The sequence below is a fragment of the Enterobacter sp. FW301-JW81 genome (genome assembly GCF_058788735.1).
The window spans coordinates 1-55,986 of record NZ_JBYTBA010000009.1 but is presented as its reverse complement, the minus strand read 5'-3'; the positions used below and the strand labels follow the sequence as shown (position 1 = coordinate 55,986).

54 protein-coding genes (1 of these 54 only partly in view) are annotated in these 55,986 nt (G+C 57.1%); 20 read left to right on the top strand and 34 right to left on the bottom strand.

The annotated features are described in order from the left end of the window. The 3 genes from aphA to AC3WOK_RS21925 all read left to right on the top strand — a co-directional run. A protein-coding gene (gene aphA / locus AC3WOK_RS21935; protein ID WP_047345593.1) for an acid phosphatase AphA crosses the window boundary here: on the top strand, positions 1–380 show its 3' portion. Its footprint begins 334 nt before the window's first position; only the last 380 of its 714 coding nucleotides appear in the window; its start codon lies beyond the left edge, outside the window; the stop codon is at positions 378–380. Positions 381–493: 113 nt separating this feature from the next. Continuing rightward, positions 494–910, top strand: coding sequence for a secondary thiamine-phosphate synthase enzyme YjbQ (locus AC3WOK_RS21930; RefSeq protein WP_059312939.1), 417 nt, complete (start codon positions 494–496; stop codon positions 908–910). Positions 911–912: 2 nt separating this feature from the next. Next, positions 913–1,266: an MmcQ/YjbR family DNA-binding protein gene (locus AC3WOK_RS21925; RefSeq protein WP_059312938.1), complete on the top strand. Its 354-nt coding sequence runs from the start codon at positions 913–915 to the stop codon at positions 1,264–1,266. A 2-nt stretch (positions 1,267–1,268) separates the two neighbouring features. On the opposite strand, the gene uvrA is transcribed toward AC3WOK_RS21925, so the two are convergent. Further along, on the bottom strand, positions 1,269–4,091 hold the full coding sequence (gene uvrA, locus AC3WOK_RS21920) for an excinuclease ABC subunit UvrA (protein ID WP_047345590.1): 2,823 nt from the start codon (positions 4,089–4,091) through the stop codon (positions 1,269–1,271). Positions 4,092–4,342: 251 nt separating this feature from the next. Between uvrA and ssb1 the strand changes: the two genes are divergently transcribed. Then, the gene (ssb1, locus tag AC3WOK_RS21915; protein WP_047345589.1) at positions 4,343–4,870 is read left to right on the top strand and encodes a single-stranded DNA-binding protein SSB1; all 528 of its coding nucleotides are present in this window, start codon (positions 4,343–4,345) and stop codon (positions 4,868–4,870) included. 62 nt (positions 4,871–4,932) lie between these two features. Here the strand turns inward: ssb1 and AC3WOK_RS21910 are convergent, their stop codons facing one another. Beyond that, positions 4,933–5,214, bottom strand: coding sequence for a YjcB family protein (locus tag AC3WOK_RS21910; RefSeq protein ID WP_059312936.1), 282 nt, complete (start codon positions 5,212–5,214; stop codon positions 4,933–4,935). Between AC3WOK_RS21910 and AC3WOK_RS21905 the strand changes: the two genes are divergently transcribed. From AC3WOK_RS21905 to AC3WOK_RS21895, 3 genes are all read left to right on the top strand, one after another. After that, the gene (locus AC3WOK_RS21905; RefSeq protein ID WP_492355110.1) at positions 5,192–5,533 is read left to right on the top strand and encodes a hypothetical protein; all 342 of its coding nucleotides are present in this window, start codon (positions 5,192–5,194) and stop codon (positions 5,531–5,533) included. The two genes, AC3WOK_RS21910 and AC3WOK_RS21905, sit on opposite strands and share 23 nt — an antisense overlap. Before the next feature lie 173 nt (positions 5,534–5,706). Then, the gene (locus AC3WOK_RS21900; RefSeq protein ID WP_492355109.1) at positions 5,707–7,110 is read left to right on the top strand and encodes a GGDEF domain-containing protein; all 1,404 of its coding nucleotides are present in this window, start codon (positions 5,707–5,709) and stop codon (positions 7,108–7,110) included. Positions 7,111–7,450: 340 nt separating this feature from the next. Then, positions 7,451–9,016: an EAL domain-containing protein gene (locus AC3WOK_RS21895; protein WP_047345585.1), complete on the top strand. Its 1,566-nt coding sequence runs from the start codon at positions 7,451–7,453 to the stop codon at positions 9,014–9,016. Between the two features lie 6 nt (positions 9,017–9,022). On the opposite strand, the gene soxS is transcribed toward AC3WOK_RS21895, so the two are convergent. Continuing rightward, positions 9,023–9,349, bottom strand: a complete 327-nt coding sequence (gene soxS / locus AC3WOK_RS21890; protein ID WP_447854958.1) for a superoxide response transcriptional regulator SoxS — start codon at positions 9,347–9,349, stop codon at positions 9,023–9,025. Between the two features lie 98 nt (positions 9,350–9,447). Here soxS and soxR point away from each other — a divergent pair, with 98 nt between their 5' ends. From soxR to AC3WOK_RS21870, 4 genes are all read left to right on the top strand, one after another. Next, positions 9,448–9,906, top strand: a complete 459-nt coding sequence (gene soxR, locus AC3WOK_RS21885) for a redox-sensitive transcriptional activator SoxR (RefSeq protein WP_023331806.1) — start codon at positions 9,448–9,450, stop codon at positions 9,904–9,906. Between the two features lie 368 nt (positions 9,907–10,274). After that, a complete protein-coding gene (locus AC3WOK_RS21880) occupies positions 10,275–10,946 on the top strand; it encodes a glutathione S-transferase family protein (RefSeq protein WP_059312932.1) in 672 nt (223 codons plus the stop codon). A gap of 294 nt (positions 10,947–11,240) precedes the next feature. Beyond that, a complete protein-coding gene (gene ghxP, locus AC3WOK_RS21875; protein ID WP_047345583.1) occupies positions 11,241–12,590 on the top strand; it encodes a guanine/hypoxanthine transporter GhxP in 1,350 nt (449 codons plus the stop codon). 150 nt (positions 12,591–12,740) lie between these two features. Continuing rightward, positions 12,741–14,387 (top strand): Na+/H+ antiporter, encoded by a 1,647-nt coding sequence (locus AC3WOK_RS21870; RefSeq protein WP_023334184.1) that lies wholly within the window; start codon positions 12,741–12,743, stop codon positions 14,385–14,387. 61 nt (positions 14,388–14,448) lie between these two features. Here the strand turns inward: AC3WOK_RS21870 and AC3WOK_RS21865 are convergent, their stop codons facing one another. Further along, positions 14,449–15,351 (bottom strand): LysR family transcriptional regulator, encoded by a 903-nt coding sequence (locus AC3WOK_RS21865; protein ID WP_059312930.1) that lies wholly within the window; start codon positions 15,349–15,351, stop codon positions 14,449–14,451. A 102-nt stretch (positions 15,352–15,453) separates the two neighbouring features. On the opposite strand from AC3WOK_RS21865, the gene AC3WOK_RS21860 reads away from it, so the two are divergent. Next, positions 15,454–15,864 carry a CidA/LrgA family protein gene (locus tag AC3WOK_RS21860; RefSeq protein WP_059312929.1) on the top strand — a complete coding sequence of 137 codons (411 nt, stop codon included), beginning with the start codon at positions 15,454–15,456 and terminating at the stop codon, positions 15,862–15,864. After that, on the top strand, positions 15,857–16,546 hold the full coding sequence (locus tag AC3WOK_RS21855) for an LrgB family protein (RefSeq protein WP_447854959.1): 690 nt from the start codon (positions 15,857–15,859) through the stop codon (positions 16,544–16,546). Before AC3WOK_RS21860 ends, AC3WOK_RS21855 begins: the two co-directional genes overlap by 8 nt. 32 nt (positions 16,547–16,578) lie before the next feature. On the opposite strand, the gene actP is transcribed toward AC3WOK_RS21855, so the two are convergent. The 3 genes from actP to acs all read right to left on the bottom strand — a co-directional run bounded on the left by actP (position 16,579) and on the right by acs (position 20,632). Next, on the bottom strand, positions 16,579–18,228 hold the full coding sequence (gene actP, locus AC3WOK_RS21850; protein ID WP_447854960.1) for a cation/acetate symporter ActP: 1,650 nt from the start codon (positions 18,226–18,228) through the stop codon (positions 16,579–16,581). Continuing rightward, positions 18,225–18,539, bottom strand: a complete 315-nt coding sequence (locus AC3WOK_RS21845; protein WP_047345579.1) for a DUF485 domain-containing protein — start codon at positions 18,537–18,539, stop codon at positions 18,225–18,227. Before AC3WOK_RS21845 ends, actP begins: the two co-directional genes overlap by 4 nt. 134 nt (positions 18,540–18,673) lie before the next feature. Beyond that, positions 18,674–20,632, bottom strand: a complete 1,959-nt coding sequence (acs, locus tag AC3WOK_RS21840) for an acetate--CoA ligase (protein WP_063429894.1) — start codon at positions 20,630–20,632, stop codon at positions 18,674–18,676. Positions 20,633–21,055: 423 nt separating this feature from the next. Between acs and gltP the strand changes: the two genes are divergently transcribed. After that, positions 21,056–22,369 carry a glutamate/aspartate:proton symporter GltP gene (gene gltP, locus AC3WOK_RS21835; protein WP_024906735.1) on the top strand — a complete coding sequence of 438 codons (1,314 nt, stop codon included), beginning with the start codon at positions 21,056–21,058 and terminating at the stop codon, positions 22,367–22,369. 81 nt (positions 22,370–22,450) lie between these two features. Here the strand turns inward: gltP and AC3WOK_RS21830 are convergent, their stop codons facing one another. The 3 genes from AC3WOK_RS21830 to fdhF form a co-directional block, all read right to left on the bottom strand. Further along, positions 22,451–23,125, bottom strand: a complete 675-nt coding sequence (locus AC3WOK_RS21830; protein WP_063429892.1) for a tetratricopeptide repeat protein — start codon at positions 23,123–23,125, stop codon at positions 22,451–22,453. A 121-nt stretch (positions 23,126–23,246) separates the two neighbouring features. After that, the gene (locus AC3WOK_RS21825; RefSeq protein WP_063429890.1) at positions 23,247–23,399 is read right to left on the bottom strand and encodes a Hok/Gef family protein; all 153 of its coding nucleotides are present in this window, start codon (positions 23,397–23,399) and stop codon (positions 23,247–23,249) included. Positions 23,400–23,721: 322 nt separating this feature from the next. Next, entirely contained in the window at positions 23,722–25,869 is a 2,148-nt protein-coding gene (gene fdhF / locus AC3WOK_RS21820) for a formate dehydrogenase subunit alpha (protein ID WP_492355108.1), read from the bottom strand. Between the two features lie 256 nt (positions 25,870–26,125). Between fdhF and AC3WOK_RS21815 the strand changes: the two genes are divergently transcribed. Beyond that, on the top strand, positions 26,126–26,857 hold the full coding sequence (locus AC3WOK_RS21815) for a response regulator (RefSeq protein WP_059312925.1): 732 nt from the start codon (positions 26,126–26,128) through the stop codon (positions 26,855–26,857). Here the strand turns inward: AC3WOK_RS21815 and AC3WOK_RS21810 are convergent. From AC3WOK_RS21810 to AC3WOK_RS21785, 6 genes are read right to left on the bottom strand one after another with little or no spacing between them, the layout of a single operon-like run. Further along, entirely contained in the window at positions 26,854–27,858 is a 1,005-nt protein-coding gene (locus AC3WOK_RS21810) for a carbohydrate kinase family protein (RefSeq protein WP_492355107.1), read from the bottom strand. The two genes, AC3WOK_RS21815 and AC3WOK_RS21810, sit on opposite strands and share 4 nt — an antisense overlap. Continuing rightward, a complete protein-coding gene (locus AC3WOK_RS21805) occupies positions 27,858–28,718 on the bottom strand; it encodes a ketose 1,6-bisphosphate aldolase (protein ID WP_492355106.1) in 861 nt (286 codons plus the stop codon). The genes AC3WOK_RS21810 and AC3WOK_RS21805 overlap by 1 nt, the downstream gene beginning before the upstream one ends. Positions 28,719–28,728: 10 nt before the next feature. Further along, a complete protein-coding gene (locus tag AC3WOK_RS21800; protein ID WP_447854965.1) occupies positions 28,729–29,415 on the bottom strand; it encodes a D-lyxose/D-mannose isomerase in 687 nt (228 codons plus the stop codon). Positions 29,416–29,464: 49 nt separating this feature from the next. Continuing rightward, entirely contained in the window at positions 29,465–30,406 is a 942-nt protein-coding gene (locus tag AC3WOK_RS21795; RefSeq protein WP_021242935.1) for an ABC transporter substrate-binding protein, read from the bottom strand. Positions 30,407–30,438: 32 nt separating this feature from the next. Continuing rightward, a complete protein-coding gene (locus AC3WOK_RS21790; protein ID WP_063429883.1) occupies positions 30,439–31,434 on the bottom strand; it encodes an ABC transporter permease subunit in 996 nt (331 codons plus the stop codon). Between the two features lie 2 nt (positions 31,435–31,436). Further along, the gene (locus AC3WOK_RS21785; RefSeq protein ID WP_447854966.1) at positions 31,437–32,951 is read right to left on the bottom strand and encodes a sugar ABC transporter ATP-binding protein; all 1,515 of its coding nucleotides are present in this window, start codon (positions 32,949–32,951) and stop codon (positions 31,437–31,439) included. Positions 32,952–33,132: 181 nt separating this feature from the next. On the opposite strand from AC3WOK_RS21785, the gene AC3WOK_RS21780 reads away from it, so the two are divergent. Next, complete coding sequence (locus AC3WOK_RS21780) at positions 33,133–35,412, top strand: ATP-binding protein (protein WP_492355105.1); 2,280 nt, start codon at positions 33,133–33,135, stop codon at positions 35,410–35,412. A 69-nt stretch (positions 35,413–35,481) separates the two neighbouring features. Next, complete coding sequence (yjdP, locus tag AC3WOK_RS21775; RefSeq protein WP_047345567.1) at positions 35,482–35,808, top strand: DDRRRQL repeat protein YjdP; 327 nt, start codon at positions 35,482–35,484, stop codon at positions 35,806–35,808. Between the two features lie 82 nt (positions 35,809–35,890). On the opposite strand, the gene phnP is transcribed toward yjdP, so the two are convergent. The 16 genes from phnP to AC3WOK_RS21695 form a co-directional block, all read right to left on the bottom strand. Next, positions 35,891–36,649: a phosphonate metabolism protein PhnP gene (gene phnP, locus AC3WOK_RS21770; RefSeq protein ID WP_492355104.1), complete on the bottom strand. Its 759-nt coding sequence runs from the start codon at positions 36,647–36,649 to the stop codon at positions 35,891–35,893. Between the two features lie 9 nt (positions 36,650–36,658). Then, the gene (gene phnO, locus AC3WOK_RS21765; protein ID WP_059312917.1) at positions 36,659–37,093 is read right to left on the bottom strand and encodes an aminoalkylphosphonate N-acetyltransferase; all 435 of its coding nucleotides are present in this window, start codon (positions 37,091–37,093) and stop codon (positions 36,659–36,661) included. Then, the gene (gene phnN, locus AC3WOK_RS21760; protein ID WP_123138641.1) at positions 37,086–37,637 is read right to left on the bottom strand and encodes a ribose 1,5-bisphosphokinase; all 552 of its coding nucleotides are present in this window, start codon (positions 37,635–37,637) and stop codon (positions 37,086–37,088) included. Before phnN ends, phnO begins: the two co-directional genes overlap by 8 nt. After that, positions 37,634–38,770, bottom strand: coding sequence for an alpha-D-ribose 1-methylphosphonate 5-triphosphate diphosphatase (phnM, locus tag AC3WOK_RS21755; protein WP_492355103.1), 1,137 nt, complete (start codon positions 38,768–38,770; stop codon positions 37,634–37,636). The genes phnN and phnM overlap by 4 nt, the downstream gene beginning before the upstream one ends. Next, positions 38,767–39,447 carry a phosphonate C-P lyase system protein PhnL gene (gene phnL, locus AC3WOK_RS21750; protein WP_492355102.1) on the bottom strand — a complete coding sequence of 227 codons (681 nt, stop codon included), beginning with the start codon at positions 39,445–39,447 and terminating at the stop codon, positions 38,767–38,769. The genes phnM and phnL overlap by 4 nt, the downstream gene beginning before the upstream one ends. A 106-nt stretch (positions 39,448–39,553) precedes the next feature. Continuing rightward, positions 39,554–40,309, bottom strand: coding sequence for a phosphonate C-P lyase system protein PhnK (gene phnK, locus AC3WOK_RS21745; protein WP_492355101.1), 756 nt, complete (start codon positions 40,307–40,309; stop codon positions 39,554–39,556). Then, on the bottom strand, positions 40,306–41,151 hold the full coding sequence (gene phnJ / locus AC3WOK_RS21740; RefSeq protein ID WP_492355100.1) for an alpha-D-ribose 1-methylphosphonate 5-phosphate C-P-lyase PhnJ: 846 nt from the start codon (positions 41,149–41,151) through the stop codon (positions 40,306–40,308). Before phnJ ends, phnK begins: the two co-directional genes overlap by 4 nt. Then, positions 41,144–42,208 (bottom strand): carbon-phosphorus lyase complex subunit, encoded by a 1,065-nt coding sequence (locus AC3WOK_RS21735; RefSeq protein WP_447854970.1) that lies wholly within the window; start codon positions 42,206–42,208, stop codon positions 41,144–41,146. The genes phnJ and AC3WOK_RS21735 overlap by 8 nt, the downstream gene beginning before the upstream one ends. Further along, positions 42,208–42,792 carry a phosphonate C-P lyase system protein PhnH gene (gene phnH, locus AC3WOK_RS21730; RefSeq protein ID WP_059312910.1) on the bottom strand — a complete coding sequence of 195 codons (585 nt, stop codon included), beginning with the start codon at positions 42,790–42,792 and terminating at the stop codon, positions 42,208–42,210. Before phnH ends, AC3WOK_RS21735 begins: the two co-directional genes overlap by 1 nt. Further along, positions 42,789–43,241, bottom strand: a complete 453-nt coding sequence (phnG, locus tag AC3WOK_RS21725; protein ID WP_492355099.1) for a phosphonate C-P lyase system protein PhnG — start codon at positions 43,239–43,241, stop codon at positions 42,789–42,791. The genes phnH and phnG overlap by 4 nt, the downstream gene beginning before the upstream one ends. Next, on the bottom strand, positions 43,242–43,967 hold the full coding sequence (gene phnF / locus AC3WOK_RS21720) for a phosphonate metabolism transcriptional regulator PhnF (protein ID WP_047345556.1): 726 nt from the start codon (positions 43,965–43,967) through the stop codon (positions 43,242–43,244). A gap of 20 nt (positions 43,968–43,987) precedes the next feature. Beyond that, on the bottom strand, positions 43,988–44,767 hold the full coding sequence (phnE, locus tag AC3WOK_RS21715; protein WP_021242916.1) for a phosphonate ABC transporter, permease protein PhnE: 780 nt from the start codon (positions 44,765–44,767) through the stop codon (positions 43,988–43,990). A gap of 115 nt (positions 44,768–44,882) precedes the next feature. Then, complete coding sequence (gene phnD, locus AC3WOK_RS21710; protein WP_063429867.1) at positions 44,883–45,899, bottom strand: phosphonate ABC transporter substrate-binding protein; 1,017 nt, start codon at positions 45,897–45,899, stop codon at positions 44,883–44,885. A gap of 24 nt (positions 45,900–45,923) precedes the next feature. Beyond that, complete coding sequence (phnC, locus tag AC3WOK_RS21705) at positions 45,924–46,712, bottom strand: phosphonate ABC transporter ATP-binding protein (protein WP_047345553.1); 789 nt, start codon at positions 46,710–46,712, stop codon at positions 45,924–45,926. 136 nt (positions 46,713–46,848) lie between these two features. Next, entirely contained in the window at positions 46,849–47,286 is a 438-nt protein-coding gene (gene yjdN, locus AC3WOK_RS21700) for a VOC family metalloprotein YjdN (protein ID WP_059312906.1), read from the bottom strand. Between the two features lie 80 nt (positions 47,287–47,366). Further along, positions 47,367–47,702 (bottom strand): zinc ribbon domain-containing protein YjdM, encoded by a 336-nt coding sequence (locus AC3WOK_RS21695; RefSeq protein ID WP_047345551.1) that lies wholly within the window; start codon positions 47,700–47,702, stop codon positions 47,367–47,369. Between the two features lie 596 nt (positions 47,703–48,298). On the opposite strand from AC3WOK_RS21695, the gene crfC reads away from it, so the two are divergent. After that, positions 48,299–50,653, top strand: a complete 2,355-nt coding sequence (crfC, locus tag AC3WOK_RS21690; protein WP_447854975.1) for a clamp-binding protein CrfC — start codon at positions 48,299–48,301, stop codon at positions 50,651–50,653. Next, positions 50,650–51,525: a diguanylate cyclase regulator RdcB family protein gene (locus AC3WOK_RS21685; RefSeq protein WP_447854976.1), complete on the top strand. Its 876-nt coding sequence runs from the start codon at positions 50,650–50,652 to the stop codon at positions 51,523–51,525. Before crfC ends, AC3WOK_RS21685 begins: the two co-directional genes overlap by 4 nt. A gap of 60 nt (positions 51,526–51,585) precedes the next feature. Here the strand turns inward: AC3WOK_RS21685 and kdgT are convergent, their stop codons facing one another. Continuing rightward, positions 51,586–52,578: a 2-keto-3-deoxygluconate transporter gene (gene kdgT / locus AC3WOK_RS21680; protein ID WP_447854977.1), complete on the bottom strand. Its 993-nt coding sequence runs from the start codon at positions 52,576–52,578 to the stop codon at positions 51,586–51,588. Positions 52,579–53,226: 648 nt separating this feature from the next. Between kdgT and proP the strand changes: the two genes are divergently transcribed. Beyond that, the gene (gene proP / locus AC3WOK_RS21675) at positions 53,227–54,729 is read left to right on the top strand and encodes a glycine betaine/L-proline transporter ProP (RefSeq protein ID WP_047345547.1); all 1,503 of its coding nucleotides are present in this window, start codon (positions 53,227–53,229) and stop codon (positions 54,727–54,729) included. Between the two features lie 32 nt (positions 54,730–54,761). Here the strand turns inward: proP and AC3WOK_RS21670 are convergent, their stop codons facing one another. Then, on the bottom strand, positions 54,762–55,715 hold the full coding sequence (locus AC3WOK_RS21670) for a nickel/cobalt transporter (protein WP_492355098.1): 954 nt from the start codon (positions 55,713–55,715) through the stop codon (positions 54,762–54,764). Positions 55,716–55,986: the final 271 nt, after the last annotated feature.

Below are 55,986 nucleotides of genomic sequence, written 5' to 3'. Positions count from 1 at the left end.
TCAGCATCCCGAAAGAGGTGGCCCGCGCGCTTATCGCCATGCACGTGAAGCGCGGCGACAGCATTTACTTCGTTACCGGACGCAGCGAGACCAAAACCGAAACCGTCTCTAAAACGCTGCAGGATGATTTTCTCATCCCGGCGACCAGCATGAATCCGGTGATTTTTGCGGGTGACAAAGAAGGTCAAAACACCAAAACCCAGTGGCTGGAAAAGAAAAATATCAAAGTGTTCTACGGCGATTCAGATAATGACATCACCGCCGCGCATGATGTGGGTGTGAGAGGGATCAGAGTGTTACGCGCCTCTAACTCGACGTATCGCCCGCTGCCGATGGCCGGAAAGTTTGGCGAAGAGGTCATTGTGAACTCTGAGTATTAAACCGCAGGCGGCGGGTTTGACTCTTTTTTAAGCAAATCTCGTCGCGGCGGGTTTTACCTTTCGCCTTCTTGCTGCACACTTAGAAAGATTCATCTTTCATTACGGAGCAGCACATGTGGTATCAACAGACCCTGACCTTAAGCGCTAAACCACGCGGATTTCACCTGGTGACGGATGAAGTCATCGGGCAGATCCGCGACCTGTCGCGGGTTAAAACGGGTTTGCTGCATCTGCTGCTTCAGCACACGTCTGCCTCTCTCACGCTTAATGAAAATTGCGATCCCACCGTCCGGTCTGACATGGAGCACCATTTTCTGAAGGCCGTCCCGGACAATGCACCTTACGAGCATGATTATGAGGGCGACGATGACATGCCTTCGCACATCAAATCTTCTCTGCTGGGCGTATCGCTGATGCTGCCGGTACGCAATGGGCAGCTAATGCTGGGAACATGGCAGGGGATCTGGCTGGGAGAGCATCGCATTCACGGTGGTTCGCGTAAAATTATTGCCACGCTACAAGGGGAATAAAGATGACAATTTCGGAGCTACTTCAGTACTGCATGAGTAAACCGGGCGCGGAGCAGAGCGTTCATAGCGACTGGAAGGCCACGCAGATTAAAGTGGGGGACGTGCTGTTTGCGATGGTGAAAGAGGTTGAGGGGCGTCCGGCGGCGTCGCTGAAAACCAGCCCGGAACTGGCCGATTTGTTACGCCAGCAGCACCATGACGTCCGGCCAAGCCAGCATCTCAATAAAGCCCACTGGAGCACCGTCTATCTTGACGGGTCGCTGCCAGGCTCGCAAATTTACTATCTGGTCGATGCATCTTATAAGCAGGCGGTTGAGTTGCTGCCGGAAGTGACCCGACAGCAACTCTCCGTGTGACGTTACAGCAACGGTTTGAGGAAGCGTGCAGTGTGCGAGGCTTCGCACTCTGCAACGGTCTCTGGCGTACCGGAGACGAGGATTTCACCGCCGCCGCTACCGCCTTCCGGGCCGAGATCGACAATCCAGTCCGCGGTTTTAATCACGTCCAGGTTGTGTTCGATGACCACGATGGTATTGCCCTGATCGCGGAGCTGATGCAGCACCTCAAGCAGCTGCTGAATATCGGCAAAGTGCAGACCGGTGGTCGGCTCATCCAGAATATACAGCGTCTGGCCGGTGCCGCGTTTGGAGAGCTCACGCGCCAGCTTCACGCGCTGCGCTTCACCGCCTGACAGCGTGGTGGCGGACTGGCCCAGGCGAATGTAGGTCAGACCGACGTCCATCAGCGTCTGCAGCTTGCGCGCCAGCGCAGGGACGGCGTCAAAGAACTCGCGCGCCTCTTCGATGGTCATGTCCAGCACTTCGTGAATGGTCTTGCCTTTGTACTTAATCTCCAGCGTTTCACGGTTATAGCGCTTGCCCTTGCACTGGTCGCACGGCACGTATATATCCGGCAGGAAGTGCATCTCAACCTTAATCACGCCATCGCCCTGGCAGGCCTCACAGCGTCCGCCACGCACGTTGAAGCTGAAACGTCCAGGCGTGTACCCGCGTGAACGTGATTCCGGTACGCCAGCAAAGAGTTCACGTACGGGCGTAAAGACGCCGGTATAGGTCGCCGGGTTAGAGCGCGGAGTACGGCCAATCGGGCTCTGGTCAATGTCGATAACCTTATCGAAATGCTCCAGCCCCTGAATGTCGCGGTACGGTGCCGGTTCGGCGAGCGTTGCGCCGTTGAGCGCCGTCTGCGCAATCGGGAACAGGGTATCGTTGATCAGCGTCGATTTACCTGAACCGGACACGCCGGTAATACAGGTAAACAGGCCAACCGGCAGCGTCAGGGTGACGTCTTTCAGGTTGTTGCCTCGCGCCCCGGTCAGCTTAAGCACTTTTTCCGGATCTGCCGCTACGCGCTGCTTCGGTACCTCAATTTTGCGCTTGCCGCTCATGTACTGGCCGGTGAGGGATTCAGGCACCGCCATAATGTCTTTCAGCGTACCTTCAGCAACGACCTGGCCGCCGTGCACGCCAGCGCCTGGGCCGATGTCGATGACGTGATCAGCCGCGCGGATCGCATCTTCATCGTGCTCGACCACAATCACCGTGTTACCGAGGTTACGCAGGTGAACCAGGGTGCCGAGCAGACGCTCGTTGTCGCGCTGGTGCAGGCCGATGGACGGCTCATCCAGCACGTACATGACGCCCACCAGGCCCGCGCCAATCTGGCTTGCCAGACGGATACGCTGGGCTTCACCGCCGGAGAGGGTCTCTGCCGAACGGGAAAGCGTCAGGTAGTTCAGGCCGACGTTAACCAGGAACTTCAGGCGGTCGCCAATCTCTTTCAGCACTTTTTCGGCAATTTTGGCGCGCTGACCGGACAGCTTCAGGTTATTGAAGAAGTCCATCGCGTGGCCGATGCTCATGTCTGAGATGGTCGGCAGCGCCGTGTTTTCCACAAACACGTGGCGCGCTTCGCGACGCAGACGCGTGCCCTCGCAGGTGGCGCAGGAGCGGTTGCTGATGAATTTCGCCAGCTCTTCGCGCACCGCGCTGGATTCGGTCTCTTTGTAGCGGCGCTCCATATTGTGCAGCACCCCTTCGAACGGGTGACGACGCACGGAGGTATCGCCGCGATCGTTCATGTACTTGAACTCGATGTTCTCTTTGCCGGAACCGAACAGAATCACTTTGTGCACGTTCGGGCTCAGGCTGGCCCACGGGGCTTCCACGTCGAACTTATAGTGCTCCGCCAGAGATTTCAGCATCTGGAAGTAGTAGAAGTTACGCTTATCCCAGCCGCGAATGGCACCGCCCGCCAGCGACAGCTCCGGGTTCTGGATCACGCGGTCCGGGTCGAAATATTGTTGAACGCCCAGGCCGTCACACGTCGGGCAGGCGCCCGCCGGGTTGTTGAACGAGAACAGGCGCGGTTCCAGCTCGCGCATGCTGTAGCCGCAAATCGGGCAGGCAAAGTTGGCGGAGAAGAGCAGCTCTTCCGCTTTCGGGTCGTCCATGTCGGAGACCACGGCCGTGCCGCCGGAGAGTTCCAGCGCCGTCTCGAAGGATTCCGCCAGACGCGTGGCGAGATCGTCACGCACCTTAAAGCGGTCAATCACCACTTCAATAGTGTGCTTCTTCTGCAGCTCCAGCTTTGGCGGATCGGACAGGTCACACACCTCGCCGTCGATACGGGCGCGGATATAGCCCTGGCTTGCCAGGTTTTCCAGCGTTTTGGTGTGCTCGCCCTTACGCTCTTTAATGATCGGTGCCAGCAGCATCAGGCGTTTGCCTTCCGGCTGCGACAGCACGTTATCCACCATCTGGCTCACGGTCTGTGCTGCCAGCGGGACGTCGTGGTCCGGGCAGCGCGGCTCGCCCACGCGGGCATACAGCAGACGCAGGTAGTCATGAATTTCGGTGATGGTACCGACCGTTGAACGCGGGTTGTGCGAGGTGGACTTCTGCTCAATAGAGATCGCAGGGGACAACCCTTCAATGTGGTCGACATCCGGTTTTTCCATCAGCGACAGGAACTGACGCGCGTACGCAGAGAGTGATTCAACGTAACGACGCTGTCCTTCGGCATACAAAGTGTCGAAAGCCAGTGAGGATTTGCCTGACCCCGAAAGCCCGGTCACGACAATGAGTTTGTCGCGAGGGATTATGAGGTTGATATTCTTGAGATTGTGGGTGCGGGCGCCCCGAACTTCGATCTTATCCATTCACCTTTCCCGGTTGGAACACGGATTGCCTGGTTTGTTTGAAGGACAAACGGCTGTCAGAAACGGCTAATTATGACACAATTTGACCTGTTTGAATATACAGTATTGGAATGCATTTTCCGATTGGCTGTGTAACAATGTCGAGTTCGCGGGAGATTTCTGAACCTGCTACGCAACTATGCAAATTGACGCGTGGAAATGGTACACTCGCGCGTTTACACTATTAAGAAACGTATTCAGGAGACACGAACATGGCCAGCAGAGGCGTAAACAAGGTGATTCTCGTCGGTAATCTGGGCCAGGACCCGGAAGTACGCTACATGCCGAGTGGTGGCGCAGTTGCCAACATTACGCTGGCTACTTCCGAATCCTGGCGTGATAAAGCGACCGGTGAGATGAAAGAGCAGACCGAATGGCACCGCGTTGTGCTGTTTGGCAAACTGGCGGAAGTGGCCGGTGAATATCTGCGTAAAGGTTCTCAGGTCTATATCGAAGGCCAGCTGCGTACCCGCAAATGGACCGATCAGTCCGGCGCTGAGAAGTACACCACTGAAGTCGTGGTTAACGTCGGCGGCACCATGCAGATGCTGGGTGGCCGTCAGGGCGGTGGCGCGGCACCAGCAGGTGGCGGCCAGCAGCAGGGCGGTTGGGGTCAGCCTCAGCAGCCACAGGGCGGCAACCAGTTCAGCGGCGGCGCGCAGTCTCGTCCGCAGCAGCAGTCGGCTCCGGCCCCATCTAACGAACCGCCAATGGATTTCGACGACGACATTCCGTTCTGATATCCAGCGCGTAAAAACAAAAAACCCAGACTATGGTCTGGGTTTTTTTATGCCAGAAGGGATCAGGTAATGACCATCGGCCAGTCCGGTGGCGTATGGCTCATCGCCTCAACCATCACTACTTTGATATTTTCCCAGACGGCGGTCATATCCAGCAGGGTAATGCCAAGCAGACCCGTGGCAAACCAGCAGGCCGCACCCAGCCCCAACAGCGTGCTGATAACAGCAAGGCCCGCGTAGTCAGATTTACGAAACTGGATGTTCAGCGTGCTGGCTAAAAACATCAGCACCGCACTCAACAAAGGCCAGCGCAGAAGAACCATGCTGGTAGTAATGGTTGCCATAAAACCCATCCTCTACAAAACAGACGAACTGAATGAAACAGAGCTTTTTCGTTACATAAGATTTGTGAACTATATCACGATTGCTGTTTTATTCGCCAGTGCCGGACTGTTGAAAAATGGGGTTTTTATCGCTATCTATAATCAGTGCGCGCCTGAGAGAAAATATATCTTTGCAGGCCAAGATCCCTTTTCCCGCACTCTTTATAATGAATTCATTGAGATAGCAAAACTGATGCAAAAGCGGGCGTCATGTACAACGTTTACAGCAATATTCCTATGGCTTATGCTTGAGTGGACAATTAATTTTACTCGCAGCTAACCTTTCAGGTTTTTGAATTTTATTGTTTTTTTATTTATTTGTACCTCTTTAATTACACACAACGTTGTTTTTAATTCGCCGCGCTGAGACTCAGCCTGCCGCGTTGGTTTGTCGATTTTTCGAATCTGAAGAAAGTTGCGTCCGGTTTATCGCCTGATAATCAGCGAAAAAAAATGAAAGAAAACCGACGTGAGATTGTTAATGACAGCATGCAGGCGCTACATGCGCTGGCAAAACTGATGCCCCAGCTCCATGCTCAATGTTCTCTGGCCGATATGCTGGAAACCATCAGCCGCACGCTGGGAGCTAGTCTTGCCTGGGTAAGCGTTAACGGGGATGACGGGCTGCAGCGCGTGGTCTGCGCCGGGGAGATGACCTGCCATTCCTTCGAGGTGGCCGATTTCCTTGCGGATTCTCTTCTCCAGCGGCACCATCGTTCGTGGCGAGTGGTCTACTGGAAAGAGAATATTGGTCGCGCGCTATTTCCTCCTCAGCATCCCGGCTATGCGCAACTGCAAAGCGGTGTGCTGTGCAAGCTTTCAACCCATAACTGGCGCTGCAGCGGCTATTTCTTTTTAGCATTTAATGAAAGACTCTATTCTCTGCCGATTCTGAAAAATATCGTCGTAGTGCTGGTCGAAAAATTAAAAGACTATTTTGCGGAAATCATTGCCCGTGAAAAAACCGCGCAGGAAATGCAGCGCGTCGTAACGCAATATAAAACCCTCTTTGAACGCGCCCCGGTTTTAATGAACTCTTTCGACAAATTTAACCGCTGCGTGCTGTGGAATGCCGAATGTGAAAAAGTGTTCGGCTGGACGATGGCGGAGATCGCTGAACATGCCGATCCGCTTTCGCTGTTTTATCCCGACCCCGAAGAGCGGCGGCGGGTAAGAGAGTCGGTCAACGTCTCACCCCTTAAGGATATGTATGAGTGGCATCCGCTACGTAAAGACGGCACCCCGTTGACGGTACTGTGGTCAAATATTCTGTTGCCGGACAACTCCATCCTTAATATTGGGCTGGATATTACCGAGCGGAAAAAAGCCGAGCAGCAGCTGGAGGTAAAAGCCACCACTGACGATCTTACCGGCTGCTTCAACCGTTCGGCGATTTTGCAGCAGCTGGAGCATGCGCTGGCGGCCAGTGCCGGGCAGGAGGTTAACAGCCATTTTTGTGTCCTGATGTTTGATCTGGATTTTTTCAAGCAGATCAACGATGAATGGGGACACCCGGTGGGGGATGCGGCGCTTATTCACTTCTGTAATTCTGTCCGCGAGCTCGCCCCCTCAGACTCAGCATTAGGGCGCGTGGGAGGCGAAGAGTTTTTGCTCCTGCTGGCGCAAACCGACGGCAGTGGCGCTGCGCGCCTGTCCGCCAGGCTGCGCACCGTTCTGGAAACCAACCCGCTGATAGTGGGTGAGAGAAAACTGTCGCTGTCGTTTAGTGCCGGGGTCGTGGAAGTCAGCGGGAAACAGCGGGATTCTTCAGCCTTACTGAGGCGCGCCGATAAAGCATTATATGAAGCCAAGCATACGGGGCGAGGAAAAACGGTAGTGGCGGCTGATTATTTATAAATCAACGAACAAAATACGCCCGAACAAATAGCGTGATATGTCATAGTAACGCTGTGCTTTTTTCGCGCTGTCACAAGTTTGGCTTAATCAACGATCGTCTGTTGTGTTATCTTCCCACCAGCCCTGGCGGGCTGGATAATTATTTTCCTTAATTGAAACGGAACGAATACTTACAGTTTCACTTACGGGAAAATATTATCGTCATAACGAAATTTAAGATTTTTAATACTAAAAGTCAGTTGCTAACTTCGCATGATTCATGCAACGTAATCACCTGTTTAACAAAGCATCCGGCCTTCATTACTACAGGCGTACAACATGCAGGGATATAGGGCGGGAAATGAATCGTAGCGCGCGGCGCAAGATGCTCAGGGTGGTAGGGATCATCATGGTAGTTATGCTGCCGGTGATGCTTGCGCTATGGTTTGCCCAGCTTAGAGCCGTATCTGAAACAAGCGCCCAGCTACGCACATTTGCTGAACTGGCTTTAGACAAGACCGAGCTGGTTATTCAGCAGGTTGATCTGGCCCGCGACGAGGCTGAAAAATATCAGGGTGAGCGTTGTACGCCGGGACACCGTCAATATATGTTGAACGTTGTTCGTGGCCGGCTGTTTGTTGCCGATTTAATTTATGCGGAAGGTCAGAATTTTCTTTGTTCGACCGTTTTTACACCGGATCAACCTTACGCCATTCCCGTCGCTAATTACACGCGCAAACCTGACGTCGCTATCTATTATTATCGCGATACCCCATTTTATACTGGCTATAAAATGACATATATGCAGCGTGGAAATTATGTGGTGGTCGTCAATCCGCTTTCATACAGCGAAGTCATGTCCGCGGATCATTCTCTCTCGTGGGGAGTGTACGACACGGTAACCAATGCGTTCTTTTCCGTCAGCCCGAAAGCCAATATTTCTTTATTAAATTCGATGATTCGGGATAAGGAATCGGTATTTCAAAAAGATAACCGCTTTTATACGGTCGTAAAATCGCCCAAAAGACCTATCGCGGCTATTGTGTCGACATCAAATAAACGCTTTTATGAAACGCTTTATCATCAGGCGACGTTAACGTTGCCGCTGGGTATGATCTGCAGCATTATTATTTTGCTGGTCTGGTCGCGTACCCATCGCGAGCTTAATTCGCCGGGGCGCCTGCTGCACCGGGCGCTGAACAAACGGCAGCTTTGCGTTCACTATCAGCCAATTATTGATATCAAAAATAATCAGTGTGTGGGTGCGGAGGCATTGTTACGCTGGCCCGGTTTTAACGGGCAGGTGATGAGCCCGGCCGAGTTTATTCCGCTGGCGGAAAAAGAGGGCATGAGCGAGCGGATTACGGACTATGTCGTTGAGGAGGTGTTCAGCGATCTGGGCCATTTCCTGGCCGAGCATCCGCATCTCTATATTTCGGTCAACCTGTCGGCCACGGATTTCCACTCCTCGCGGCTGATCGCCATGATTTCTGACAAGGCCCGCCACTACGCCGTACGCGCGCAGCAAATCAAAATTGAAGTGACGGAACGCGGTTTTATCGATGTGCCAAAAACCACGCCGGTGATTCAGGCTTTCCGCCAGGCGGGTTATGAAGTCGCGATCGATGACTTCGGTACCGGCTACTCGAACCTGCACAACCTCTATTCGCTGAACGTGGATATTCTGAAAATCGATAAATCGTTTATCGATACCTTAACGACCAACAGTACCAGCCACCTGATCGCCGAGCATATTATCGAGATGGCCCAAAGCCTGCGGCTTAAAACCATTGCGGAAGGGGTCGAGACGGCAGAGCAGGTAAGCTGGCTGTTGAAGCGCGGCGTCCAGTATTGTCAGGGATGGCACTTCGCGAAAGCGATGCCGCCCCAGGAATTTATGACCTGGCAGCAGCAACCTTTGCACTGAGAACGCTTAATTCAGCTGGTGGCGATAATCGCTCGGCGTGCGGTCAAACTCGCGGCGAAACACGCGGGAAAAGGTCTGTTGCGATACATAGCCAAGATCCATCGCGATATCAAAAATCGGCCGCTGCGTTGAGCGTAACGCCTGCGCCGCCAGCAACAGCCTGCGCTGACGAATGTACTCCCCCAGCGTCTGATGCATAACCGTGCGGAACATTCTCTGTAAATACCATTTCGAATAGCCCGACTTTTTCGCGACCACATCAATGTTTAACGGTTGGTCGATATGTTCATCAATCCATTCAATAAGTGACTGAATAATCTGCTGATGCGACATAAGGTTGCCCCTCTGTAGATACAACTATCTCGGTTAATTCGTCGTTTTCTCTGCGGGGGAGTATAATTCCTCAAGTTAACTTGAGGTAAAGGGGTTTTATGGAAAAGAGATTGCCGCGAATTAAAGCGCTATTAACTCCCGGTGAAGTGGCAAAGCGAAGCGGCGTTGCCGTGTCGGCTCTCCACTTCTATGAAAGCAAAGGGTTAATCAAGAGCATCCGTAACGGGGGAAACCAACGTCGCTACACCCGCGACGTGCTCCGCTACGTAGCGATTATCAAAATTGCGCAGCGAATCGGAATTCCCCTGGCCACCATTGGCGAAGCCTTTGGCGTGCTGCCGGAAGGGCATACGCTGAGCCCGAAAGAGTGGAAGGAGCTGTCATCCCAGTGGCGTGAAGAGCTGGACAGGCGTATCCATACGCTGGTTGCCCTGCGCGACGAGCTGGATGGCTGTATTGGCTGCGGCTGTTTGTCCCGTAGCGATTGTCCGCTGCGTAACCCGGGAGACCGGCTGGGCGAGCAGGGGACAGGGGCGCGGTTGCTGGAAGAGGATTGAGTCTTTGCGGCCTGTTTGCCGAGTGGCGGCTGCGCCTTACCCGGCCTACAAAACCCAGAACGTAGGCCGGGTAAGCGAAGCGTCACCCGGCAAAAAGCATAATAAAGAACTAAAGCGCCACATAAGGGCGCTTTAGTTTTTCCCGGTCTTTGTCTTTCACTCTATCCCGCTGGTTCACGGGAGGGTTTCCCCCGACGTCAGCACCCCTCATGTCGAGCGGGTTGGGGAGGTTCCGGATTGTGCTGACACTTTAATTCTAAGCAAGACCCGTTTTTTCGCCAGCCGCGCTCGCCCTTTTTTAGACGAAATTTTTTCGCGGTGTTGTTCGATTTTCTATAGTTAAAAAGTATGAATAACAGGAGAAAACCATGCTCACGGTACACCACCTCAACCAGTCTCGTTCGCACCGCGTAATTTGGGCGCTGGAAGAACTCGCCCTGCCTTATGAGATCGTTCACTACCAGCGCGAAAAGAACATGCTGGCGCCTGAGTCACTCAAAAAAGTGCATCCGCTGGGCAAATCACCGGTCATCGAAGATAACGGGCTGATCCTTGCGGAGTCAGGCGCTATTCTGGAGTACCTGCAGGAAACGTACGATGCCGAGTCACGGCTTAAGCCGTTAGATCCGGCACATAAGGTGCAGTACCGCTTCTGGCTGCATTATGCTGAAGGATCGCTAATGCCGCTGCTGTTGATGAAGCTGGTTTTCAATAGCCTCGGCAAGCCGCCCGTGCCGTTTGGTATCAGAACCCTGGGCAAAGCGCTGGGACAGGGGGTGCAGAAAGCGTATCTCAACCGTCAGCTGGAAACCCATGCGCGCTTTATTGAGTCACATCTTGCTGAAAACAGCTGGTTTGCCGGGGATTCGCTCAGCATGGCCGACATTCAGATGAGCTTCCCGATTTTTGCCCTGCTGGCACGCGGCGGTATCGCTAATCTGCCGCATATTCAGGCATGGAAGACAAAGGTTGAGAACAGCCCTGGCTGGCAAAAAACGCTGCAACAGGGCGGCCCGTTATCTATCCCGGGTGAGGATTGAAATGTAAACAAATTGCGCATAGACGATAACGTTTGCGCATCCTCTGTTTATTTCTTCAGCGTCATAAGCGAATTTTAGCGAAAAACGATAAAGTTCAGTTGAAAAGGGCGGGTATTAGGCTAGATAATCGTTTGCCTTAATTTGACCACCCGTTTGTAAGTGCGGAGCTAAACGTTTGCTTTTTTTGTGACGCCCTTTCGTCGCAAACGCAACACAAGGATTTGACGTTTAGCTGGCAGTGGCGTCTCCACCTCGCTTACGAACTTCCTAAAAAAAACTCAGGGGATGTTTTCTATGTCTACGCCATCTGCGCGTACCGGCGGTTCACTTGACGCCATGTTTAAAATTTCGGCTCGCGGCAGCACCGTGCGCCAGGAAATCGTTGCCGGTCTGACAACGTTTCTGGCGATGGTTTACTCCGTCATCGTTGTGCCGGGCATGCTGGGCAAAGCGGGCTTCCCGCCAGCGGCCGTCTTTGTAGCGACCTGCCTGGTGGCCGGCGTGGGCTCTATCGTGATGGGCCTGTGGGCGAACCTGCCGCTGGCGATTGGTTGCGCTATCTCCCTGACCGCCTTTACCGCGTTCAGCCTGGTGCTGGGCCAGCACATCAGCGTACCGGTTGCGCTGGGCGCCGTGTTCCTGATGGGTGTGCTGTTTACCGTTATTTCAGCGACCGGCATCCGTAGCTGGATTTTGCGCAACCTGCCGCAGGGCGTGGCGCACGGTACCGGTATCGGCATCGGCCTGTTCCTGCTGCTGATCGCCGCTAACGGCGTCGGCCTGGTCATCAAGAACCCGCTGGAAGGTCTGCCGGTGGCGCTGGGTCATTTCGCCAGCTTCCCGGTGATCATGTCGCTGATCGGCCTGGCGGTGATTATCGGTCTGGAAAAACTGAAAGTCCCGGGCGGCATTCTGCTGACCATTATCGGCGTTTCCATTGTCGGCCTGATTTTCGATCCGAACGTCCACTTCTCCGGTATTTTCGCTATGCCGTCGCTGAGCGATGACAAAGGCAACTCCCTGATTGGCAGCCTGGATATCGTTGGCGCGCTGAACCCGGTGATCCTGCCAAGCGTGCTGGCGCTGGTGATGACCGCCGTATTTGACGCGACGGGCACCATTCGTGCGGTCGCGGGTCAGGCAAACCTGCTGGATAAAGACGGCCAGATTATTGATGGCGGCAAAGCGCTGACCACCGACTCCCTGAGCAGCGTCTTCTCTGGCCTGGTGGGCGCGGCCCCTGCGGCAGTGTACATCGAGTCCGCAGCGGGAACGGCGGCAGGCGGTAAAACCGGCCTGACGGCGATCACCGTCGGCGTGCTGTTCATGCTTATTCTGTTCCTCTCTCCGCTCTCCTACCTGGTTCCGGCGTATGCGACCGCACCGGCGCTGATGTACGTTGGCCTGCTGATGCTGAGCAACGTGGCGAAAATCGACTTTGCGGATTTCGTGGACGCCATGTCTGGCCTGATTACCGCGGTCTTTATCGTGCTGACCTGTAACATCGTTACCGGCATTATGATCGGCTTCGCGTCGCTGGTGATTGGTCGTCTGGTCTCCGGCGAGTGGCGCAAGCTGAACGTCGGCACCGTGGTCATCGCCGTTGCGCTGGTGGCGTTCTACGCGGGCGGCTGGGCAATCTAAATTGTCCTTTGATGCGAAAACGGGTGGCTCAGGCCGCCCGTTTTTATTTTCCGGACTCATCCTGTTGCCTTTTACGTTACTCTGAGGAAGATAGAATGAAAGGCACGACGCCTTCCGTAGTACATAAGCAACACAGCAAACAGGGAACGCATGGAAATCTTCTTCACAATACTCATCATGACCCTTGTGGTCTCGCTATCCGGGGTGGTTACACGCGTACTGCCCTTTCAGGTCCCCCTGCCATTAATGCAAATTGCCATCGGCGCGCTGCTGGCGTGGCCGACGTTTGGCCTGCACGTTGAGTTCGACCCGGAACTGTTCCTCGTGCTGTTTATCCCGCCGCTGCTGTTTGCCGATGGCTGGAAAACGCCGACGCGCGAGTTCCTTGAACACGGACGAGAGATCTTCGGCCTGGCGCTGGCGCTGGTGGTGGTCACCGTGGTCGGGATTGGTTTTCTCATCTACTGGGCCGTACCGGGCATCCCGTTAATTCCGGCCTTCGCGCTTGCCGCCGTGCTGTCGCCGACCGATGCCGTGGCGCTTTCCGGCATTGTGGGTGAAGGCCGTATTCCGAAGAAAATTATGGGGATTTTACAGGGTGAGGCGCTGATGAATGACGCCTCCGGCCTGGTCGCCCTGAAATTTGCCGTGGCCGTTGCCATGGGCACGATGGTCTTTACCGTCGGCGGCGCGACCCTGGAGTTCTTTAAGGTGGCCATTGGCGGTATCCTGGCGGGCTTCGTGGTGAGCTGGCTGTACGGTCGCTCTTTGCGCTTCCTCAGCCGCTGGGGCGGTGATGAGCCCGCTACGCAGATCGTACTGCTGTTCCTTCTGCCGTTTGCCTCCTATCTTATTGCCGAACATATTGGCGTGTCGGGCATCCTGGCGGCGGTTGCGGCAGGGATGACCATCACCCGCTCCGGCGTAATGCGCCGCGCGCCGCTGGCCATGCGCCTGCGAGCCAACAGCACCTGGGCAATGCTGGAATTTGTCTTTAACGGCATGGTGTTCCTGCTGCTGGGCCTGCAGCTGCCGGGCATTATGGAATCCTCGCTGGTGGCGGCCGAAGCCGACCCGAACGTTGAGGTCTGGATGCTGTTTACCGACGTCGTGCTGATCTACCTGGCGCTGATGCTGGTGCGTTTCGGCTGGCTGTGGACGATGAAAAACTTCAGCGTACGCTTCCTGAAGAAAAAGCCGATGGAGTTCGGCTCGTGGACAACGCGTGAGCTGCTGATTGCCTCCTTTGCCGGCGTCCGCGGGGCAATCACCCTTGCCGGTGTGCTCTCCATTCCGCTGCTGCTGCCCACGGGCGATGTCTTCCCGGCGCGCTACGAGCTGGTGTTCCTGGCGGCGGGCGTGATTCTGTTCTCCCTGTTTGTCGGCGTGATTATGCTGCCGATTTTGCTGCAGCATATCGACGCGGGTGATTCGACCCAGCAGCACAAAGAAGAGCGCATAGCGCGTGCGGCCACCGCCGAAGTGGCGATTGTCGCAATTCAGAAAATGGAAGAGCGCCTGGCCGCGGATGCGGAAGAGAACATCGATAATCAGCTGCTGACAGAGGTCAGCTCCCGCGTGATTGGTAACCTGCGTCGCCGCGCAGACGGGCGTAACGATGTGGAAAGCTCGCTGCAGGAGGAGAACCTGGAACGCCGGTTCCGTCTGGCAGCGCTGCGCTCAGAGCGTGCCGAGCTGTACCATCTGCGCGCCACGCGGCAGATCAGCAACGAGACGCTGCAAAAGCTGCTGCACGATCTGGATCTGCTGGAAGCGCTGTTGATAGAGAATCAGTAACGCGCTTTTGCCCGGTGGCGCTGCGCTTACCGGGCCTACGTGCTCGATCGGTTCCCTCTCCCTATGGGAGAGGGTTAGGGTGAGGGGAAATCCAAAACCCCTCACAACACTGCAACCACGCCTGCGCGCTGTGCGACAAATAGACCCCTTCACGCCAGATCATCCCCAACTGCCAGTGCAGGTCGCTCTCCAGCGGGATCCAGCGCAGCGTGTTTTTATCCAGACGCTCGCATATCGGCTGCGGCAGAATGGCAATCCCCACGCCTGCCTGCACCATCGCTGCCAGGAAATCCCACTGGCCGCTGCGCACCGCAATGCGCGGCTTCACGTTATGTTGATTAAATAGCGTCATCAGCTGGCGGCTGAGGGCGAAGTCTTCGTTGTAGATCAGCAGAGGGTGCTCGCCGAGCAGTTCAGGCTTGACCGCGTCTCTTTTCAGCCAGTCGCCGGAGCGGGGAACCAGCACGCACAGCGGGTGGCTAAAGAGCGGGAGCGTCGCCAGACCGCTCTCTTCCTCAACGGGGAGGGCGGTCATGGCGACGTCGAGCTCGCCGTTGGTAACGGCCTGCTGGACGGTTAACCCGCCAAACTCCGAAATCTTCAGCTCAACGCCGGGATAGCGCTGGCGAAACAGACTAATCGGCCCGGCCATCATCATTCCCACCATCGGTGGAATGCCGAGGCGAAGCACTCCTTTGGTCAGATGGTTGATATCGTCCAGCTCCGCTTCCAGCTGGCGAAACTCCGCCAGAATCGCCAGCCCGCGTTCAAACACCACGCGTCCGGTATCGGTCAGCAACAGCTTGCGCCCGTCGCGGAGCAGCAGGGTACAGTTCAGTTCATCTTCGAGGTTTTTCAGCATCTTGCTGATGGTGGGCTGGGTAACAAACAACTTCTCCGCTGCGCGGGTAAAACTTTGCTGGCGAACCACTTCGACAAAATAGCGCAGCGTTCTTATGTCCATGATTATTCCTCGAAACTATACCTTTGATGATTTTAATTCATTTCAGTCCACACCGTGCGCTCTCTATACTGGCGCCTCGTCTCATTTTTGAGGAAAACCCCCATGGCCGTGGCGTTAAGCCGTGTTACGCCTGCCGTTGTTCAACGACTCCAGGTACCGGTTCAGGTACTGCTCTACGCGGGACTGTTTGTTTTCGCTGAATATCTTGTCGGCTGGCTCCATCTGCCGCTGCCTGCCAACCTGGTGGGGATGCTGCTGATGCTGACGCTCATCCTCTGCCGCGTGATCCCCCTTAACTGGGTACGCGCCGGGGCGCGCTGGCTGCTGGCGGAGATGCTGCTGTTCTTTGTCCCTGCCGTAGTAGCGGTAGTGAACTACGCGCAGCTGCTGATGGTCGACGGATGGCGCATCTTCGCGGTCATTGCGCTGAGTACGCTGATGGTGCTGGGGGCGACCGCCTGGGTGGTGGATAAAGTCTATCGCTTTGAAATCAGCAGGCAGAAGCATGACTAACTTTCAGATAAGCGTCCTGTGCCTGGTTGCAACGCTGGTCATCTACTTCGCCAACAAGCGGCTTTATCGCCGCTTTCATGCCCTGCCGCTGATGCCGCTGGTCTTCACGCCGATCCTGCTGGTGCTGATGCTGGTCTTCGGCCATATCTCCTGGCAGAACTACATTGGTGAATCCCACTGGCTGCTGTGGCTGCTCGGCCCGGCGACCATCGCCTTTGCCGTCCCCGTTTATGACAACCTGAATATTATCAAACGCCACTGGATGTCGCTCAGCGCGGGCGTTGTCACCGCGACGGTGGTGGCGGTCTGTAGCTCTGTCTGGCTGGCGCGGCTGTTTACCTTGTCCGATGAAATTCAGCGCAGCCTCGCCGTGCGCTCGGTGACCACGCCGTTTGCGCTGGCGGCGGCCAAACCGCTCGGTGGGCAGCCGGATCTGGTGGCGCTGTTTGTGGTGGTGACGGGCGTCTTTGGGATGGCGGTCGGCGATATGCTCTTTCTGCGGCTTTCTATTCGGGAAGGGATGGCGAAAGGGGCAGGGTTCGGCGCGGCATCGCACGGCGCGGGCACGGCACGTTCGTATGAGCTGGGTCAGCAAGAGGGCGTTGTCGCGAGCCTGGTGATGATGCTCTCAGGCGTGGTGATGGTGCTGATTGCACCGCTGGTGGCGTGGGTGATGTTTTAAGCTCCCCGGCCAGAATGACCGGGGAGAAAGGCTTAGTGCGCGCGGCCCTGCTCAACGCCGAGACCGGTTTGTGAACGAATAAACTGGGCGCGGAATTTCTCGCGCTCCAGGTTACCCTCCGGCGAGTTGTCGGTCGCCGAGAAGAACCAGATACCGATGAACGCCACGGCGATAGAGAACAGCGCCGGGTATTCGTACGGGAAGATGGCGCTGGCGTGACCGAGGATCTGCACCCAGATGGTCGGACCCAGAATCATCAGGATCACCGCCGTCAGCAGCCCCAGCCAGCCGCCAATCATCGCCCCACGGGTGGTCAGTTTCGACCAGTACATGGAGAGCAGGATGATCGGGAAGTTACAGCTTGCGGCAATCGAGAAGGCCAGCCCCACCATAAACGCGATGTTCTGCTTCTCGAACAGGATGCCCAGCAGAATGGCGACCACGCCCAGCACCAGTACGGTGATTTTAGAGACTTTGAGCTCATCACGTTCGCTTGCCCCTTTGCGGATCACGTTGGCGTAGAGGTCATGCGACACCGCAGACGCGCCTGCCAGCGTCAGCCCTGCAACCACCGCGAGGATGGTGGCGAAGGCCACGGCGGAGATAAAGCCGAGGAACAGGTTACCGCCAACCGCGTCGGCCAGGTGCACCGCCGCCATGTTGTTACCGCCAATCAACGCGCCCGCCGCGTCTTTAAACGCCGGGTTCGCCCCCACCAGCATGATCGCGCCAAAGCCGATGATAAAGGTCAGAATGTAGAAGTAACCCATAAAGCCGGTGGCATAGAAGACGCTTTTACGTGCTTCACGCGCATCGCTCACGGTAAAGAAGCGCATCAGGATATGCGGCAGACCCGCGGTGCCGAACATCAGGCCGAGACCGAGAGAGAGCGCGGATATCGGATCTTTCACCAGCCCGCCCGGGCTCATGATCGCTTCCCCTTTCGGGTGGACCGCCATCGCTTCGGTAAACAGGTTATTGAAGCTGAAGCCGACGTGTTTCATCACCATAAAGGCCATAAAGCTGGCGCCGAACAGCAGCAGGACGGCTTTGATGATCTGCACCCAGGTCGTCGCCAGCATGCCGCCAAACAGGACGTACATCACCATCAGCACGCCGACCAGCACCACCGCGACGTGGTAGTTCAGGCCAAACAGCAGTTCGATAAGCTTGCCCGCGCCCACCATCTGGGCAATCAGATACAGCGCCACCACCACCAGCGAGCCGCAGGCGGAGAGGGTGCGAATCGGCCCCTGCTTCAGGCGATAGGATGCCACGTCAGCGAAGGTGTAACGGCCCAGGTTGCGCAAGCGTTCGGCAATCAGGAACAGAATGATCGGCCAGCCGACGAGGAAGCCGAGGGAGTAGATCAAACCGTCATAGCCGGAGGTGTACACCAGCGCAGAAATCCCAAGGAACGAGGCTGCGGACATAAAGTCACCCGCAATCGCCAGCCCGTTCTGGAAACCGGTAATGTTGCCGCCTGCGGTGTAATAATCATTACGGGAGCGCACGCGTTTCGACGCCCAGTAGGTGATGTACAGCGTCAGCAGGACGAAAATCAGGAACATCACAATCGCCTGCCAGTTAGTTGGCTGGCGCTGTACTTCGCCGGTAATGGCATCCGCCGCGCTGGCGGCAAAGGGAAGTGTGGCGGCTAGCGCTGTCAGGACTCGCTTCATGACGCTTTTACCTCTTGCAGTACCGCTTTATTAAGACGATCGAATTCACCGTTCGCGCGCCAGACGTAAACGCCGGTCAGCACAAATGAAATGACAATCACGCCAATGCCGATGGGAATACCGCGCGTCACGCTGGTACCCGCGTGCAGCGGGGTGCCCAGCCAGTGCGGGGCAAAGGCGATCAGCATAATAAAGCCGACGTAGATAATCAGCATGATGATGGATAGTAAGAAGGCAAACCGTTGCCGTTTATCGACGAGCTCCCTGTAGTGCGCACTATTCTCTATCTGCTGACAAATATCGTTATTCATCACAGAAATCTCCAGAGGTAAGGTTGGTTTGTTTTATCCCCTCTCCCCTATGGGGAGAGGGTTAGGGTGAGGGGAGGAAGGTGCGGTCTGATGCCCTCACCCCGGCCCTCTCCCACGGGGAGAGGGAGAAAAAATCATGAAGGCATTGCGATGGCCTGCTTCTCTTCGAGCAGTTTGTCCACCACGCCAGGATCCGCGAGCGTTGAGGTATCACCGAGATTGCTGGTGTCCCCGGCCGCGATTTTGCGCAAGATACGACGCATGATTTTGCCGGAGCGGGTTTTCGGCAGCGAATCAGTCCAGTGCAGCACGTCCGGCGTGGCAAGCGGGCCAATCTCTTTACGGACCCAGTTGCGCACTTCGGTGTACAGCTCTGGCGACGGTTCTTCCCCGTGGTTCAGGGTGACGTACGCGTAAATCGCCTGGCCTTTGATGTTGTGCGGAATCCCCACCACGGCGGCTTCGGCAATCTTCGGATGCGACACGAGGGCTGATTCAATCTCAGCCGTGCCCAGACGGTGGCCGGAGACGTTCAGCACGTCGTCCACGCGTCCGGTTATCCAGTAATAGCCATCTTCGTCACGACGCGCGCCGTCGCCGCTGAAGTACATGTTTTTAAAGGTCGAGAAGTAGGTCTGCTCGAAGCGATCGTGGTCGCCGAACAGGGTACGGGCCTGGCCCGGCCAGGAGTCTGTGATCACCAGGTTGCCTTCGGTGGCCCCTTCCAGCGGATTACCTTCGTTATCCACCAGCGCAGGCTGCACGCCGAAGAACGGACGGGTTGCCGAGCCAGCTTTCAGCTGCGTGGCGCCCGGCATAGGAGTGATCATAAAGCCGCCGGTTTCGGTCTGCCACCAGGTGTCCATCACCGGGCATTTCTCGTTACCGATTTTTTTCCAGTACCACTCCCAGGCTTCCGGGTTGATCGGCTCGCCGACGGAACCGAGGATACGTAACGAAGAGCGGTCGGTTCCTTCGATAGCTTTATCGCCTTCCGCCATTAATGCGCGGATCGCCGTTGGGGCGGTGTAGAGAATATTGACCTGATGTTTGTCGACCACCTGACACATCCGCGCCGGGGTAGGCCAGTTTGGCACGCCCTCAAACATCAGCGTTGTTGCGCCACAGGCCAGCGGGCCGTACAGCAGGTAGCTGTGCCCGGTCACCCAGCCCACGTCGGCGGTACACCAGTAGATGTCGCCCGGATGGTAGTCGAAGACGTATTTGAAGGTGGTTGCCGCATAGACCAGATAACCGCCGGTGGTGTGCAGCACGCCTTTCGGCTTGCCGGTCGAACCGGAGGTATAAAGAATGAACAGCGGATCTTCCGCGTTCATCTCTTCCGGCTGGTGCTGGTCGCTCGCGTTCTCAATCAGGTCGCTCCACCACAGATCGCGCCCCTCGTTCCAGTCGATTTTGCCGCCGGTACGCTTAAGGACGATAACGCTGCTGACCGTGTTGACGTTCGGGTTTTTCAGCGCTTCGTCGACGTTTTTCTTCAGTGGGATACCGCGTCCTGCACGCACGCCTTCATCGGCGGTGATCACCAGTTTTGAACTGGAATCAACAATACGCCCTGCAACCGCTTCGGGTGAGAAACCGCCAAAGATAACGGAGTGGATCGCGCCAATACGCGCGCAGGCCAACATCGCCACCGCCGCTTCCGGCACCATCGGCATATAGATAGCGACCACATCGCCTTTTTTAATGCCTCTTTCCAGCAGGACATTGGCGAAGCGGCACACGTCGCGGTGTAATTCTTTATACGTAATATGTTTGCTCTGCGAGGCATCATCGCCTTCCCAGATGATGGCCGTCTCATTCCCGCGCTCCGCAAGGTGACGGTCAAGGCAGTTCGCCGCCAGGTTCAACGTGCCGTCTTCATACCATTTAATGGAGACGTTACCGGGCGCAAAGGAGGTATTCTTCACCTTCTGATAAGGTTTGATCCAGTCAAGGATATGGCCCTGCTCACCCCAGAAGGTATCCGGAGCGGTGATAGACTGGTGATATTTCTCGTGGTACTGCTCCGGGTTGATCAGGCAACGGTCCGCGATATTTGCGGGAATGTCATGTTTGTGTATTTGGCTCATGGCTTTTTTTCTCCTTGTAAGATGTTAATAATATGTCACTAAAACGTTAATTGTAGGGGCTTTACAAGCTTTGTTTATTATTTGGGCTACAGATCACGCATTGTTTGAATAGGTTGAAAAATGAGCGAATGAAACTTTGAAGGAAAATAATTTATGCTGACGATTATTCACATTTATGTTTAAAAAAGCTTTTTTATAACAAAAGGTTATTTATCAGAATTAGGACAAACTCCCGTCATCCCCGCTTTTTTGAGTGAAATGCGTCGTTCTTTAAGGCTTGCGCAACAGGCCGCGCAAATGATACTCATACGCCGCGTTAAAAAATCCCATAAACCAACGCAACACAATTCATACCCTTTCAGTATGTCCCCATATTCATGCAGTTTTGATGAATAAGGCGCTTCATTGAGGAAGTCAGTTTCTATGAAAAACGTTAAAGTGAGCCTTGCCTGGCAGATCTTAATCGCCCTTGTGCTGGGCATCCTGCTGGGCAGTTACCTCCACTATCACAGCGACAGCCGCGAATGGCTGATAGCGAATCTGCTCTCACCGGCAGGGGATATCTTTATTCATCTGATCAAGATGATCGTGGTGCCGATCGTGATCTCGACGCTGGTGGTCGGTATTGCGGGCGTAGGCGATGCGAAGCAGTTAGGACGTATTGGCGCGAAAACTATTATCTATTTCGAAGTGATCACTACGGTCGCCATCATCCTCGGTATCACGCTGGCGAACGTGTTCCAGCCGGGTTCCGGGATTGATATGTCGCAGCTGGCAACGGTGGATATTTCGAAATACCAAAGTACGACCGCTGACGTGCAGAGCCATGCGCATGGCCTGATGGGCACGATCCTGTCGCTGGTACCGACCAACATTGTGGCCTCGATGGCGAAGGGCGAGATGTTACCTATCATCTTCTTCTCGGTGCTGTTCGGTCTGGGACTCTCTTCGCTGCCTGCGACGCACCGCGAACCGCTGGTGACCGTGTTCCGCTCTATCTCCGAAACCATGTTTAAAGTGACCCACATGGTGATGCGTTACGCGCCGGTAGGGGTGTTTGCGCTTATCGCCGTCACCGTGGCCAACTTCGGTTTTGCCTCCCTGTGGCCACTGGCGAAGCTGGTGATCCTGGTACACTTCGCCATCCTGTTCTTTGCGCTGGTGGTGCTGGGTATTGTGGCGCGCCTGTGCGGGCTGAGTATCTGGATCCTGATCCGTATCCTCAAGGACGAGCTGATTCTGGCCTACTCCACGGCAAGCTCCGAGAGCGTGCTGCCGCGCATTATTGAGAAGATGGAGGCCTACGGCGCGCCTGCTTCTATTACCAGCTTCGTGGTGCCCACCGGCTACTCCTTTAACCTCGATGGTTCGACGCTGTACCAGAGTATCGCCGCTATCTTTATTGCACAGCTGTACGGCATTGACCTGTCGCTGTGGCAGGAGATCGTGCTGGTGCTGACCCTGATGGTGACGTCCAAAGGTATCGCAGGCGTGCCGGGCGTCTCGTTCGTGGTGCTGCTGGCGACGCTGGGCAGCGTTGGTATTCCGCTGGAAGGTCTGGCGTTTATCGCCGGCGTGGACCGTATCCTCGACATGGCGCGTACCGCGCTGAACGTGGTGGGTAATGCCCTGGCGGTGCTGGTTATCGCCAAGTGGGAACACAAATTCGATCGTAAAAAAGCGCTGGCGTATGAACGCGAGGTGCTGGGTCGTTTTGATAAGACGGCCGACCAGTAATGTAATAAAGCCCGGTGGCGCTGCGCTTACCGGGCCTACGGGTCTTGTAGGTCGGGTAAGGCGAAGCCGCCACCCGACATGTTACTCGCCGCTCAAGGCATCAAACTCTTCACACCCCGTATCAAACCCTTCGGTACAGCTCAGGTTCAACCAGTACAGCGCTTTCTGTTTATTGGGCGTGATAAACCCTTTCTCACCCTGCTGGAACAGCATACCTGCCCAGTATTCCGCGTAGCCGGTGCGTGACAGAGACGAACTGCGCTTAAACCACGATGCCGCCACGGCGTCATCCTGGGCCACTTCTACACCGTTGGCATAAATCAGGCCCAGCAGCATTTGTGCATCAACCGCGGAGTCGTTGTCGATATCTTCGGTGGCCGTTTGCAGCAGCTTAATGGCCTGGGAATAGTCAGTTTTACCCGCCTGCGTGTTCACCAAAATGCGCGCCAGCATAATGGTGCCGCGTTTGCTGCCCGCGATGGTCGCCTGCTGCGCCAGCGCTTTAGCCTGGGGATAATCGCCCTGCGTAAAGAGAATTTGTGAGAGCAGCCCCATGGCATCGACATCACCACCTTTTGCCGCTTTTTCAGCCCAAAGGGCCGCCTGCTTGCTGTCGCCAGAGCTGAAGTACGTATCGGCAAGATAATACTGGGCACGGGCATCGCCGGCTTCTGCCTGTTTCTGGTACTGGCTGCCTATCTCATCCGCGCGAGCGAACGAGGTTAAAAATAACAACAACAGAAAAATGGGTTTCATGGATTCTTATCATCTGGGTACACGCCGCGCAGTATAATCGCGGTAGCAAAAGAAAAAAACGGGTGCATTAAGACCTCAGCATCCTACAAGCCGGGCGGAACCGTCGTTCCGCCCGTAGAGGTTAGCCTGCGTTGCAGGCTAATTTAGCCGCCACCTCCTGATGTTCACCCTTGATTGAAAACTCGCAGAGCCTGCCGCGAGTAATAAAGGTAAAGATCACTATCGTCAGGCAAATAATAAAGACGATGCCTAACGCAGTTTTTAATGGCGTCATGCCTTTTACTCCTTGTGTAAAAAAGAATAAGAGGCTACTCTCAACCTGTTGGTAGTTGAGGGAGTAGCCTCGGGTAAATGAAAATTTCCCGGGGCTTCCTACTTTCTGTCCCTCAACAATGCTCAAGACAGAAAGTCTTAAGCACCCGCCGCACATCTTATCCCTCTGAATTAAAATGCAAAGATGTAATTCTTTTTCACGAGAATTACATTATTTCTGCGAGCCGCTTTCCAGAATAATAATTGATATATTTAATGAATTAAGCGGAAATAAAAAGGGAGTGAATATTTCACTCCCTTTATTCAACGATGAATTAACGGCTTCAACCCATTGCGCTTTCGCGCAGTCGGGCTTTCAGCTTGTTATATTCGTCGATCACGTACTGTTCCGCCGTGTGCTGATCCGCAATCGGCTCCACGCGTACGGCGCAGTATTTATACTCCGGCGTTTTGGTTATCGGGCTTAAGTTCTCCGTCACCAGCTCGTTGCAGGCGCCAATCCACCACTGGTAGGTCATGTAGACCGCCCCTTTGTTGGGTCGGTCGCTGACCTGCGCACGGGTGATGATCCGCCCTTTGCGCGAGTTCACCCACACCAGCGCTTCGTCCTCAATGCCGAGACGCTCCGCGTCGGCGGTGTTGATTTGCGCATAGCCGGGCTCATCCGCCAGCGCCGCCAGTGCGGCGCAGTTGCCGGTCATCGAGCGGCAGGAGTAGTGGCCCACCTCGCGTACGGTGGAGAGCACCATCGGATACTCATCGGTGAGCTTATCGATCGGTGCGACCCAGTCGCAGGTGAAGAACTGCGCCAGCCCATTCGGGGTGTCGAATTTCTCTTTAAAGAGATACGACGTTCCCTGGTCGGTCTCTGCCTCATCCCGACATGGCCACTGGATGTACCCCAGCTCACCCATTTTTTCATAGGTTGCCCCATAAAAATCCGGACACAGGTGACGCAACTCGTCCCAGATTTCCTGGGTGTTGTTGTAGTGCATCGGGTAACCCATACGGGTGGCGATTTCGCTAATGATCTGCCAGTCCGTTTTCAGATCCCACTTCGGTTCGACCGCCTTAAAGAAGCGCTGGAAGCCGCGGTCTGCCGCCGTGTAGACACCTTCATGCTCGCCCCAGGAGGTCGACGGTAAAATCACATCCGCCGCCGCCGCGGTTTTGGTCATAAAGATATCCTGGACAATCACCAGCTCCAGATCCTCAAACCCTTTGCGCACCGCAGACAGCTCGGCGTCGGTCTGGAGCGGATCTTCACCCATGATGTAGGCCGCACGCACTTCGCCGTGCGCCGCGCGGTGCGGCAGCTCGCTGATGCGGTACCCGGTGTGCTCAGGCAGACTTTCCACGCCCCAGGCCTTCGCGAATTTCTCGCGATTTTCCGGGAACTTGACGTACTGATAGCCCGGATAGGTATCCGGCAGCGCGCCCATATCGCAGGCACCCTGAACGTTATTCTGACCGCGTACCGGGTTCACGCCGACGTGCGCTTTACCCAGATTGCCGGTCAGCATCGCGAGACTCGTCAGAGAACGTACCGTTTCCACGCCCTGATAGAACTGAGTCACGCCCATGCCCCACAGGATGGCGGCGGTTTTCGCGGCCGCATACATCCGCGCCGCCTGACGGATGTCCTGCGCGCTAACGCCGGTTATCGCTTCGACGGACTCTGGCGTATAGCCTTCGACAATTTTCCGATACTCTTCAAAGCCTTCCGTACGGGTGGCGACGAACGCCTGGTCGTACAGGTTCTCCTCAATAATGACGTGCCCCATTGCGTTCAACAGCGCGATGTTCGAGCCGTTTTTCAATGCAATATGCATGTCCGCAATACGCGCGGTTTCGATTTTGCGCGGATCGCAGACGATGATTTTCGCCCCATTCTGTTTAGCGCGAATAACGTGGTTCGCGACGATAGGGTGAGAATCCGCCGGGTTATAGCCGAAAATAAACACGAGATCGGTATTATCTATCTCGTTGATGGCATTACTCATTGCGCCGTTACCGACCGACTGGTGCAGACCTGCAACCGATGGGCCGTGTCAGACGCGAGCGCAGCAGTCGACGTTATTGGTACCAATAACGGCGCGCGCGAATTTTTGCATCACATAGTTAGTTTCATTCCCCGTCCCGCGTGAAGAGCCGGTGGTCTGAATCGCATCCGGGCCATACTTGGCCTTGATGGCGCTAAGGCGCGTGGCGACGTAATCGAGCGCCTCGTTCCAGCTGACGGCTTCCAGCTTGCCGCCGCGCTCGCGGCGGATCATTGGGGTTTTCAGGCGCGGGGTGAGGATTTGGGTATCGTTAATAAAATCCCAGCCGTAGTAACCTTTCAGGCATAGCGTACCCTGGTTGGTTTTCCCCTGTGCGGCCTCCGCCCGGACGATTTTGCCGTTATCGACCACCAGGTGGATCTTGCAACCTGAGGCACAATAAGGGCAAACCGTGACGACTTTTTTCATCAGTCTGCTCCAGTTAATCGAATCGTTCGCACCCACTATGCAGCTTCTATGCCATGTTTTTATTGTGGGTATACGTAGACTTTACGGCCCATTTGCGGTGAAAACGCTGACCAAAAGCAGCGAATCGTCAAAATTGACGTGTCGACAGGGCAGCGGATGTGACATGGGTTGAATTTCCGTCACTGAAAAACCTATTTGACTGGAGCCGACGGCAGAATGGTTCAGACTTAACATAATCCCCTGACGGAAGCATATGATGAAACCGGCGATTCTGGTGGTAGATGACGATACGGCAGTCTGCGAACTGCTTCAGGACGTGCTGAGCGAGCACGTCTTTAGCGTGCTTGTCTGCCATAACGGCCAGGATGCGCTGCGCCGGGTACAGCAGGAGCCAGATATCGCGCTTGTCCTGCTGGATATGATGCTGCCGGATATCAACGGCCTGCAGGTTCTGCTGCAGCTGCAAAAGCAGCGTCCGGCGCTACCGGTTGTGATGCTAACCGGGCTGGGCAGTGAGTCAGACGTGGTGGTAGGGCTGGAGATGGGTGCCGACGATTATATTGGCAAACCGTTCAACCCGCGCGTGGTGGTTGCCCGCGTGAAAGCGGTACTGCGCCGTACCGGCGTGCTGGCCGCAGAAACCTCCGCGGCGCCCGTCGCGGGCATTGTCTTTAATGGATGGACGCTCGACACTACCCGCTGCGAGCTGAGCGATCCGCAACGGAATACCGTGCCCTTAACCCAGGGCGAGTACGGCTTGCTGCTGGCGCTCACGCAAAATGCCCGCCGGGTGCTGAGCCGCGATCGGCTGCTTGAGCTGACCCATAGCGAAAGCGCCGAGGTGTTCGATCGCACTATCGACGTGTTGATCATGCGCCTGCGCCGGAAGATCGAGGCTAACCCGCACCAGCCAGCCCTCATCAAAACCATTCGTGGGCTGGGTTACGTGTTTGCCACCGATGTATCTCATAGCGAGAAAGCGGCCTAAGTATTCTCTTTGATAAACAGCTGCAGCTCGGCCAGCGTTTTCGCGCCGTCGATCGCATTGGCGGCCAGCAGGCTAGCCCGCGCGCAGGCGTGTGCCAGATAAATGCTCTCCGCAAGCGGCAGCGATTCATGGCAGCCATATAAAAAACCTGCACAGAAAGCATCACCCGCGCCGACGCTGCCGATAATCTCTTCCTGCTCCAGCATCCACGACGGGATCCAGCGACCTTCTTCACCGCGTGCTTCTCCCCATGCCCCTTCCGGACAGTGGATCACCACCCGCTGGCGAACGCCGGCAGCCAGCAGCTGCGCCGCGGCTTCTGCGATATGGGCGATGTGCGGAGCGTCGCTTTCGTCACGCATTGTCAGGCCGCTAAATTCGCCGGCTTCCAGCTCGTTAATCACCAGATAGTCGAGATGGCGCAGGGCAGGGAGCACCAGCGGCTGATAGCGCGGGTCGCCCTTGCGGGAAACCAGATCGAGCGAGGTTTCATACCCTTGCTCGCGCATCTGCGCCAGCAGCCGCGCGCTGCGGGTGCCAAATTCGTCATCGGGCATGTCCAGGCTGTCGAGAAGCAAAAGGTAGCCGAGATGGAAAATTTTCATCGACCCGTCGAGACGGTCAAAAGCAGGCAGATCCAGCAGGCGGTTGGCCCCCGGGGAGTGGAAGAAGGTACGTTGCCCGCTGGGGTCGGTCATGACCTGCGACATCGAGGTCGGCGCAAAGGTGGTGCGCTGCACGCGCTGGCGGTTGACGTGGTACTGGTCGAGCATCGCCAGGATGTAATCTCCGTCGCCGTCTTCGCCAATCAGCCCCACCGCCTGCAGCGGCAGGCCGACGTGCATCTTCGCCAGCGTCAGCAGGACGTTGAGCGGCGCGCCGCCGGTTGAGCGTTCGCTGTGGGTGATTTCCGCCAGCCAGCCTCGCTCCGGCCACTGCACGATCTGATGAACGTGATCCACCAGCATATTGCCTGCGGCGATGATGCCCTTACGATCCATTATGCCTGCCCCGCGCTGCCGAAGATGCGCATCTGTTCAGCGACCGTGTCGGTAATCGCCTCTTCTATCCCCAGCAGCAGCTCGGCAAACTCGTCATAGAGCGGCTGGCGGTTTGCCATGCGCTGCTCGACGGCGGCAAGCGCGGCCTGCGACATCCCGGTATAAAAATTGATTTTATGAATGCCCAGCTCAATTGCGCGGCGAAAATCGGCATCGCTAATGCCGGAGCCGCCGTGCAGCACCAGCGGCAGCCCCGTCTGCTGGCGAATGGCGTCCAGGCGCGGGAAATCGAGTTTCGGCTCGCCCCTGTATTTACCGTGCGCGTTGCCGATGGCAACCGCCAGCGCGTCAATACCGGTTGAATCGACAAATTCGCGCGCCCGCTGCGGGTCTGTAAAGCACGCTTCATCCGCATGCCCGTAAAGCGCACCGCCTTCATCGCCACCGACTGCGCCAAGCTCGGCTTCTACCGACACGCCAACGGCGTGGCACATCTTCACCACTTCCCGCGTCTGGCGAATGTTCTCCTCGTAACTCAGGGTTGAGCCATCGAACATCACGGAGCTGAACCCTAAGCGCAGGGCGCGTACCACGGCTTCAAAATGCAGCCCGTGGTCGAGGTTGAGCACCACGGGAATATCGTGGCGAGCGGCCTCGAACTTAACCGCTTCGACGAGCGAATCCAGCGACACGTACTTAAAGTGCACCTCGGCGATGTTGATGATAAAAGGCGAGCGTTCCTGCTTTGCAGCGGCGAACAGCGCGCGCAGGAAATGGGAGTCGAGCACGTTAAACGCGCCCAGCGCATAGCGATGCGTCCTGGCGTGCTCAAGACTGTCGGCAAGCGAAATCAGCGGCATTATTCACCCCTTATATCCGAAACAGGTTGTACTCGTTGCACAGCACCAGCAGCGCCGGCTCGTCTTCTTCGATGTTGTTATAGCGGGCGACGGGCTGCAAAAAGTGGTTGTCATGTTCATCATCATTGACCGACGACACTTCCCCGACCAGCACGTCGCCGAAGCCGCGTTCGCCCCAGAAGCTGTGGTATAGACCTGGGGGGAGGCAGATGCTTTCCCCGGGCAGCAGGCGCAGCTGGCTGCCGGGCGCGTGGGTTTGACGGCAGCCGTCGACGGTGACCGTCACGTCTGTGTTTTCCGTCTCTTCATGCGCACCGGCATTCCACAATTCAACAATCAGATTCCCGCCGCCCCGGTTGATGATGTCCTCCCGTTTACGCCAGTGAAAATGCATCGGCGTGACCTGGCCGTCCCGCACGTGCATGATTTTTTCGGCATAGCCTTTTTCATACGGCATGCCGTTCGGCGAGCCGTTGCGCAGGGTAAACAGCGTCAGCCCCTCGGCGGCAAAGCTGCTGCCGCCGAACGCCGTCACGTCCCAGCCGAGCTTGAGGTCAAACACCTCCTGCCATGCGGCCTGGTCAAGCTGCTGCCATTTCGTTGGCGGAAAGCTGGCAAAAGGCGGGAGATGCACGTCGTGCATGGAAAAAAACTGTCGCGTGTGGCCGAGAATTTCATTGATGTCGGAGCGTTTCATGGGGACTCCTTGAAAACAGTTCCCTCTCCCTGAGGGAGAGGGAAAAGGATCATTTAACCGTCCAACCCTTATACGTGCCGACGTTCTTTTTATCGATCATCGTCACCGGGATCAGCACAGGCGCTTTCGGTGCCGGTTTGCCCTGTAATATGTCATAGCCGATCTCCACCGCTTTTGCCGCCATCACCTGCGGATCTTGCGCCGGGGTCGCCACAAACAGGGAGTTTTCGCGCTTCAGGGCTTCCTCACCGTCCGGCGATCCATCCACGCCGACGATAAAGAACTCGTTGCGCTGCGCCTGTTTCGCCGCCAGATCGGCACCGATCGCGGTCGGATCGTTAATGGCGAATACGCCGTCGATCTTCGGATTCGCCGCCAGCAGGGAGGTCATCACTTCCAGGCCACCTTCACGGCTGCCCTTGGCGTTCTGGTTATCCGAGAGCACCTTGATATCCGGATGTTTTTTGAATTCAGTCTGGCAACCTTCCACGCGGTTCTGCACCGCAGAGACCGGCGGTCCGTTAATGATCACCACGTTGCCTTTGCCTTTCAGGCGGTCGGTAATGTACTTACAGGCCATTTCGCCTGCCTGGGTGTTATCGGAGGTGATGGTGGCATCAGCCCCTTCCGCCGCCACGTCAACCGCAACGACCACAATCCCGGCGTCCTTCGCGCGCTTCACCGCTGGGCCGATCCCTTTGGAATCCGCGGCGTTGAGGATGATCATATCTACTTTAGCGGCAATAAAGTTGTCGATCTGCGCCACCTGCTGGCCCAGATCGTACCCGCTGGAGACCAGCGTCACCTTGACGTTATCGCCAGCCAGCTTGCGCGCTTCCAGCTCGGCACCTTTGGTGATCTGCACGAAGAACGGGTTAGCCAGGTCGCCCACCGTCACGCCGATGGATTTCAGATCTTTCGCCTGCGCAAACGGCGTTGCGGCAAGCAGCGCGCCAGCACAGAGCGCGGTCACTAAGGGTTTCAAACGCATATTGGTTTCCTCGAAGCTGTAGGGTGTTGTTGTTATGCACTTTGATGGTGTCGGGTACGGTATTTGTCGATCAGCACCGCAATGATGATCACCGCCCCTTTGATCACCAGTTGCCAGAAGTAGGAGACGCCCATCAGCGTCATGCCGTTGTTGAGGGTAGCGATGATCAGGGCGCCGACCAGCGTGCCGGTGATCGTGCCGATCCCGCCAACGAAGCTGGTCCCGCCGAGGATCACCGCCGCAATCGCGTCAAGCTCATAGCCCATGCCGAGGTTACCGTTGGCGCTGTAGAGGCGTGAGGCACTCATAACGCCGCCGAGGCCCGAGAGCAGGCCGCTCATGCCGTAGACAAACAGCAGCACCAGCCAGACCTTGATGCCGGTCAGGCGCGCCGCCTGCATGTTGCCGCCCACCGCGTAAATGTGAACGCCAAGCGTGGTGCGGCGCAGGATGAACCAGCAGATAGCAATGACTGCCAGGGCGATCACCACCAGCCACGGAATCGGGCCGAGGTAGTTATTGCCGATCCACTCAAAGTTGATGTTGGAGTTAATGACCGTCGTGCCGTCGGCCAGCAGATACGCCGCGCCGCGCAGCGCCGTATAGGTGCCGAGCGTCACGATAAAGGGCGGCAGCCCGGCAAAGGCCACCAGCGCGCCGTTGAACAGGCCCAGCACCATGCCGAGCATCAGCGCGGCGGGAATGGAGAGCATGGCGAATTCCGGGATCAGCGATACCACCATTGCGGCTACCGCCGTGGTGCCCAGAATCGAGCCCACGGAGAGGTCAATCCCGCCGGTTAAGATAATGAAGGTCATTCCCGCCGCCAGCACGATGTTGATCGACGCCTGGCGGGTAATGTTGAGCAGGTTGCTCTCGGTGAAGAAGTTGGGCGCGATAAAGCCAAATACCGCCACAATCAGGATCAGAATCGGCAGGATACCGACCGTTTGCATCAGATCGCTCATCAGCATTTTTTTTGCGGAGGCGGATTTCGCCACCTGCTGCGGACTGGTTGAATGTGTCATGGTTACACCGCCTGATGATGAGTGTCGTTCACGCCGGTTGCCAGCGTCATGATGTTTTCCTGAGAGATGTCGCGCCCGTGCAGTTCACCCGCAATGCTGCCTTCCCGCATCACGTAGACCCGGTCGCTCATCCCCACCACTTCCGGCAGCTCGCTGGAGATCATCAAAATCGCCACCCCTTTGCGCGCCATCTGGTTCATGATGCGGTAGATCTCGCTTTTCGCGCCGACGTCCACGCCGCGCGTCGGTTCGTCCAGAATCAGAATGCGCGGGCCGATGGCCACCCAGCGGGAGATAAGCAGTTTTTGCTGATTGCCGCCTGACAGCCCGCCCGCGCGCACCTGAGAATGCGGCACGCGGATGTTGAGCAGGGCAATGGCGTCATCGGAAATGGACTGGGCTTTTTTGCGGTTTAGCATGCCGAAGGTGGCGTCGCGCTCCAGCGTCGCCATGGTGATGTTTTCCTGGGCCGCCAGCTCCAGAAACAGCCCCTGCTCCTTGCGGTTTTCGGTGAGAAAACCGATGCCGTTATCAATGGCCGCGCGCGGGGAGTGGATCACCACCGGCTCGCCGTCGACCTCAATCATGCCGCCCGTGGCTTTGCGCACGCCGAAGATGAGCTGCGCCAGTTCGGAGCGCCCGGCCCCGACCAGGCCCGCCAGCCCGACGATTTCGCCGGAACGCACCTGCAGGCTGCAGGGAAGCACTTTTTTGCCGTCAGTGAGGTGGTGCACGTTGAGGCGCGGGCTGCCGAGGGGGATATCACGCTCTTTGTTAAACAGATCGCTTAACGGACGACCAACCATCATGCGCACCAGCTCGGAGGCGTTCAGCTTGTCGCGCGTCAGGCTGCCGACGTACTGCCCGTCGCGCAGGACGCTGACGCGGTCAGAGAGTTCATACACTTCTGCCATGCGGTGGCTGATGTAGATAATCGCCATCCCTTCGTCGCGCAGGCGCAAAATCAGTTCGAACAGGCGGTGCGTTTCCCGTGAGGAGAGGGCGGCGGTGGGTTCATCCATCACCAGAATGCGGCTGTTGCGGTGCAGCGCGCGGGCAATTTCAACTTGCTGCTGCTCGGCGATGGTTAGCTTCATGACCAGATCGGTGGCGCTGAACTGGGCACCGAGACGGTCAATCACCGCCTGCGCCTGCGCGGCCATCTCTTTACGCTGGACCATCCCGCCGCGCGACAGCTCGCTGCCGAGAAAGATATTTTCGGCAACGGTAAGGTTGGGAGCCAGCTGCATCTCCTGATAAATCAGGGTAATGCCTGCGGCCAGCGCATCTTTCGGCCCTTTAATATGAAACGGCTGACCGTCGATCAGGATCTCGCCGCTGGTGGCGGTATAGGCCCCCGCGAGGATTTTCATCAGCGTGCTTTTTCCCGCGCCGTTTTCACCCATCAGCGCGTGGATCTCACCGGGAAAGACCGTCAAATCCACACCCTTGAGCGCGTGGAAACTGCCAAACGTTTTGGCAATGCTGCGCATCTCTAATACGGGGGTTCTGCTCATGGCGGATCTCCTGCGAATGTTGATATCTGCACTTCATCACAGGTACGTAAATGCAAAATGTCAGAAGCTGTTCATATTTGTCATAGTTATGAATAGCTAATCGCCGTCACATTTCTCTTTTCCCTCTCCCTGTGGGAGAGGGCCAGGGTGAGGGCACCAAACCGCAGAGGAGCCCGAACCCATGCCATCACGCCCTCCGTTCTTCGCCAGCGCACGAGGCCGCCTGCTGATTTTCAATCTGCTGGTGGTTGCCGTTACGCTGATGGTGAGCGGCGTGGCGGTGCTCGGCTTTCGTCATGCCAGCCAAATCCAGGAGCAGGTGCAGCAGCAAACGCTGGATGACATGACCGGCAGCATGAACCTGGCCCGCGATACCGCCAGCGTGGCGACGGCGGCGGTGCGGCTCTCGCAGGTCGTCGGGGCGCTGGAGTACAAAGGCGAAGCCGAGAGGCTGAAGCAGACGCAAATGGCGCTGCGCCACTCGCTGGAGCAGCTTGCCGATGCGCCGCTGGCGCAGCAGGAGCCGGCGCTGGTGGCGCGGATTATTCAGCGTAGCCATGAGCTGCAGCAGAGCGTGACGGAGATGCTTGAGCGCGGGCAGCGACGCCATCTGGAGCGTAACGCGCTGCTCAGTTCGCTATATCAAAGCCAGAGCTTCCTGCGGCATCTGCAGGACATTAATCGCCGCTATGGCAGCAATGTTCCGGACGCGCAGCAACTGATGGAAATGGACCGGCTGATCGCTGCCGCCATCGACACCCCTTCGCCGCGCGCGACCGTTCAGCAGCTGGACGCGGTGACCGCAGCGCTGCCCCGGAGTGCCGTACAGCCGATCGTGAAGGGGGTTCTGCCTGATTTTAATGCCGAGTTAGGCAAGCTCGCCCCGCTGTCGAAGCAGCTGGAAGAGAGCGATCTGGCGATAAGCTGGTATATGTTCCACATCAAGGCGCTGGTGGCGATCCTCAACGGCGATATCAATCAGTACGTTGAGCAGGTGGCGCAGGCCTCCAGGCTTCGCACGGCCCAGAGCCATCACGAACTGCAATCCATCAGCGTGTTTATCACCATCTTCGCCGCGCTGGCGCTGATCATCACCGGGTGCGCCTGCTGGTATATCTACCGCAATCTGGCCTCCAACCTGACGGCGATTTCCAGGGCGATGTCGCGCCTTGCTCACGGTGAACAGGATGTCTCCGTCCCCGCCCTGCAGCGGCGCGATGAGCTGGGCGAGCTGGCGCGCGCGTTTAACGTGTTTGCCCGCAACACCGCCTCGCTTGAGCACACCACGCGCCTGCTGAAAGAGAAAACCACGCAGATGGAGATCGACCGCATTGAGCGTCAGGGGCTGGAAGAGGCGCTCCTGCACAGCCAGAAAATGAAGGCCGTCGGACAGCTGACGGGCGGGCTGGCGCATGATTTTAATAACCTGCTGGCGGTGATCATCGGCAGCCTTGAGCTTACCGATCCTGAATCAAAAGACGCGCCGCGCATCACTCGGGCGCTGAAGGCCGCCGAGCGTGGCGCCTTACTGACGCAGCGCCTGCTGGCGTTTTCCCGTAAGCAATCCCTGACGCCGCATGCGGTAGACATGCTGCCGCTGCTGGAGAACCTCCGGGAGCTGATGCGCCACTCTTTGCCTGCCACCCTGACCCTGGAGATTGAAGCGCAATCCCCGGCGTGGCCCGCCTGGATAGACGTCAGCCAGCTGGAAAACGCCATCATTAACCTGGTGATGAACGCCCGCGATGCGATGGAAGGACAAAGCGGGGTGATAAAAATCCGCACCTGGAACCAGCGCGTTACCCGCAGCGACGGACGCAGGCAGGACATGGTGGCGCTGGAAGTCATTGACCGCGGGAGCGGGATGTCGCAGGAGGTGAAATCCCGCGTCTTTGAACCGTTCTTCACCACCAAACAGACCGGAAGCGGAAGTGGGCTGGGCCTGTCGATGGTCTACGGTTTTGTGCGTCAGTCTGGCGGCCGCGTGGAGATCGAAAGCGCACCGGGGCAGGGGACGACCGTGCGGCTTCACCTCCCGCGCTCGACGCTGCCCGCCGCTGCAGTTGATGAAACGCAGTCTGCCGCCGCCTCAGTCGATAGCGAGCGGCTGGTGCTGGTGCTGGAAGATGAAGCCGATGTTCGGCAGACCCTGTGCGAGCAGCTGCACCAGCTTGGCTACCTGACGCTGGAAGCAGACAACGGCGAGCAGGCGCTGAGCATGCTGGCGGCGTCGCCGGATATTGGCATGTTTATCAGCGACCTGATGTTGCCCGGAAGCCTGAGCGGGGCCGAGGTGATTAACCATGTGCGCAGCCATTATCCGCAGCTGCCAGTGCTGCTGATAAGCGGCCAGGATTTACGCCCCACGCACAACCCGCAGCTGCCGGACGTTCAGTTACTGCGTAAGCCGTTTACGCGGGTGCAGCTGGCGCAGGCGCTGCGGAAGGTAATGGTAATTTGAGATTCCTCCGCTACCCCGGTTCCCCGCCGTTCATTATCGTAAGGCCAGTTCACCTGCGAGTCTGGCCTTATGAAACGTTACTCAACTGCTCTGTTATTTGGTCTGCTGTCACTCACCAGCCAGCTGGCTCATGCCGATATTGTTGATGATGCTATTGGCAACATTCAGCAGGCGATCAACGATGCCTATAACCCCAGCAGCAGCCGCAGCAGCGATGACGATGACGATCGTTATGACCGCAGCCGTCAAATCGACAGCCGACAGTACGACGATCGTCGTCGGCAGCTCGAAGACAGACGCCGCCGTCTGGACGAGCGTCAGCGTCAGCTGGACGATGACAGACGTCGCCTGGAAGAGGATGAGCGGCGGTTAGAAGACGATTACGATCGAGGCTAAAGCCTGGTGGCGCTTCGCTTACGCAGGCCTACCAAACCCTGGACCGTAGGCCGGGTAAGGCGCAGCCGCCACCCGGCAAAACTCAGTCGAGTACCAGCACCATCCCGTCATACCCCGCCTCAATCCCCTCCGGCAGCGGATTATCCATCATCCACGCGTCAAACTGATGGCTGATGTGCGTCAGGATCACCTGCGGGCAGCCAATCACCTCGTTTAGCGCCATCACGGTATTTAAGTCGCAATGGTTTCGCGGCGTCTCGTCGCGCGGTTCATGACTGCAGTCGATGATGATGGTCTGCGGCTGGTTGTTGAGCAGAAACTTCACCGTCTTTTCCGGCAGCCCGGCGGTGTCGGAAAGCCAGGCCACGCGGCTGTGGGCCGATTCCAGCAAATACCCGAAGGTCAGTTTCGAATGGTTGAGCGGCAGCGGCGTGACCCGCAGCCCCTGAAGTTCAAACATCACAAACGGTTCGACCGTGTGGCTGAAGTCGAGGATCCCCGGATGTTTAAACAGGTCGTCACAGCCCGCGTCATCCGGCGGGCCGTAAACCGGAATTGTCGCGCCAACGCCCCAGCGCAGGGGGAACAGCCCCTGAACGTGATCCATATGGTAATGCGTGAGCAAAAACTGCTGAAAGCTGCCGGCGGGCCAGTCGTCCATCAGGTGCGGGATGCCGGCATCCAGCAGGGTGACGGCATCGTTGAATTTAACCACCGCGCTGCACGGGCGACGGCGATAGTTATCCTGCAGGCGCGCCCGGCGACACGCTGCGCAGTCGCAGCCAAAGACCGGCACCAGCTGGGCGCCTCCGGTTCCTGTCAGCATGATGGTCAGACTCATAAGGCACCTCTACAGCGGTTTGGTGAATCGGAAATGGCTCTGCGTATACCCTTCACGAACGTAAAAACGGTGCGCGTCGGTGCGCTTCACGCTGGTGGAAAGTTCGGTCATCTCCGCGTCGGACTCTCGTGCCACCCCTTCCGCCCAGGCCAGCAGCTGGCTTCCCACCTTTAACCCGCGCGCCTGCGGCATCACCACCAGCTCCTGGATCTCGCCGATCCAGCGCGCGTGATGGAGGTGAAACTGCAGGTGCAGGCCGATCATGCCGATGGCCTGCCCGTTCATCTCTGCAAGCTGGTAGCGCATGTTGCGATCCTGCAGGTTGGCAAGATACCCCGCGTGAAACGCCTGGCGATCGAACTCGGCCTGCTTTAACTCGCAGATTAACGCGTAAACGATTTGCGCATCGTCCGCGGTGGCGGGGCGAAGCGTGCAGTCAGGCATGCTGGTTCTCCTTCTGACGGATAAGCGATAAAAAGGTATCGACTGACTGTAGCAAACTTCCGTCGTTATTGAGGATGTGACAGTCTGACGGGGTATAACGCGCCGCACGCGCAAGCCGCTGGTCTATTTCACGGGCTGACTCACGCCCCCGGCTCAGCAGGCGGCTGCGCAGGACGTCCGGCGAAACCTGCAGGCAGACCGGCAGCAGGGCCGCCCCGTAGCGGGCGCGCGCCTGAGGAAGATGCGCGCGCGAGCCGTTGACCAGCACGTCGAACCCTGCATGCAGCCACAGATCGATCTCAATGCCGATCCCGTAGTAGTAGCCGTTGGCGTGCCAGCTCAGCGCCAGCAGGTTTTGCCCGGCGCGGGTGAAAAACTCCTGCTCGTTCAGGGCGATATGGTTTTCACTTCCGGCGTTGGCCGCGCGGGTAATATAGCGGTGCGCCACCAGAAGCTGCGGGTGTTCCCGCTGTCGTAAGGCGGACAGCAGGCTGTCCTTACCGGAGCCGGACGGCCCCATTAACCAGATGAGTCTTCCCATCAGAACACCCTTTTTCCCTGACGCCAGACGTGGTCGATATGAACGTGTTCGCCCTTGCGGTGGGCGAGCACCAGATCCGCGCGTTTACCTTCGGCTATCTCGCCGCGATCCTGCAGATTAAGCGCCGAGGCCGGGTTTTTCGTCACCAGGCGAATCGCCTGCGGCAAGGTGAAGCGGTTGCCCTCGTCGTCCGCCACCCGGAATGCAGCGTCCAGCAGGCTGGCAGGGTAGTAGTCGGAGGAGAGGATATCCAGCAGGCCAAGCGAGGCGAGCGTGCTTGCCGCCACGTTGCCGGAGTGCGAGCCGCCGCGCACGATATTTGGCGCGCCCATTAGAACGTTCATGCCGTGTTTACGGGAGGCTTCAGCCGCTTCAAAGGTGGTGGGAAATTCGGCGATCGCGCTGCCAAGCTGGTGGGATTCAAGCACATGAGCGTGCGTGGCGTCGTCATGGCTGGCCAGCGCGATGTTGCGGTCCCGGCACATCGCTGCAATCGCGAGACGGTTCGGCTGCGACCACCGCGCCGCAAGCTGAAGCTGCTCCTCTTCGTAGCGCGCCATCTCCGCATCGCTGAGAGAATATTTGCCCTGATAGTATTCGCGATACTTCTCAATATTGGCGAACTGGCGCTGGCCCGGCGAGTGGTCCATCAGGGAGACCAGCGAGACCGGCTCACGGCCGACCAGTTTTTCAAACAGCGGGAGGGTCGTGTGGTGCGGCAGTTCGCAGCGCAGATGCAGGCGGTGCTCGGCGCGGTTGAGGCCGCGCTTTTGCGTCTCTTCCACGGCGTTGATCATCTTCTCCAGGTTTTCCAGCCGATCGCCGCCGTCGCGCACGTCGCCAATCGCCACCGCGTCCAGCACGGTGGTAATGCCGCTGGCGACCATCAGCGCGTCGTGGCTGCTCATGGCTGAATGCGCGGGCCAGTCCACCTTCGGGCGCGGCGTGAAGAATTTGTCGAGATTATCGGTATGCAGTTCAATCAGCCCCGGCAGCAGCCAGCCGCCTTCACCGTCCATCGCTTCAGGGGTACGGCTCTGGGTTTCTGCGAATGCGCGGATGACGCCGTCCTGGATTTCAACCGAACCGTCGACGACTTCGTTTTCCAGCACCAGCTTGACGTTATTGATAATCATGCGTTTGTCCCCATCGGGTGCAGTCTGTCCGCGACGCGGGTGCGAACGCTTTCGTCGTGGAAGATCCCGACGATCGCCGCGCCGCGCGCTTTGGCCTGCTCGATCAGCTCTACCACGGCCGCGCTGTTTTTATCGTCGAGCGAGGCGGTGGGCTCATCCAGAAGCAATATCGGGTAGTCGACGATAAAGCCGCGGGCGATGTTGACGCGCTGCTGTTCGCCGCCGGAAAAGGTCGACGGGGCAAGGTGCCACAGGCGCTCCGGCACGTTGAGGCGCGTCAGAAGGCTGGCGGCTTTGGCGGCGCAGGCTTCACGCGGCACGCCGAGATCCAGCAGCGGCTGCATCACCACGTCGAGCGCGGAGATCCGCGGGATCACCCGCAGAAACTGGCTCACCCAGCCGATCGTCGAGCGGCGCACGTCCAGCACCTTACGCGCCGGAGCCTGTACCAGATCGACCCACTCATCATTGTGGCGAATATGGATATGGCCTTCGTCGGGCAGGTAGTTGGCGTACAGGGAGCGCAGCAGGGTGGATTTTCCGCTGCCGGAGTGGCCGTGCAGCACTACGCATTCGCCCTTGCTGACCTCCAGAGAGGCATTTTGCAGCACCGGCAGGCGCACGCCGTTTTGCTGGTGGAGTACGAAGGTTTTACTGACGTTTTGTACGTGGATCATGTTGGCCTCGCGATTCGTTTTGCCGGGTGGCGGCTTCGCCTTACCCGGCCTACAGGTGCGGTGTTCGTAGGCCGGGTAAGCGCAGCGCCACCCGGCGACAGCGCCCTCAATTCTGCAACACGGACGACACCAGCAGCTGGGTGTACGGATGGTGAGGATCGTCGAGCACGCGGTCGGTTAGCCCACTTTCCACCACCTGGCCCTGCTTCATCACCAGCAGACGGTCCGCCAGCAGGCGCGCAACGCCTAAATCATGGGTGACAATCACAACCGCCAGGTTCAGTTCCACCACCAGGCCGCGCAGCAGGTCGAGCAGGCGCGCCTGCACGGAGACGTCCAGCCCGCCGGTGGGTTCATCCATAAACACCAGCTTCGGGTGGGTGACCAGGTTGCGGGCGATCTGCAGGCGCTGCTGCATGCCGCCGGAAAAGGTGGTGGGCAGGTCGTCGATGCGCGACGCGGGGATTTCAACTTCCTCCAGCCAGCGCTGCGCCGTGGCGCGGATGTTGCCGTAGTGGCGCGCGCCGGTGGCCATCAGCCGTTCGCCGATGTTGCCCCCCGCCGACACCTGACGGCGCAGGCCGTCCATCGGGTGCTGATAGACCACGCCCCACTTGGTGCGCAGCAGGCGGCGGCGTTCGGCCTCGCTCATGCCATAGAGGGAGGCGCCCTCATACAAAATCTCACCGTTATGCGGTGCCAGGCGCGCGGAGATGGACTTCAGCAGCGTGGTTTTGCCGGAGCCGGACTCGCCGACAATGCCCAGCACTTCCCCCGGCCAGAGTTCGAACGACACGTCGCTGAAGCCTTTGCCCGGCGCATAGAGGTGGGTCAGGTTGTTAACCGAAAGCAGCGGTTTCATTGGCTGTTCGCCTCGCTCTGTTGGCGGCAATAATCGGTGTCGGAGCAGACAAACATCCGTTTGCCCGTGTCGTCCAGCACCACTTCATCCAGATAGCTGTGTTTGGATCCGCAGATGGCGCACGGCTCGTCCCACTCCTGCACCGTAAACGGGTGATCGTCGAAATCCAGGCTTTCGACACGCGTGTAGGGCGGGACGGCGTAAATGCGTTTTTCACGCCCGGCGCCGAACAGCTGCAGGGCAGGCATCATGTCCATCTTCGGGTTGTCGAACTTCGGGATTGGCGACGGGTCCATGACGTAGCGCCCGTTGACCTTCACCGGGTAGGCGTAGGTGGTGGCGATATGGCCGAAGCGGGCGATATCCTCATACAGCTTCACCTGCATCACGCCGTACTCTTCCAGCGCGTGCATGGTGCGGGTTTCCGTTTCGCGCGGCTCGATAAAGCGCAGCGGCTCCGGGATGGGCACTTGGAAAATCAAAATCTGATCTTCGCTGAGCGGGGTTTCCGGAATGCGGTGGCGGGTCTGGATCAGCGTCGCGTCTTCGGTTTTTTCAGTGGTGTTTACGCCGGTTACGCGCTGGAAGAAGCTGCGGATCGACACGGCGTTGGTGGTGTCGTCGGCGCCCTGGTCGATGACCTTCAGCACGTCAGACTCGCCGATCACGCTGGCGGTGAGCTGGATACCGCCCGTGCCCCAGCCGTAGGGCATCGGCATTTCGCGGCCGCCGAACGGAACCTGATAGCCCGGAATGGCGACCGCTTTGAGTATGGCGCGGCGGATCATGCGTTTGGTTTGCTCGTCCAGATAGGCAAAGTTGTAGCCGCTTAAGTTAGCCATGTTTGCGCTCCCGTTGCAGGCGTTTCAGCAGTTCCAGTTCTGCCTGGAAATCGACGTAGTGCGGCAGCTTGAGGTGCGAGACGAAGCCTGCGGCCTCAACGTTATCTGCATGGGCCAGCACAAACTCTTCGTCCTGCGCCGGGCCTGCAATGTGCTCGCCGTAGTCCGGCGCCTGCAGGGCGCGGTCGACCAGCGCCATTGCCATGGCTTTACGCTCGCCGAGGCCAAACACCAGCCCGTAGCCGCGGGTAAAGTGCGGGTCTTCATTTTCGGGCGCGACAAAACCGTTCACCATTTCACACTCGGTCATCAGCAGTTCGCCGACGTTCACCGCAAAACCCAGCTCTTCCGGCACGATTTCAACGTCGATATAGCCGCTTCGAATCTCGGCCGCAAACGGGTGGTTGCGCCCGTAGCCGCGCTGGGTGGAGTAGGCCAGCGCAAGCAGATAGCCTTCGTCGCCGCGCATCAGCTGCTGCAGGCGCGACGAGCGAGAGCACGGGTAAACCGGCGGCGTGCGGGTGACGTCATCCGGCTGCGCGCCGGAGTCCTCTTCCGCCTTCGCCAGACCCTGTTTCGCCAGCAGGCTGAAGACATGGGGAGACGGTTCTTGTTCGGCGTCAGAGGTGCTGAGCGGCGGTCTTTCGCCGTTCGCCAGCAGAGTGAAATCCAGCAGGCGATGGGTATAGTCATAGGTAGGACCCAGCCGCTGGCCGCCGGGAATATCTTTGTACACCGCTGAAATACGGCGTTCTAAGCGCATCTCTGCCGTATTGACCGGCTCGCTCACCGCCAGTTTGGCAAGCGTGGTGCGGTAGGCGCGCAGCAGGAAGATGGCTTCGACGTTATCGCCGCTGGCCTGCTTCAGGGCCAGCGCCGCCAGCTCGCGGTCGGCGATACCGCCTTCGGTCATTACCCGATCGACGGCGAGGTTTAGCTGCTGCTCAATCTGGGCGACGCTCAGCTCGGGAAGCCGTTCATCGCCCCGTCGTCTGTGCTCCTGCAGCGCATGGGCGGCGACGATCGCTTTTTCGCCCCCTTTGACGGCAACGTACATCAGCACACCTCCACGTGGGTGGTCCGCGGGATCGCCAGCAGACGCTCGCCGCAGGTCAGGATCAGGTCAATGCCCAGCGGGAACGGGTGCGGACGCTCGGTCAGCTCGTGAATGATGCACTCCGGCAGCTGCGGCGCGACCATGCGTTCTTCGGCGATGCCTGCGCCGGTCAGACGCAGCATGCGGCCGCCGCTCAGGCTTGAAACCTGCAAAATCAGAGTGGCGCTGGTCTCCGGGGCGACGGCGCTGCCTTCACTCAGGGCGTTAAGCTGCTCATGGCTGATTTGCTCATCGGCCACGGCAAAGATTGCCTGCTGGGGCTGATCGACCAGCGGGGCGCTGGTGTGAAAACGCAGGTTCTGGCTGGCGATATCGTTGGATAATGCGCCTGAAAGCCAAACAGGCGTGTCGTTGTCGGCCAGGGTCAGCAGTACGCTGGTGGTCGCCAGATTGAGCGGCAGCCAGCCCTGAGAGAGCTGGTGCAGCGAGACGATCGCACCCGGCTCGCTCATCGCCTTCAGCAGGCGACGAAAACTTTGTTGGGCATCCTGGACAGCCAGGGTAAAAGCAGGTTGAAGCGTCATGCGTTGTCTCCGCGAACGAGCGTAAAGAAGTCGACCCGGCTGGGATTCACTTCGGCCTGACGTGCGGCAATGCGCGCGGCGCGGTCGGCTTCCAGCGGGGCAATAAGGGTTTCCATCAGGGTCTGGAAATGCGGTTGTTCCTGTAAAAGCGCGTCGATCACCGCGCAGCGCTCGGCGTGCGCTTTATCGCGCCCCAGCACGTAGCTGTAACCCAGCGTGCCGCTGTTCAGGCGGATCGCTGCGCGGGTGAGGGTGGCATCGCCGGCGAAGAAGCGCGCGCCGGTGCCGCCCATGCGGGCCTGGATCTGAACGAGGCCGATCTCCGGGGCGCGGAGGGTGTCGTATTCGGGCGCCAGGCTAAGGGCGCTCATGCGGCCAGAGAGCGCAGCAGGCTGGCTGTGGGCCAGCACGCGCATCCAGCGCTGTCGGGTGGCGGTGTCGAAATGCATTCAGTGCTCCATGGTGAATTCGATCATGTCGGCGCGGGTCAGGCTGACGGAGTATTCCGTTGCGTTGACGTCGCCGTCACGGTGGTTGAGGGTGCGTACGCAGAGCAGCGGGGCCATATTGGGGATTTCGAGAACCTTGCTCTCTTTCGCCTGCGCGCGACGGGCGCTGATGCGCGTCTGGGTACGCTTGAGCGCAATGCCTGTCGCGCCCTGAAGAAAATCATGCAGCGATCCGCTGGAGAAATGCTGGAGCACGGGCCAGAGGGCGAGGTCCGCGAAGTAGTGGTCTATCTGACAAACCGCGACGCCGTTGACCCGGCGCAACGTGCGCAGGTGAATGACGTTATCGCCCTCCTGAATGCCCAGCGCGTCCGCCACGTGGCTGGAGGCCGGGCGCAATACCGAGAGCAGCTTTTCACTGGTCGGGTGGCTGCCCTGGTCCAGCAGATTCTGGCTAAAGCGCGCCTGGGCGTTTAGCGGGTAGTCAAACGGGCGCATCAGCACCAGCACGCCCACGCCCTGGCGGCGCTGCACCCAGCCGCGCTCGACCAGTTGGTCAATGGCGCGGCGCAGGGTGTGGCGGTTCACTTCGTAGCGGTCGGCAAGCTGTTGTTCAGCGGGCAGGTAGTCTCCGCAGCGGTAGTGCGTGCGCAGCTCCACTTCGAGCTTTGCCGCAATCTCTTGCCAGCGGGTGGGGTAACTGGTCGGATGTCTGGATAAGTGCATAGAAAACAAAGCCTCGCTTCTCAGATGAAGTGCTTACGCAAACGTTGAGAGAGGAAATCCAGCAGGCTGACGGTGACGATGATGAGCACCATCAGGGCGCAGGTTTGCTGGAACTGGAAACCGCGAATCGCTTCCCACAGGGTGACGCCAATCCCGCCTGCGCCCACCATGCCGACCACGGTGGCGGAACGGACGTTAGATTCGAAGCGGTAGAGCGAATAGGAGATCAGCAGCGGCATGACCTGGGGCAAGACGCCGTAAAGGATCTCTTCAATTTTGTTGGCTCCGGTGGCGCGAATACCTTCGACCGGGCCGGGTTCAATGGCTTCCACGGCTTCGGAAAGCAGCTTGGAGAGCACGCCGGTGGTGTGAATGAACAGCGCCATGACGCCCGCGAACGGACCGAGGCCGACGGCCACCACGAACAGCATCGCGAACACCATTTCGTTAATGGCGCGGCAGGCGTCCATCAGGCGACGCATCGGCTGATAAATCCACCACGGAACGATGTTTTCCGCGCTCATCAGGCCAAACGGAATGGAGAGGATGACGGCCAAGGCGGTGCCCCAGACGGCGATTTGCAGGGTGACCGCCATTTCGCTGAGGTAGTCTTGCCACTGGCTGAAGTCCGGCGGGAAGAAATCGGCGGCGAAGGTCGCCATATTGCCCGCGTCTTTGAAGAGCAGCAGCGGATCCATTTCCGCGCCCTTCCAGGAGATAACCAGCACCGCCAGCAGGATGGCCCAGCTTATTAGCGAGAACCAGCTGCGCTTCGGCGGCGGGAGGGTGATGGTTTGCATGTTGGCTCCTTAATCTGTTCTCCCTCTCCCTGTGGGAGAGGGCCGGGGTGAGGGCATCAGCGTGCGCATTTCCCCCTCACCCTAACCCTCTCCCTCAAGGGAGAGGGGACTTAAGTTACTGCACCGCTTTATTCACGCTGGTCATCGCGCCGAGCGCGGCGGTCAGACGGTCAAGGTCTTCCAGCTGGGCCTGAATGGTGGCCACTTTGCTGGTCTTCTCCTCGTCCTTCAGTCCCTTGTTGTCCTTCACGCCCTGCATCTCTTTAAACAGCGCCAGCTGGCGAATCGGCACCAGCTGCAGGTCGCTGGACGGACGGAACGGTGCCCAACCCAGACGTTCCAGAACCGCTTTCTCTTCCGGCGTTTTGCCATAGGTCATAAAGAAGTCGTACACCTTATCCTTGGTGCTTTCAGACAGATTTTTACGCCACACAATCGGGTCGCCGGGGATCAGCGGGGATTTCCAGATAACCTTGATCTCTTTCAGCTTGTCCGGCGCGGAGGTCTTCAGCTTGTCGAGGTTTTCGGTGTTGTTGGTGGCGACATCCACCTGCTTGTTGGCCACGGCCAGGGCGTTGGTTTCGTGGCTGGCGTTCACCGTGCGCTTGAAGTCGCTGGCGGAGGCGTTGTTTTTGGCGAAGACGTAGTAGCCAGGGACAAGGTAACCAGAAGTTGAGTTGGGATCGCCGTTGCCAAAGGTCAGCTCTTTGCGTTTGGCAAGCATGTCACTGAGGTTGTTGATCGGGCTGTCTTTGTTCACGATCAGCACGCTCCAGTAGCCCGGGGAGCCATCTGCCGCAACGGTCTGGGCAAAGACCTGGCCGTTCGCGCGGTCCACCGCTTCCATAGCGGAGAGGTTACCGTACCAGGCGATGTCCACTTTGTTGAAGCGCATCCCCTGGATAATGCCCGCGTAGTCCGGGGCGAAGAAGGCGTTCACTTTGATCCCCAGTTTGGTTTCCATATCTTTCAGGAACGGTTCCCACTGAGGTTTCAGGTTCTGCTGTGATTCCGTCGAAATAATGCCAAAGTTCAGCGCTTTTTCCTGCTCTTCCGCGTACGCCGGGCTTAACAGGGTGCTGATGCTGAACATGCTGGTAAAGGCCAGCGCGGCAACGGCTTTGTAGCTCATGTACTTTCCTCGGATCGGGTTTAATTAAGCAGCCTGCGCGTTCTCTTCGACGCGGTTAATGCTGCGGTAGAGATGGTCAAAACGGTCGTTATCAAACTGATGGCTCGCGCCATCAAAGAACACATGCCCCTGACGCAGGGCGACGATGCGCTCGCAGTAGCGCAGGGCGTAATCCACCTGATGCAGCGTGACCACCACGGTGATGCCGTCTTTCTGGTTAATGTCGTGCAGGGTCTCCATCACAATGCGGGCGGACTCCGGGTCCAGCGAGGCGATGGGTTCGTCAGCGAGAATGATTTGCGCTTTCTGCATCAGGGCGCGGGCAATGGCGACGCGCTGCTGTTGCCCACCGGACAGGGTGGACACGCGCTGGTGGGCGAAATGCGCCATACCGACGCGGGTTAGCGCCTGTAAGGCTTCCTGCTTCTGGGAAGGAGAGAACCAGCGCAGACAGGTGCGCCAGAACGGGGTGCTGCCGAGCGCGCCAATCAGCACGTTCTCCAGCACCGTCAGGCGGTTCACCAGGTTGAACTGCTGGAAGATGTAGCCCGTCTGGGCACGGCTCTTGCGGATATCGCTCGCCAGACGCCCCGCGCGCTGCACCGTATTGCCCAGCAGCTCGACGTGGCTTTCCGGCGTTTTATCGCAGGTGATAAGCCCGCTTAAATGGCGCAGAAGGGTGGATTTACCAGAACCGGATGGCCCCAGTAGCGCCACCATTTCGCCCTGCCGGACGGTGAGATCAACGGCATGCAGAGCCTTGTTGTGATGAAAGGTCTTGCTCAGTTTCTCGACGCGGATGACAGTTTGCATGTGCTGGGCCTCACGATAAATGTGGCCTCATGCTGGCGCATCAATGTGACATTTGGGTTAAGTGCAGGTTGCGGGAGTTTGAAGAGTTGAGCGGAGTTTGATGACAGGCGGAGGCAGACAGCCCTCCGCCAGAAGATTAATGCTGTTGCTTCACGACGTTAATCATCCACGGCACGCCGTATTTGTCGGTGACTTTACCGAAACCGTGTGCCCAGAAGGTCTCCTGCCAGGCCATTTCGACATTGCCGCCTGCGGCAAGGTTGTCGAACCAGCGCTTGCCTTCCGCCACGTCCTGGGTGTCAAGCACCAGCGTAAAGCCGGCGTACTGCGCTTTGCTGCCCGGCGGCAGCCCATCACTCATCATAATATCGCTGCCCGCAATGCGGACGTTGGAGTGAGCGATAGCCGAATCCGGAAATTGCATACCGGACGGACAGCCTTCCTCGCTGTTATCGCTTTTTGGCATTTCGCCGAAGGTAATTTTATAGAGAAGCTCTGCGCCGACGGCTTGCTGGTAGAAAGAAGTGGCTTCTGCACAGTTGCCGGCGAAAGAGATGTAGGGACTTAACGGCATAATCTTTACCTCACGTAAGAAAAGCCCATTAAGTGTAGTTGCGGGTGGCCCGGTAAGCGAAGCGCCACCGGGCAGGTCAATCAGTTCTTTTTCACAAACTCAGATTTCAGCTTCATCGGACCAAAGCCGTCAATTTTGCAGTCGATATTATGATCGCCTTCAACGAGACGGATGTTCTTCACTTTGGTGCCGATCTTCAGCATAGAAGAGCTGCCTTTAACCTTCAGATCTTTAATGACGGTAACGCTGTCGCCGTCTGCAAGCAGATTGCCGTTCGCATCTTTTACGACGAGTGCGTCAGCATCGTGCGCTGGCTCGGCATCATTCCATTCGTGAGCGCATTCCGGGCAGATGAACATGCCATTATCTTCATAGGTGTATTCAGAATTGCATTTCGGGCAGTGTGGGAGTTGCATATCGGTATCCTCAAAAAGTGTAAACGGGCTGGAAAGTGCCAGCTAAATGACGGCAGGGTGCCGAAAAAGGCGGCAAGTATAGCGCAAATCCACACGGTTGTCGGTGATATTGTGAATTAAAAAAAATGCTAAAAACGTATTGGGAGTGACACTTCCTGTCAGTCAGTTAAGCGATGCTTACGTCATTAACACGGTGGGAAGAAATGACGCGAAATATATAGAATATTTTATTGCCGCAAATTGCTACGCACCTCCATTTCGGATAAGGTGAAGCGACACATTGTTATTTATCTCCGGACTTCGCTGCCATACATATCTTATGGCAGGGGTGCATTACCTCTCTTTTTAGGTGGGTAAATAATGAGGATATATCCTGAAGTTTCTTAAAAATGGGCTACGCTTTTTTCTTTTGGCTATCAGGCCAGGAGAAGATCTCTACACGCCATGCAAGGATAGTGAATTATTTCTGATTATCTTCAATCAGTTATATTTCGGCGAACATGTTTTCCACACGTGATCATATAAGCCTGAACAACATAATTAATACCAGTGGCTTAATAAAAGTAATAAATTTGCGTTAAGGAAAGGCTTTTATCATGCACACACAGACCATTTTTGAATTAAGCCAGGAAGCTGAGCGTTTGTTACAGCTTTCCCTGCAAAATCTTGATACGTTGAAATCAATGCCGACGGCGATGCTGGAAAGCACAACAGCTGCCATTACGGGTGAAAAGAATAACGTTTTACCTTTGCATTTTAGCGCACGCGGTGTCGAAGCGCAGCAGGCGATGCTGAATAATGAATTACGGAAAATAACCCGGCTGGAAATGGTCCTGGCTATTGTTGGCACCATGAAAGCGGGGAAATCGACCACCATTAATGCGATTGTAGGGACCGAAGTGTTGCCGAACCGCAATCGTCCGATGACGGCGTTACCGACGCTGATTCGCCATACGCCGGGCCAGAAGGATCCGGTGCTGCATTTCTCCCATGCCTCGCCCATTGATGAATTGATCCAGCTGCTGCAGAAAAAGCTTTGCGATTACGATCGCGGGATACTGGCCCAGCGGCTTGAAATTGATAAAGACATGAATACCCTGCTGGAGCGTATTGAAAAAGGGGAAGCGTTCGAGAAGCATCACCTGGGGGCGCAGCCCATATTTCATTGTCTGAAAAGCCTCAACGACCTGGTGAGGCTCTCCCAGGCGTTAGGCGTCGAGTTTCCGTTCTCTGAATATGCGGCTATCGAACATATTCCGGTGATTGAGGTGGAGTTCGTGCATCTTGCGGGCCTGGATGCTCACCTCGGGCAGCTGACGCTGCTCGATACGCCCGGGCCCAACGAGGCCGGACAACCGCATCTGCAAAAAATGCTCAGCGAGCAGCTCTCCCGCGCGTCGGCGGTGCTGGCGGTGATGGATTATACCCAGCTTAAATCCATTTCGGATGAAGAGGTCCGCCAGGCTATTTCCGCGGCGGGAAAATCCGTGCCGCTGTATGCGCTGGTCAATAAATTCGATCAGAAAGATCGCAATAGCGACGATGAAGAACAGATCAGGGCGATGATCTCCGGCACCTTAATGAAAGGCAATATCTCGCCCGGCCAGATCTACCCCGTTTCGTCCATGTGGGCGTATCTGGCGAACCGCGCTCGCTACGAGATGAGTACGCACGGACAGCTGCCGGATCATCAGGAGCAACCGTGGGTGCAGGATTTTGCCGAGGCCGCGCTTGGGCGTCGCTGGCGTACGGCGGACCTGGACGATATCGACCATGTTCGTCATTCGGCCGATCTTCTCTGGGAAGATTCGCTATTTGAACAACCGATCCGCAAGCTGATTTACGCCGCCTATGCCAACGCCTCGCTGTTCGCTCTGCGTTCGGCTTCGCATAAGCTGCTCAACTACGCGCAAAATGCCCGAGAATATCTCGACTTCCGCTATCAGGGACTGACGGTGGCCTTTGAGGCGCTGGAGCTGAACATCGCACGTCTGGAAGAGGACATGACGCTTCTCCAGACGCGCCAGAGCGTGGTGAGCGATGAGGTGAAACATGAGGTTGAGGAGGCGCTGAACGCCACCGCGGACTTTATGGTGTCCCAAAAAACGGCGCTTCACCAGGCGATTGGCGATGTGTTCAGCGCGCACCATATTCTTGATTTGGCAGGCATCGATCGGCTGAACCGCCGCGATGACGAGCCGCAAGCGCTGAAGCAGCTGGTTCTGGACGATGAAGGGCAGGCGCAGATTGCGCTGAGTAAAATTCGCGCCTCCTGCGAGCTTATCATGCTGGACGCGCAGACGAAGATCGCCCGCGAGCTGGCGCTACGCTTCGATCAGCTGGAGTCTACGCTGGCGCGTTCCCTGAATGAAGCCATGCGCCCCATTGAGACGCGAATCAAAGAGCATCTGAGCCATGCGGGTTTTCGCGCGCGGATCAGCTTCCCGGCCTTTCAGGCGAGCCAGCTTAACTTCAACACGCGGGCGCTGTTTAACGATGCGATTGCGGAAGATGACAGCCAGGCTGCCCAGCCTTCTGGCGGGGGCAGCATGCGTGAAACGGTCTCTCGATGGCTCAATAATCCTGGCTGGGGCTGGGATGATTATGTGGAAACGCGCACGCGCTATGTTATCGACATTGCGCAGCTACATGACAAATTTAAGCAACATATTGAACAGTTTTGTGAACAAATACGTAAAGCTTTGTCCGCGCAGGTCGATGTCTCTGTTACGGCAGGGATGGCAACGTTCTTTGCAGAATTTTCGCTGTGCCTGACCGGTTTACAGGAAAGCTTGCGTGATAGCCTCGCAGTGCGTCAACAGAATGAGCATTCAACCCGAGCGCTCTGCCAGTTGTTGAAGCAAAGTATCACGACTGCGACGTGGATACAGGAAGATACCCGACTGTTACGCGATGATATTCAAACTCTATTCGCGGCAGAGCAACCATGACAACACAACTACTGGACGGCCCCGGGCGAACGCTGGAGTGTATTAATCCAAAATTTATGGTCGATCTGGTGCAGGGGATAGACGCGGCGCGTCATCCCCACCTGGGACCACAACAGCTGCAGTTTCGTGAGCGTCTGACTCATGAAATCATGACCCATACCCGTCTGCGCCCCTGGGCGATGGCGGGAATGCTCAATGAAAATACGGCGCTGCGCCTGGGGCTGGCGGAAAAACTGGCCGGCATGCTTGACCCGGGTCATCTCGCGCTGACGCTGATGGCGGAGAAGCTGATTGCGCTGCGCCAGCAGACTCACCCGCGCGCCCAGCAGCCTCCGGGTCTGACGCAGCAGTACGCTGAACTCTCTTCTCATTTTACCCAACGCGCAGCTTATAAAGAAAAAGCGCTGACCCAGCGCGGGCTAACGGTGCAGGCGGGTGAGCACAGCGAGCAGATTTTTACCCGCTGGCGGGCCGGTCATTACGATAGCTGGTCGCTTGCCGGGCGCTGTTTTATCGTCCTGGAAGAGCTGCGCTGGGGGCCATTTGGCGATGCCTGCCGTCTCGCGAATGATGATGTGGCGGCCATGCTCAAGGATAACCTGCGCAGCATGGCGGCAAACTATCTGGCACAGGGCATCAATGCATCACCCGCTACCCGCCATTTCTATCACCAGTGGCTGACAACCCCGGCTTCTCCGGGGTTGATCGATCATAAAGATATGCTGGGCTGGCTGGGGGACTGGTGTCAGGCGGATAAACATCCGGTGAGCTGGTCGGTGACGCAAAACTGGCAGACCGTCGCGCTGGGGATGCCGAGGCTCTGCTCGGCAAAACGGCTGGTGGACGGGATGGTGGAAGAGATTTTTGGGTGAATCCCTTACCCCTCACCCTAACCCTCTCCCCGGAGGGGGGAGAGGGGATGGTGCGGTGTGTTAATGATTCATTTCTATTGGTTTCGGTTCTGGCAGGGTCTCTTGCATATTCCCGTAGCGTTTCGCATACAGTGCCGTGATGATGGGCACCAGAATCGCGGTGACAATCACGCTGGCGGCAACCAGTGCCGTCGCTGAAGCCGCCACCGGTTCGAAGGCCGGGTTAATCTGGGCAATAATCACCGGGTTGGCGACGGCAGCGCCCGCGGCTGAAGAGGCGGCGACGCCCGCCGTGCCGTTTCCTCCCCCGATTACGCGGTCGGCGATAATCAGTGGAATTCCGGTGATAATGATAACGGTGACACCCAGCATAATGCCCAGCAGGCCGGTATCAAGAATGACCTTCAGGTTGATGGTGTTCCCCAGGGCGAAGCCGAAGAACGGGATCAGCACTGGCGTGGCTTTGCTGAAGAAATCACGCAGGTCGTGATCCAGATTGCCCAGGGCGAAACCGATCAGGAAGGGCAGGATCGCGCCGACAAAGTGGTGTGGTTCAAAAGATGCCAGCCCGGCAGATCCCAGGATCAGCATCGTCATCAGCGGGCCGGACTCCAGGGACATCAGCACGAATGCGCCGGACTCTTCCTTCGTCCCGTACTGGTTCATCAGGCTGGCGTACAGCCCGCCGTTGGTCATATCCATCGCCGAAACAATCGCCAGCACCGATAAACCCGCGAAGAACCCGGTCTGAATTCCATTCTCCGGAATGAACATCGCGCATATCATCGCTACAGCCCAGGCAACCGCTATTTTGGTTATCACCAGCGTTCCGGATTTCCGTAATACGGTACCCGTTGCCCGCAAATTAATGGATGCTCCGATACAAAAAAACCAGACCGCCAGAATGGGAACAGTGCCCGTTATCATTCCTTTTGTGAAACCACCAAAATAAGCCCCGGTATCGGGAGCAAGAGTATTCAGGATGGCGCCAAGTACCAGCGGTACCAGCATCATACCGCCGGGTATGCGTTCTATCGTGGCTTTAATCTTCATAGACAAACCTCACATCGGATCCCGCTGGACGGGTGATAGGTGTTAAAAATTAGTCAATAAATTCAAGTAATTGCTCTTGTTGCTTGCGATCTTTTTTCGCTGGCCCTGCAACAAAATTAAATGTGTGCTCCCGATCAACCTCATTCGAAAACAACGAAAACGCCTTATTCGGATTTATGATGCGATCATTGGAATAACGATTCAATGAAAATAAAACACCGTTTTAGTTATCTTTGTCACATATTCACTGTAAAACTTTGGGCCGGTTCCTGATGATGAAAATTTATGTAAATCTGATGTGAAGTAACGTGGTTTCTTTTTTTGTTAAGTAGGAAACAATGACGCGTGTGAGGATGTTCTTTAGGTGGAGTCAGGAAGTACTTATTGGTGCGCGTTGACAAAAACTGAACTGAGTTGACCAGCCACAAAAATATGTGTGAAGTTGATCACAAATATAAACGCTGGTAGGGTAAAAAGGTCATTAACTGCCCAGACAGGCGTCAACAGGTTCGGTTGTATCGACGTAAAACGTCAATGTAAGTAAACCTGCTACGCTTGAATAAGGTGATTCGCATGGAGCGGATCCCATGGTTCACAGAACGCAAACTGGACTGTGAAACAGACAGGGCCGAGTCAACGAGGATAGCTATGCTAAGAAGGAAAAAGATTAAACCCATTACGCTTCGCGACGTCACCATTATTGATGACGCAAAACTGCGTAAAGCGATTACCGCAGCCTCGCTCGGTAATGCGATGGAATGGTTCGATTTTGGTGTCTACGGCTTTGTAGCCTATGCGTTAGGTAAAGTATTTTTCCCTGGGGCCGATCCCAGCCTGCAGATGATTGCCGCACTGGGTACGTTCTCCGTTCCCTTCCTGATTCGTCCGCTGGGCGGTCTGTTTTTCGGTATGCTCGGCGATAAATATGGTCGCCAGAAGATCCTTGCCATCACCATCGTCATTATGTCGATCAGTACATTCTGTATCGGCCTTATACCTTCTTACGCCACCATCGGCATTTGGGCACCGATTCTGCTGCTGATTTGTAAGATGGCTCAGGGCTTCTCGGTGGGTGGGGAATATACCGGTGCCTCGATCTTCGTTGCAGAATACTCTCCGGACCGTAAGCGCGGTTTTATGGGCAGCTGGCTGGACTTCGGCTCGATTGCCGGGTTTGTCATGGGCGCGGGCGTGGTGGTTCTGATTTCAACCGTGGTGGGTGAAGATAACTTCCTCGACTGGGGCTGGCGTATCCCGTTCTTCCTCGCACTGCCGCTGGGCATTATTGGCCTGTACCTGCGCCATGCGCTTGAAGAGACGCCTGCGTTCCAGCAGCACGTTGAGAAACTGGAACAGGGTGACCGCGAAGGGCTGCAGGATGGTCCGAAGGTGTCGTTCAAAGAAATTGCCACTAAGCACTGGCGCAGCCTGCTGACCTGTATTGGTCTGGTGATTTCGACTAACGTCACCTACTACATGCTGTTGACCTACATGCCGAGCTACCTGTCGCATAACCTGCACTACTCGGAAGATCACGGTGTGCTGATTATTATCGCCATCATGGTGGGTATGCTGTTTGTGCAGCCGATTATGGGCCTGTTGAGTGACCGTTTTGGTCGTCGACCGTTCATTATCCTGGGAAGCGTTGCGCTGTTTGCTTTGGCAATCCCGGCATTTATTCTGATTAACAGTAATGTGCTGGGGCTGATTTTTGCCGGTCTGCTGCTGCTGGCGGTGATCCTTAACTGCTTTATCGGGGTGATGGCCTCAACGTTGCCCGCGATGTTCCCAACGCACATTCGCTACAGCGCGCTGGCCGCGGCCTTTAACATCTCGGTGCTGATTGCCGGTCTGACCCCGACGCTTGCCGCTTCGCTGGTGGAGAGCACGCAGAACCTGATGATGCCGGCTTATTACCTGATGGTGATTGCGGTGATTGGTTTGATTACGGGTATTACCATGAAGGAGACGGCGAACCGTCCTCTGAAAGGTGCGACGCCTGCGGCGTCTGACATCCAGGAAGCGAAAGAGATCCTGCGCGAGCACTACGATAACGTAGAGCAGAAGATTGAGGATATCGACGCAGAGATTGAAGAGCTGCAGAAAAAACGCTCCCGACTGGTGGACCAGCATCCACGCATCAACGAGTAATAAAAAACCCGCCGCTGGCGGGTTTTCTTTTATTAGCATCCGGCAGCGATGTAGTCGCCATTGGCGCTGATGGGTATCACCGTCAGGAAAAGGACTGTCGCGAACAGGATCAGGACTATCCCTCCGGCTATTTTGACTGCCGGCACCAGCCATCTTAATGAGGCGCTTTCTCCGAACCAGGTCACCGTGCGCTCGCGGGCATAACGAACTGCCAGCGAAAGTCCCACAATAGAAAGCGCAGTTCCCAGAGACATGGTCATGACCGCGGCCACTCCCCAGGTGACAATCCCCAGCGCATTCGAGAACATCAGAATCATGATCGCCCCGCTGCACGGACGTGCGCCTATCGCCAGAATGACGCCCAGTCGCGTTTTCCAGTCGCCCTGCGTCAGGTCTGCCCCCACGCCGTGGTGGCCGCAGCCACAATGTTCATCATGCTGATGAAGGGGCTTGATGGTGGAGATAGTCATCCTGCGCGGGCGCAGGCTCTTCAGCGCCTGGTAAATGACGAATGCACCAAATGCGCCAATCAGCACTGCGCTTATCTTCTCCACGTACCAGCGGCTGGTGCTGATATCCCCTGAGGCGAGGTTAAACCCCACCGCCAGAATAAAGACAAACAGAATGGCGCTGACGCCCTGCATCAGGCTACCCAGGAAAGGGACGACCCGGGCAGCCAGCTCGCTTTCCTTATTAGTAGTCAGGTAGGTCGTCACGATGAACTTTCCGTGCCCGGGACCAATGGCGTGGAGAACGCCATAAAGGAAAGCGCCCGTTAACAGCCATAATCCGCCGCTGTACTGGTGGTTATTAAGCTGCAGCAAATACATCACCAGATAGCGGTGCAGCGTAATTTGTGTGGCAAGACACCACTGGATAAAGGCATTCCAGTGCGTATGCAGGGTAAAACCGGCAAAGAGGATTGCCAGCAGCATCACCCCTGCTGTAGGGAGACGCCAGTCGCGGGCGAGGCGTTGTATGGTCATGAGGGTGAGCCTGCACAGAGGAGAGTATTTGCCGCTAGTATAGTTGATCTTCCCGTTCAATTCGTAGGATCGCGTCGGGATCTGTTCATGATTGTGGATAACTTTGTGCATAAAAGGGTATAAGGCGGGGTTTTGCTGGGGAATGCAGCAGTCAGTCATTTTTTTGCAACTTTTCGGTTGCGGTCGCTCGGGAACTCCCTATAATGCGCCTCCATCGACACGGCGGATGTGAATCACTTCACAAACAACCCGGTCGGTTGAAGAGAAAAAA

What these genes read in the sequence shown, in the direction of transcription:
- AC3WOK_RS21930 (WP_059312939.1), top strand. Translation starts at nt 494, where the DNA reads ATGTGGTATCAACAGACCCTGACCTTAAGCGCTAAACCACGCGGATTT.
- AC3WOK_RS21925 (WP_059312938.1), top strand. Translation starts at nt 913, where the DNA reads ATGACAATTTCGGAGCTACTTCAGTACTGCATGAGTAAACCGGGCGCG.
- uvrA (WP_047345590.1), bottom strand. Translation starts at nt 4,091, where the DNA reads ATGGATAAGATCGAAGTTCGGGGCGCCCGCACCCACAATCTCAAGAAT.
- ssb1 (WP_047345589.1), top strand. Translation starts at nt 4,343, where the DNA reads ATGGCCAGCAGAGGCGTAAACAAGGTGATTCTCGTCGGTAATCTGGGC.
- AC3WOK_RS21905 (WP_492355110.1), top strand. Translation starts at nt 5,192, where the DNA reads ATGCTGGTAGTAATGGTTGCCATAAAACCCATCCTCTACAAAACAGAC.
- AC3WOK_RS21910 (WP_059312936.1), bottom strand. Translation starts at nt 5,214, where the DNA reads ATGGCAACCATTACTACCAGCATGGTTCTTCTGCGCTGGCCTTTGTTG.
- AC3WOK_RS21900 (WP_492355109.1), top strand. Translation starts at nt 5,707, where the DNA reads ATGAAAGAAAACCGACGTGAGATTGTTAATGACAGCATGCAGGCGCTA.
- AC3WOK_RS21895 (WP_047345585.1), top strand. Translation starts at nt 7,451, where the DNA reads ATGAATCGTAGCGCGCGGCGCAAGATGCTCAGGGTGGTAGGGATCATC.
- soxS (WP_447854958.1), bottom strand. Translation starts at nt 9,349, where the DNA reads ATGTCGCATCAGCAGATTATTCAGTCACTTATTGAATGGATTGATGAA.
- soxR (WP_023331806.1), top strand. Translation starts at nt 9,448, where the DNA reads ATGGAAAAGAGATTGCCGCGAATTAAAGCGCTATTAACTCCCGGTGAA.
- AC3WOK_RS21880 (WP_059312932.1), top strand. Translation starts at nt 10,275, where the DNA reads ATGCTCACGGTACACCACCTCAACCAGTCTCGTTCGCACCGCGTAATT.
- ghxP (WP_047345583.1), top strand. Translation starts at nt 11,241, where the DNA reads ATGTCTACGCCATCTGCGCGTACCGGCGGTTCACTTGACGCCATGTTT.
- AC3WOK_RS21870 (WP_023334184.1), top strand. Translation starts at nt 12,741, where the DNA reads ATGGAAATCTTCTTCACAATACTCATCATGACCCTTGTGGTCTCGCTA.
- AC3WOK_RS21865 (WP_059312930.1), bottom strand. Translation starts at nt 15,351, where the DNA reads ATGGACATAAGAACGCTGCGCTATTTTGTCGAAGTGGTTCGCCAGCAA.
- AC3WOK_RS21860 (WP_059312929.1), top strand. Translation starts at nt 15,454, where the DNA reads ATGGCCGTGGCGTTAAGCCGTGTTACGCCTGCCGTTGTTCAACGACTC.
- AC3WOK_RS21855 (WP_447854959.1), top strand. Translation starts at nt 15,857, where the DNA reads ATGACTAACTTTCAGATAAGCGTCCTGTGCCTGGTTGCAACGCTGGTC.
- actP (WP_447854960.1), bottom strand. Translation starts at nt 18,228, where the DNA reads ATGAAGCGAGTCCTGACAGCGCTAGCCGCCACACTTCCCTTTGCCGCC.
- AC3WOK_RS21845 (WP_047345579.1), bottom strand. Translation starts at nt 18,539, where the DNA reads ATGAATAACGATATTTGTCAGCAGATAGAGAATAGTGCGCACTACAGG.
- acs (WP_063429894.1), bottom strand. Translation starts at nt 20,632, where the DNA reads ATGAGCCAAATACACAAACATGACATTCCCGCAAATATCGCGGACCGT.
- gltP (WP_024906735.1), top strand. Translation starts at nt 21,056, where the DNA reads ATGAAAAACGTTAAAGTGAGCCTTGCCTGGCAGATCTTAATCGCCCTT.
- AC3WOK_RS21830 (WP_063429892.1), bottom strand. Translation starts at nt 23,125, where the DNA reads ATGAAACCCATTTTTCTGTTGTTGTTATTTTTAACCTCGTTCGCTCGC.
- AC3WOK_RS21825 (WP_063429890.1), bottom strand. Translation starts at nt 23,399, where the DNA reads ATGACGCCATTAAAAACTGCGTTAGGCATCGTCTTTATTATTTGCCTG.
- AC3WOK_RS21815 (WP_059312925.1), top strand. Translation starts at nt 26,126, where the DNA reads ATGAAACCGGCGATTCTGGTGGTAGATGACGATACGGCAGTCTGCGAA.
- AC3WOK_RS21810 (WP_492355107.1), bottom strand. Translation starts at nt 27,858, where the DNA reads ATGGATCGTAAGGGCATCATCGCCGCAGGCAATATGCTGGTGGATCAC.
- AC3WOK_RS21805 (WP_492355106.1), bottom strand. Translation starts at nt 28,718, where the DNA reads ATGCCGCTGATTTCGCTTGCCGACAGTCTTGAGCACGCCAGGACGCAT.
- AC3WOK_RS21800 (WP_447854965.1), bottom strand. Translation starts at nt 29,415, where the DNA reads ATGAAACGCTCCGACATCAATGAAATTCTCGGCCACACGCGACAGTTT.
- AC3WOK_RS21795 (WP_021242935.1), bottom strand. Translation starts at nt 30,406, where the DNA reads ATGCGTTTGAAACCCTTAGTGACCGCGCTCTGTGCTGGCGCGCTGCTT.
- AC3WOK_RS21790 (WP_063429883.1), bottom strand. Translation starts at nt 31,434, where the DNA reads ATGACACATTCAACCAGTCCGCAGCAGGTGGCGAAATCCGCCTCCGCA.
- AC3WOK_RS21785 (WP_447854966.1), bottom strand. Translation starts at nt 32,951, where the DNA reads ATGAGCAGAACCCCCGTATTAGAGATGCGCAGCATTGCCAAAACGTTT.
- AC3WOK_RS21780 (WP_492355105.1), top strand. Translation starts at nt 33,133, where the DNA reads ATGCCATCACGCCCTCCGTTCTTCGCCAGCGCACGAGGCCGCCTGCTG.
- yjdP (WP_047345567.1), top strand. Translation starts at nt 35,482, where the DNA reads ATGAAACGTTACTCAACTGCTCTGTTATTTGGTCTGCTGTCACTCACC.
- phnP (WP_492355104.1), bottom strand. Translation starts at nt 36,649, where the DNA reads ATGAGTCTGACCATCATGCTGACAGGAACCGGAGGCGCCCAGCTGGTG.
- phnO (WP_059312917.1), bottom strand. Translation starts at nt 37,093, where the DNA reads ATGCCTGACTGCACGCTTCGCCCCGCCACCGCGGACGATGCGCAAATC.
- phnM (WP_492355103.1), bottom strand. Translation starts at nt 38,770, where the DNA reads ATGATTATCAATAACGTCAAGCTGGTGCTGGAAAACGAAGTCGTCGAC.
- phnL (WP_492355102.1), bottom strand. Translation starts at nt 39,447, where the DNA reads ATGATCCACGTACAAAACGTCAGTAAAACCTTCGTACTCCACCAGCAA.
- phnK (WP_492355101.1), bottom strand. Translation starts at nt 40,309, where the DNA reads ATGAAACCGCTGCTTTCGGTTAACAACCTGACCCACCTCTATGCGCCG.
- phnJ (WP_492355100.1), bottom strand. Translation starts at nt 41,151, where the DNA reads ATGGCTAACTTAAGCGGCTACAACTTTGCCTATCTGGACGAGCAAACC.
- AC3WOK_RS21735 (WP_447854970.1), bottom strand. Translation starts at nt 42,208, where the DNA reads ATGTACGTTGCCGTCAAAGGGGGCGAAAAAGCGATCGTCGCCGCCCAT.
- phnH (WP_059312910.1), bottom strand. Translation starts at nt 42,792, where the DNA reads ATGACGCTTCAACCTGCTTTTACCCTGGCTGTCCAGGATGCCCAACAA.
- phnG (WP_492355099.1), bottom strand. Translation starts at nt 43,241, where the DNA reads ATGCATTTCGACACCGCCACCCGACAGCGCTGGATGCGCGTGCTGGCC.
- phnF (WP_047345556.1), bottom strand. Translation starts at nt 43,967, where the DNA reads ATGCACTTATCCAGACATCCGACCAGTTACCCCACCCGCTGGCAAGAG.
- phnE (WP_021242916.1), bottom strand. Translation starts at nt 44,767, where the DNA reads ATGCAAACCATCACCCTCCCGCCGCCGAAGCGCAGCTGGTTCTCGCTA.
- phnD (WP_063429867.1), bottom strand. Translation starts at nt 45,899, where the DNA reads ATGAGCTACAAAGCCGTTGCCGCGCTGGCCTTTACCAGCATGTTCAGC.
- phnC (WP_047345553.1), bottom strand. Translation starts at nt 46,712, where the DNA reads ATGCAAACTGTCATCCGCGTCGAGAAACTGAGCAAGACCTTTCATCAC.
- yjdN (WP_059312906.1), bottom strand. Translation starts at nt 47,286, where the DNA reads ATGCCGTTAAGTCCCTACATCTCTTTCGCCGGCAACTGTGCAGAAGCC.
- AC3WOK_RS21695 (WP_047345551.1), bottom strand. Translation starts at nt 47,702, where the DNA reads ATGCAACTCCCACACTGCCCGAAATGCAATTCTGAATACACCTATGAA.
- crfC (WP_447854975.1), top strand. Translation starts at nt 48,299, where the DNA reads ATGCACACACAGACCATTTTTGAATTAAGCCAGGAAGCTGAGCGTTTG.
- AC3WOK_RS21685 (WP_447854976.1), top strand. Translation starts at nt 50,650, where the DNA reads ATGACAACACAACTACTGGACGGCCCCGGGCGAACGCTGGAGTGTATT.
- kdgT (WP_447854977.1), bottom strand. Translation starts at nt 52,578, where the DNA reads ATGAAGATTAAAGCCACGATAGAACGCATACCCGGCGGTATGATGCTG.
- proP (WP_047345547.1), top strand. Translation starts at nt 53,227, where the DNA reads ATGCTAAGAAGGAAAAAGATTAAACCCATTACGCTTCGCGACGTCACC.
- AC3WOK_RS21670 (WP_492355098.1), bottom strand. Translation starts at nt 55,715, where the DNA reads ATGACCATACAACGCCTCGCCCGCGACTGGCGTCTCCCTACAGCAGGG.